Here is a 57,671-nt window from a genome sequence, read left to right on the forward strand (position 1 = left end):
TACCGAGGAATATGTCCATAACTTTGTCGGGATTGACGGTGCCGGCATAGGTGCAGGTTACATCCTTAGACTGCCGGGGGAGGCTGGAGTAAAGGATCCGGAGTCGTCATATACGGCTGAACTATTGGACTGCTCGGGGAATGCCATCACCTGGAATCAGGAACCGGACGGCCGTCCCTTCTATTGCCAGGTCACAGGCTGGGAGAAGCAGGATGCAGACTGTTACTGGGAACTGGTTCATGAGCCAAGCGGAGCCGGTGTCCGGGAGAGCGGTGATTTTGTACCGCAAAAGGTCGCGCTGTGGGGCGAACAGCATGTTGTTTCACCGGAGGTTTTTGCTGACATCAGCATTTTACCGCGTCACAGCAAGCATTGGCGGCGCAGCTATCAATTTTTTGCTCCCTGAACGCCGGCAGCTTACCTTTTATGTGAATAATTATACTTGCTGGTGTGTAATATTGCTGCTATCATAAGCCATATCGATATTGATAGGAGAGAAAGGGTGGGGAGTATTTTGAGCAAGAGAGCATACAATTTTAATGCAGGTCCGGCGGCACTGCCGCTTGCAGTATTGGAACGCGCACAAGCGGAGTTTGTTGAATTCCGGGAAAGCGGAATGTCTATTATGGAGATGTCGCACCGGGGAGCCATCTACGAGTCCGTGCATAACGAAGCGCAGGAGCGTCTGCTTTCCCTCCTCGGCAATCCTGAAGGCTACAAGGTGTTGTTCGTTCAAGGCGGGGCAAGCACCCAGTTTGCCATGATTCCGCTCAACTTTATCTCTGAAGGTCAAGTCGGCAGCTATGTCATGACAGGAAGCTGGGCAGACAAGGCATTCAAGGAAGCCAAGCTGGCTGGCGGAGCACATGTAGCCGCTTCTTCGGAAGATAAGAAGTTCCTGGCGATTCCTGAACTTGGCAGCATCAAGGCTGCGGACAACGCCGCGTATCTGCATGTCACATCCAATGAGACTATCGAGGGAACACAATATGCAGAATATCCGGATTCGGGCTCCATTCCGCTGATTGCCGATATGTCCAGCGACATCCTCAGCCGTTCCATTGATGTGAGCAAGTTCGGACTGATCTACGCCGGTGCGCAGAAGAATCTCGGACCTTCCGGTGTAACCGTAGTAATCGCGAAGGAAGAGCTGATTGCCAAGTCGCCTTCCAATATTCCGACGATTCTGCGTTATGACACGCATTATAAGAACAACTCTCTTTATAATACTCCGCCATCCTTCTCTGTATATATGGTTAATGAAGTGTTAAAATGGATAGAGGAGCAGGGCGGTCTGTCCGGCGTTGAAGCGAAGAACCGCGATAAAGCAGGTCTGCTCTATGAACATATTGACGGAAGCGGCGGGTTCTACCGCGGAGTGGCAGAACAAGGCAGCCGCTCGATCATGAACGTGACGTTCCGGATGGAGTCGGAAGAGCTTGAGAAGCAGTTCGTCAAAGCTGCCGAAGCCGAAGGCTTTATCGGACTCAAGGGCCACCGCAGTGTGGGAGGCTTGCGTGCTTCGATCTACAACGCTGTTCCTTACGAGAGCGTTAAGGCGCTATCCGATTTCATGAAGCATTTCCGGCAAACTCAAGGTTAAGACTTACAGTTTCCAGACCTTCCGCCATTGGCGGAAGGTTTTCTGCTTGCACCGGGTATTATATACAGGCAGGCTCTGCTGCAGCTATGCGAGAGATGTGAACGACAATTACAGGGCTTGAACAGCCAACAAGGAGGAAGTATTACATTATGGCACTGCACATCGTGCTTGTTGAACCGGAAATCCCCGCTAACACAGGAAATATCGCCCGCACCTGCGCGGCTACAGGAACCCATCTTCATCTGGTTCGTCCGCTTGGCTTCCGTACGGATGATGCCACATTGAAACGGGCCGGTCTGGATTACTGGCATGCCGTGAACATTGAGTATCATGATTCTTTCGGGGAAGTGCTGGAGAAATACAGCGGCAGCCGGTTCTTCTACGCAACTACGAAGGCCGATAAGCGGTACACCGATTATGCTTTTCGGGACGGGGACTTTTTTGTCTTCGGCAAAGAAACCAAAGGCTTATCTGCAGAAATCCTGGAAGCAGGCAAAGAAACGACTATGCGCATGCCGATGGGCAAGGCGGTCCGGTCGCTTAATTTATCCAACTCGGCAGCCATTATCGTCTATGAAGCGTTGCGCCAGCTGGATTTTCCAGACTTATTCTAAAAGTGGACAAGAATTTTTATTTTTTTCAGCAGGATTCGACAATAGCATAACGAAATAGTTGAATAGTGCCGAAAATAGTAGTAGTTACTAATTATGAGTTGAACAGGAGAGGTGTAAGTTAGATATGAAACCTGCTGGCGTAGTTCGTAAGGTAGATCAGCTGGGTAGAATTGTTCTGCCTAAGTCCCTGCGTAAAAGGTATCAAATGAATGAAGGTGACCCGGTAGAAATTCTGGTGCAGGGCGACCATATCATTCTGGAGCGCTACCGTCCCAAATGTGTATTTTGCGGATCTATGGAAGGCGTAAGTGAATACAAGGACCGTTACATCTGTGCTGAATGCCTCGGGGAAATGACTCAATTATCAAGACACGCCTAGGGTAAAGCTTCAACTAAGAAGCGGAAAAGTGACTATATGTACATAGTTTGGCTCAGCCGGTCAGCCGTTTGAGGCCACAGCTGCAAAAAAAGCACCGCACATCATGTGCGGTGCTTTTTTAAACAAAAGATTGACGTAGAACTAGCTGTTACAGGCCTTTGGTTTTGTCATCATTGTAGGACGAGGTTAGAATTCCGGTCAGAAACAGCAGAAACACCAGGGTGACGATCCAAAAGGTCAATGAAAACGACATTGCTTGGCACCTCCATATGGGGCTGTATCATTATCCTGATTATAACCTGTTGAGTAATAAAAATAAACGTAATTGTGATGCATTGTATAGACGAACCGGATTTTATTTGAAAAACAGGAAGTTGGTCGGCACTTTGCGCAGATTTCCGTCTGACGGCTTATTGATCACCTTCCCTTTAAAGATCAGGGAAGAGGAGCCGCCCCCATCCAGATTATAAGCGCTCTGCACCCCCATGTTATACAGCTTGTCCCGGATTTCCTCCAGCGTAGCGCCGGAGTTGCCGCTTTCGTTATAGCCGTCGGCGACAAGTATCAGCAGCTGGTCATCCTTGTAATTGCCGATCACCGTACGCGGCGCGCGTGCCGGACTGATCTTCCATTTGGGCGGGATGACCTGCTTGACGCCGTTCTTCAGCAGAACCGGTACAAAAGTTGCACCAAAAGCAGGGTCCAGCTGGTCCAGCTGTGCGCGGCTGGAGAATTTTCCGCCGATCAGCTTGCCGGATTTGCTGAGGCCGACGAACGAAAGATCCTTGAAGCTCGGCTCAAATCCGTTCAGGTATTGGCCTCCGACAATGGTAGTGGATAACGGATAACGTCTGCCGTTCTGATCGGCAAAGCCGCCCGCATTAATTCCTGCCACAGCACCATAACGGGCCACGGCATGCATGGTTGTCTCGGCGGCCCCGGTGCCCTCGGCAAGGCTCATTTTCATCGCGAGGGGATCCTTCAGTCTGATCTTCAGGGCGTAAGCTTTATAGTTACCGGGATTCAGCCGGTAGAGTTCAATGGTTATACGGTCGCTGATCACGACATCCGCCGGGATGCCCAGTCTGGAAGTAATCCTGCGGTTGTAAATCCGCTCCGGCCGGGTCGCCTGGGCCTTGGCTGTACTGACCAGCGCATTCATGGCATTCGTAGTCTGTTTGTAGAGCTGCGCACTGGCGCTGATGGAATCTATGGTATAGGTAGCGGAAGCTTGTGCTTGCGCGAGATCTTTTTTGAGAGCGGCGGTTTCATTGACCGGCCCTGGTGCTGCCAGATAGGACTGCGTGTCCAGCTTAAGCTCAAGCGGCGGGTGATACAGCCACAGACAGAGCAGCAAGCCGAAGAAAGGTGCAGTCAACAGCATGAAAAAGCGGTTCACTTTTTGAACAGGCGTCCTCATTTCAGCAGATCCATTTCTTTCTTCAGGGTATCCAGCTGTTTCTTGACCTCGCTTAACTGGGTGTACAGCTTATTGCTGTTGTCCGTAGTGCTGCTTGCATTATCTTTGGTAAAGGTCAGCAGTTCGTTAAAGGTCTGGACGGTACTCTGCAGCTCTTTCACTTCTTCGGACAGTACGGCGATCCGCGATTCATAGTCATTCTTCAAAACGGTAAGCTGCTGCTGGCTTTGTGTGCTGAGCTCGGTCAGCACCTGCTGCTTCAGATGGTTGGTGTAGCTGTACACGGCATAAACGCCGAGCCCGATCATCAAAATCCAGAACAGTAAGAACCATTTTACGGAAGGGCCGTTTCTCGCTGAAGTACGGCGCGAGTGTACCGGGGTCGATTCCGCTAGCGGTTGCATTTCATCACCTCAGGCTATTTTTTATCAAGTTCCCATTCTATCAGACTTTTACCAGATTCGCAAAAATGAAAGAGTGTTTGAAAACGTGAAAAAGTAATTGCATCCTGTTAAAGTACTGCGATACAATTTCTATAGATTGGAATATCTGATGTGCGTATTCAAGGTAAAAGAAGGAATGACAGAACATTGACAACAGCCATCCTTGCTTGCGTGATATACGGAAACGTGAACCATACGTCTTCCACTCTGGGTAAATTTTAGATAAAGCAGGAGGTAAGTGCGTTAATGATGAAAGTTTGGCGGGTGGTCATCGTGGGATGTCATCCCACAAGTATGCTGGGAACAAAACTGATATTGGAGGAAGGAGGAGAACTGGAGGTTCTGGGGATGTATTCGTCCTGGAACGAAGGCGTTTACAATATACAGGAAATGCAGCCCGATCTGGTTCTGATGGACTATCAGATGCCGGAGGGGAATTTACAGGGCATCCTGCCTGAGATAAAAAGCAATGCGCAGCACGCTCACTGTATTGTTATGACCGAGGAAGAGGATAAGGACATGTTCCTGCCGTTAATCGAGCTTGGCGCAAGCGGTGTACTGTCCAAAGGGGCGTCACCCCGCCAGCTGCTGCTGATGATTGACGGGCTGCGCGAGGGATTTCTCTCCATCCCGCTCGACTGGATTGAAAAGGGCTTCCGTCCGCCGACCTCCTCAAAGGGGCTCAGCGGCGTTATGCAGCTTACCCAGACCGAACGGTTTATTATGGAAAGGATTGTCCAGGGCATCACTTATGACAAAATCGCACAGGAAATTGAGGTCAGCAGACGTTCGATCGATAATTATCTGCGGAAAATCTATGTGAAGCTGGATGTGACCACAAGAGCACAGGCGATCGAGAAATTCGCTCTTCATGCAAACCAGAGTAAGCAAATGTACGCATAGCACCTGTAATACGACATATAGCCGGCCGGTGCGGAATATGGTTGGTATCAGGGAAAAGGGGGGAGCGCATGAAATATGAGTTTTCTGCCCGCGCACATACGCTGGCATCTTCACAGCTGCTTAGCATCCGTACAAAGACAAGACGGGGCGGTCTGATCTCGCTTGCCGAAGAACTGCCTGCAGAGGAACTATTCCCGCTGCCGCTGCTTGCCGAAACAGCCTCCACCGTGATCTCCGCAGACAGCGGAGCACTTCAGTATGGCGATCCGGAAGGGTACGGCCCGCTTCGGGACTGGCTCACCGGGGATTGGCTGAAGTCAAAAGGGGTAACTGCTCCGGAAGGCGGAGTTCTTCTGACAACGGGAAGTCAACAAGCTATTGATCTGCTGACCAGAGTATACATAGATCCCGGAGACCGGGTACTGGTCGAAAATCCAACCTCGCCCGGCATCCTGCAGGCACTGCGAATGCAGGGGGCTGTCATTATTCCGTTAAAAGGGGACCGGGAAGGTCTGCTGCCGGACCATCTGCGCACGGCAATCCGCCAGCACCGGCCCAAAATGTTGTTTGCCACGCCGAGTTTTACGAACCCGAGCGGCATTCTATGGAGCCTGGCACGGCGCAAGGAAGTGCTGGAGCTCTGCGTAGGACATCATGTGCTGATTGTGGAAGATGATTCATATGGAGATTTGCATTTTCATAGACACAGCGGCCAGCCGTCTGTACATTACCCTTCTCTCTATGCACTGGAGAACGTTAGTGAGGGCGGGCATGTGCTCTACATCGGCTCTTTCAGCAAAACCGTTGCGCCGGCGCTGCGGACGGGCTGGGCAGCAGGCAGCCGGGAGCTGATCGGGATGATGGCCGCTGCCAAGCAGATGGCCGACTGGCAGTCCAGCTCGCTGAACCAGCGGCTCCTGCATCATCTGCTGGATGCTACAGCCTTTGACCTGCGCGAGCATATTGCGCTGCTGAACCGCGAGTATAACACCCGCCTGAAGCTGATGGCAGAGCTGCTGAAACGCCCGGCCTGGAAGCACAGCAGCTATGAAATGCCGGAGGGCGGCATGTTCCTGTGGGTATCGCTGCCGGAAGGGCTCGACGCGATGGCGCTGCTGAAGGCTTCACTGCTCAAAGGCGTAGCCTTCCTGCCCGGTCCGCTGTGCTCTGTCCATGGCGGCAGCGACCATATCCGCCTGAATTTCACGCATCCCGGGAGGGATGAGCTGCTGCTCGGCATGAACCTGATGAGCGAGGCGGTTACGGAGTTTACGGCCCGGAGCTGACGGTAAATATGTGGGAGCCGTGGTTACATTGCCCGGACTTCCTGGGCCGGAGTGCCAGCGGTGGGGCTGTTGCAGAGGTGGATAAGTACCGGGGACTGCAGGATAAAGCTAAAGTGTAGTAAGGCCAGCTGCGGTAAGCGTTGATTGAGGCAAGGGTTGGCTGAGGTAAGAGTAAGCAAGGGTAAGAGTGACTACGGTAAGTAGAATTTATAGTAAGAGTAAAGTGTGATTAGGGTGTGCTGAGGTAAGAGTCACTGTGTTAAGAGTAAGCTGCGCTAATATTAGAGCAGCCATCCCTGCCAATTGTGGTAGAGAGATGTACAGTGGATCTGCTGCATTTTGTGCAGCAGATTCTTTGTTTTTGGCATGAATTATTGGATCTGCTGTATTTTGTACAGCAGATTTCCATGGATTCGCTGATTTCAGCCGATATTAGGAAATCTGTTGTACAAAGTGCATTTAGTAGTGAAAACTCCGGATTTTTAGCCGGATTCTGCTGTATGAAATGCTGTAGTTTGTATTTTGCAGAGCATCCGTTATCGTGAAGGAGTCAGGTGAAGACTGCTGATGATCTGTTGCGGTGTGGTAGTGCGGCTGATCACAAGCTTGAAGCTGAGGTGGGAGTAACTAATCTGGGAGGATTAAACGTAGGGAACCCATTTGAGAGGGCTAATCTGAGGAAAACCAGACGGGAGAACAAAAATCAGAGCAAGCAACGGGGGAATACGCCGATAACTGCATTTTCTACACCTAAAAGGCTGCAAAAAGAACGATATGGAGCTTTAACTGTATTCGGTACAAGTAAAATTGCTGGAATAGCTGTTTAGACGGAATATGGGGATTTTTAACTGCACGATCTGCAATTAAAGCCCTCACGGTCCAGAAAAAAGCCGTTTTAGCTGTACGGAATACAATTAAAGTTTAAGCACGGGGCTCACCGCAGATGAGGTTGACTCCTCTATTGCAGCAGTAACCTATAGTTTGTTGGGCAGGCCCCCCGTTTAACCGGGGGGCTTTTTTTGCGTTGGCAGGGTAATCATGCATGAGAAGCATTGTGAAAATATGTACATTTGATGAAGCTGCAGGGATTTTGTGGAAACGGGAGGTCTAACGGAGGAAAGCTGCTGTTAAAGGGCCTGAGAAGAGAAAGGAACGGAAAGGGTGTCTGAGAGATGAATGCTGTGGAAAACGTACTGGAGTGTCATGCGCTGACCAAAAGGTATGGCCGGAAATACGCGCTGAACGGAGTAGATTTGACTGTGCCCAGGGGGCGGATCATGGGCCTGCTGGGGCCGAACGGTGCCGGCAAAACGACGCTGATGAAACTGATTGTTTCGCTGCTGAGGGACTATAAGGGAACGGTTGCGGTATGCGGCAGGCCTCCCGGCGTGGAGACCAAACGTATGGTAGCTTATTTGCCGGACCACGAATTTTTGTATCCCTGGATGACGATTGAAGAGTGTATAGCGCTGTTTCATCATGCTTTTAGTGACTTCCGGCGGGACAAGGCCTATGAAATGACCGGGCAGCTTGGCCTTAACGTACGGGATACCATCAAAACGCTGTCCAAAGGCATGAAGGAGCGTGTAAGCATTTCGCTGACCTTTGCGCGTAAAGCAAGCCTGTATGTGCTGGATGAGCCGCTTGCAGCGGTGGATCCTTCCACACGCGATAAGATCATGGGAATTATTCTCGATAACTTTGACGGGGAGAGTTCCATACTGATCAGCACCCACCTGATCCAGGGCGTGGAGCCTTTATTCACGGATATTGCCATTGTGAACGAAGGGCAGATTCAGCTGCAGGGCAGCATTGAGGAACTGAAGCGGGGATACGGGATGCCTATCGAGGATTTGTTCAAGCAGATTATCCGTTGATTCAGAACATTACAGAGAGGGAGTTCTACAATGATCTTTGCTCATCAATTCAAAATCGAATGCAGAAGGCATCTCGCGGTGTTCGCTACGCTGACGGCTGTAAGCGGCCTGGCCAATCTGTATTTCTTGTTCAGCAGCAGTCAGGATATGGCTTTCCTGATTCTTATGGTGAATATGGTTATCGGCATTCTGATCCCTGTATACATTTACATGGATTATTACCGGGAGTTCTTCCAGGGAACGATGCCGCTCAATCATATGCTGCCGGTCCGGACTTCTACGCTGTTCGCCGTAAAATCGGTCGTGTTCCTGCTGGGGGCTGCGGCCGTCTGGGCTGCTGCGCTGCCGGAAGTATTTGCGAACCCGGACGGGTTATATCAGATGCGGATTGCCGGGTCAGCCAGTCCCGCGCTTGGTGTGCTCTATCTGGTATTATCCAAGCTGTGCAGCCTTCCTGCGGGACTGGCACTCATGGGACTGGCGCTGGCAGCAGGGAAAAGGCTGCGCAAGCCGCTGTTCAGCCACCTCTGCATAGCAGCTTTGCTGCTGCTGGTCGTAGGACTCCAGTTTGCTTTTATTATTAAAGGCAGCTGGCACTGGGGGATCGGCAGCTCGTCCAATGAGGCCTACAAGCAATATGCCAATCTGCTCAGCGTCAGCCTGGCCAGCCCGTCCCCGGCTGCCGACATTAACGAGACCATCCAGTGGCAGTCTGTGGGAATGAACCTGCTGGTCATGGGCCTGGCGGGGAGCGGAGCTGCCCTGCTGTTCAATTCCAGGAAATATGAGCTGTGACAATTAAGCTCAGGATTGGCCGCTGCCGTTCCCGGCGACGGCTGCGTATTCCACCAGCGCCGCCATGCCCGCCGGCGTGAGCAGGTACCGCCCGCGGTTCACCCGTGTGAACCAGCCGTAGTAGTTGCGCTGCAGAATATCCGCAGCGCTCGGCACCCCGCTCCGCCGGCGCAGCTCGGCGGGCGAGACCCCTTGCTTGCCTGCTGCTGCGGCAGGCAAGCCGAGCACGGCATCGCCCAGCGTCTCGGACGCTGCCGATGCCTCCGCCTGGGCCGCCGCTGCACCGGCGGCTTCGGCCACCGCGGCCTGCAGCGCAAGCGCCACGCGCAGCGCCTTCTCGCGGTAGGCAGTCACGAGCTTGACGCGCGTGCTGCCTCCGGTGTTATAGTCCCCGCTGCGCTCGCGGAACTCATAGAGCAGGCGCTCGCGCTTCCGGGCAGCGCTGCGGACACGCGGCGGCGCGTCGCCAGGCTCCGCCAGCACCTCGACCAGCGGCTGCTTGGTCTTGTAGAACACAACGGTGATCAGGCCGAGCCCGAGCCGCCGGCACAATCCGGTGATCTCGCCCCAGCGCTGATTGACCGCGCCTTTTTTGTCCCGCGAACGTTCTACGGCGAGGTAGACGACGGGGCTTAGGCGGAGGCGTTCGACCCCCTGCAGCAGCAGGGCGAGGTTGAACGTCTTTTTCATCTCCACAATCAGCGGCTCCGCTTCATCCTCACGGACCCCGACGAGATCACAGGTGCGCACCTCTCCTTTGATGGAATAGCCCTGCTGTTCAAAAAAAGCCTTTAAAGGAGCATACAGCTCCGTCTCATGTCTGATCGCCACACTTGTCACTCCTGACCTGATTTTAACGATTCTCTATTATAGCACAGCAAAAAAGAGGTCAACTATTCCGGGTTCCCGCATAGTTATGTAATACACTTTTAAAGCTGGTGGAGCAAGTAGGAGCGCAAGAGGAGGCAGCGAACAATGGATATATTTGAGCGTATAGCTTCGTATCGGGCTGAGAACGACCGTTTGGCGTGGAGCGGCACCTTCAAGGAGTATATAGAACTGCTGAGAAAAGACCCCTCTCCCGCAAAAACGGCTCATTCCCGCGTATACGACATGATCAAGTCACACGGCGTAGAGGACATTAACGGACGCAAACGGTATAAGTTTTTTGAGCAGGAGATATTTGGTCTCGACCGGGCGGTGGAGAAGCTGGTGGAGGAGTATTTTCACTCGGCAGCACGGCGTCTGGATGTCCGCAAACGGATTCTGCTGTTAATGGGACCGGTCAGCGGCGGTAAATCGACCATTGTCACTTTGTTAAAACGCGGCCTGGAGCAGTACTCGCGTACAGCTGAAGGTGCGGTATATGCGATTGAAGGCTGCCCGATGCATGAAGACCCGCTGCACCTCATTCCGCTGGAGCTCCGGCCGGAAATCGAGCGTGAGCTGGGGGTGCGGATCGAAGGCAATCTCTGCCCGTCCTGCCAGATGCGGCTGAAGAATGAATACGGCGGCGACATCGAGAAGGTCAAGGTTGTCCGGGTGCTGCTGTCGGAAGAGGAGCGCGTCGGTATCGGGACCTTCAGCCCGTCCGATCCCAAGTCCCAGGATATCGCCGACCTGACAGGCAGCATCGACTTCTCGACCATTACCGAATTCGGTTCGGAATCCGATCCGCGGGCCTACCGGTTTGACGGGGAGCTGAACAAGGCCAACCGCGGGGTTATGGAATTCCAGGAAATGCTGAAATGCGATGAAAAGTTCCTCTGGAACCTGCTGTCCCTGACCCAGGAAGGTAACTTCAAAGCCGGGCGGTTTGCCCTGATCTCGGCGGATGAAATGATCATCGCCCATACGAATGAGACCGAGTATAAATCCTTTATTTCCAATAAAAAGAACGAAGCGCTCCAGTCCCGCATGATCGTCATGCCTGTGCCTTATAATCTCAGAGTGTCGGAAGAGGAAAAAATCTACGCCAAGCTGATCGCCCAAAGCGACATGAAGCATGTGCATATTGCGCCTCATGCACTGCGTGCGGCGGCGATTTTCTCCATCCTGACCCGGCTGAAGGAGAGCAAAAAGCAGGGCATGGACCTGATCAAAAAACTGCGGATGTATGACGGGGAAGAGGTCGAAGGCTACAAGGAAGCCGATCTAAAGGAGATGCAGACCGAATATCTGGATGAAGGGATGTCCGGCATTGACCCGCGGTATGTCATTAACCGGATTTCCAGTGCGCTGATCAAGGGCGATCTGCAGTGCATGAACGCGCTGGATGTGCTGCGGGCGATCAAGGACGGTCTGGACCAGCATCCTTCGATTACCAAAGAAGAGCGCGAGCGCTATCTGAACTTCATTTCCATTGCCCGCAAGGAATATGACATTCTGGCCAAAAGCGAAGTGCAGAAGGCCTTCGTGTACTCTTTTGAAGAATCGGCCAAAACGCTGTTCGAAAATTATCTCGATAATATTGAAGCCTTCTGCAACTGGACCAAAATCCGCGATCCGCTGACCGATGAGGAGATGGAGCCGGATGAGCGGCTGATGCGTTCCATTGAAGAGCAGATCGGCATTTCCGAGAATGCCAAGAAAGCCTTCCGCGAAGAGATTCTGATCCGCATTTCCGCTTACTCCCGCAAGGGAAAGAAGTTCGAGTACAACAATCATGACCGGCTGCGGGAAGCAATTGAGAAAAAGCTGTTCGCCGACCTGAAGGATATCGTCAAAATTACCACGTCTTCCAAAACACCGGATGAAAGCCAGCTCAAACGGATCAATGAGGTCAGCAGACGCCTGATCGAGGAGCATAACTACTGCCCGATCTGCGCCAATGAGCTGCTGAAATATGTCGGAAGCCTGCTGAACCGGTAAGCGGAAACGGGAAGTGACGGACGAAGGCATCAATCTATAAAAGTGTGCCTGCCGGTGATGCTTGCCGGACGTGGCACACTTTTATTGTTTAACACACAGGTTTACTTGAATCCTGCCTATCATTGCTCCCCGAAACCGTCTCCCGGTATTTTCCCGGCGTTAAACCTTCTACTTTCTTGAAGACCCGGATAAATACAGTATCACTTGTATATCCGACTTTACTGGCGATTTGAGCGTTGGTCAGCTGAGTGTCCGCCATAAGCTTCTTGGATTGATTAATACGGACCCTTGTCAGGTAATCGCTGAAATTCCAGCCGCTCATCTTTTTGAAAAATTGCGAGATGTATGGTGAGGTAATCTGCAAATGTTCCGATAAAAGGTTCAGGCTCATATTGGGGTCTGCATAATTTTCATCGATGTACAGCTGGATCTGCCGGAGAAGCTGTTCGCTGTGGTCACGCCGTTCCAGCTTAAAGGATTGGGTGACGGCCACAAACAATTCCTTAGTCTTTGCAAACATCTCGTCGGTGGATCTGCAGGACAGCAGCAGACGGACCGGGTTGATCTCGGTTTCCCCGAATCTGCGCAGCGCCTGGGCATCCGAGTTCAAGATCCGGAGCAAAGTCCCGGAGAGGCTGAACAGCAGGCATCTCCCCAGTTCGGGAGCAATCCGTTCACTCCGGAAATTCATATCAAACAACGTGGTAAGCAGCAGGACCACCTGGTCTTTGTCGCCGCTCCGGATACAATTGATCAGCTGCAGTTCAGTTTCGACAGGGTATTGGTAATGCAGCTTCTCGTGACGGATGGAATGGAAATAAAATATGGACTGCTCCCGGCTGATCAGCTTGTATTCCAAGGCAGCGGTGGCCTCCAAATATGCTTCCGCAATTTGCTCCAGGCCTTGGTGCACCATACTGACGGCAAAGCTGGTCTTCAGGTAAAAGCGGTCCCCGAGCAATCCATGCAGCGTGGTAAAAGTGCTCTTGATCCGGCTGCTCTGATGATCCGGCGGGTCTGCCGCCAGATTCAAAATTAATGCCAGCCGGTCCTTCTCCAGTTCAACCGGATGAACAATGGCTTGAAGGTCAACAAGGGAGTCTTCAGCCAGGTTGGCGATAATAAAACGGGCCAGTGCCCATTGCTTTTCACTCTGGTCGGGCGTGAACGTGGACAGACTGTCGATCTGCACAAGGATCACAGCGAACTCAGGATGCGGAAAATGAATTTCCATAAATTCCAGCGACTGCTCCAGCTGCTTCGGGGGCTCGAAATAGCCCTGCATCAGCCTGTGCAGGTAAATAGAGCGGAGCAGGGGCAGCTGCTGTGCCAGTCTGTGTTTCACATCCTTTTCTTCATTCCAGGACAGCTTAACCATCTCCATAATGTAGTCAAGCTCATTCACGGAAGGCTGATGCGGTTTGGCTGTTCCCTTTGATAGCGTTTCCATGATTTGTTTGATCGGAGAGTAATTTCTGTAAGCAATGCGGTAAGCGGCAATGCTTCCGACTAACAGGAACAGGGACAGAACGGCAAATGCAAAAAACTTCATCTCATTCATTCTTTTTGCATAAAGCTCTGTGGGCATGGCAGCAATATAATACCATCCGACTTCCTTGGAAGTTGTATAGGATACAATGACATCCTGCCCGTTCAATGTGTGGTTGAAAAATCCCGAGCCGGATGTCAGTTTGTTCAGAAGAGAATCCGGCAATGATGCTGCACCGGGTGTGCTGCTGATCAGCTGATGTTCTGGAGTAACAAGGTAAATAGAGCTTTGATTAGCGAGTTCAATCTGCCGGGTCATATCCTGTATTTTGGATTCGTCGATCAGGATGGTCAGGTTGCCTTTGATATCAGTAAGCTCATTAGCCGGCAGCGACTGCATGAAGGGAATGACCTTTACAGTAGCTTCGTTAACACTGGCGCTATGCCGCAAAGCTGAAGCCGGGAGATAAGCCTGGTTATGATAACTAAGCAGCTGTCCCTGCCATTCTTTGAAGCTGAGGGAGTCAAAATGATAATAGTAATTATAAAAGCTCTGTACGTCAGTTACGAGATTCGGCTTAATTACGGAACGGCTCCGGTCCAGATAAATATAAAAATCATAGATAAAGCTGTTACTGACTACACTGGGATACGCTGTTAAATATTCTTTGGTGAACTGTACCAGCTGATAGTGCTGAGAGAGATCTTCACTGCCGTTTTCCAGAAGATAACGTAATTTGGGGTTGAGCATAAATTGCCGCAGCAGCTGCTCTACTTCCTTGAAGTTACTGTCCATATGAAGGCGAAGCTGCTCCAGCATGGCACGGTTGGAATGTTCTGCGTCAGTTTTAACCATTTGTTCGTTATTCGTGTAGAGCGCAAACCATAAGATGACGGGCAGCAGAATAAGCAGGAAATTGGATACCAGCATCTTGACAAACAGGCTTTTTCTGCTGCTTCCGGCGTTCACTTTTCGAACAATGGAGAACAATATAGATCACTCCTGGATAATATGAATACTTGCCCTGTCCCTGTTAACCTACTAATTCGGAAAGAGCAAGCATGTCTCCTCCACAACCCTTAAAAATTATTCTTTTAACGCACCGATCAGAACGCCGTGCACAAAGTATTTTTGCAGAAACGGATACAGGACCAGGATAGGCAGAGTCGATACTATAATGGTGGCGTACTTGATTGTAATACCGATATCCAGACGGTCACCGGCCGCTGCTCCGGTCATCATGTTGTCTGTACTGTTGGAAATCAGAATCTCCCTGAGCACCAGCTGGAGAGGGAATAACTCACGGTCACGCAAATAAATTAATGCGCTGAAATAGGAATTCCAATGCCCGACCGCATACCATAAAATCATAACGGCTATGACAGGCATGGATAGTGGCAGTATAATCCTCATCATAATCACCCAGTCATTCGCCCCGTCAATGCGCGCAGATTCCTCCAGGCTCACCGGTATGCCTTGAAAAGCGGTCCGCATAATGATTAAGTTAAAAGAGCTGATGGCACCGGGCAGCAGGAGCGCCCAAGGCGTGTTCAGCATCCCCAGATTATTGATCAGCAGGAAAGACGGGATGAGCCCCCCGTGGAACACCATGGTAATGACGATAATCAGCATAATCCAGTTTTTGAAATAGACGTTGCGGCGGGAAAGCGCATAAGCGCCGAGTGTTGTCATAATCAGGTTGATGACCGTGCCTGCCGTCACATAGAACAGCGTGTTCCGGTAACCGGTTACAATCATCGGGTTTTCGAGCACCGCTTTATAGGCATCCAGGCTGAACCCCTGCGGATAGAACAACAGGCCGCGGAACCGGGCGATTTCAGCAGGATTGCTTAGAGAAGCAAAAACAATATAAATGAACGGATACAGTGTGACCAGACAAAGCAGCAGCATAAAACACAAGTTGAACCCCTTAAATATGCTTTCGCCGAGAGTACGTTTATAGATCATTGTTGTCGTTTCTCCCCTTTACCACAGGCTGTTCTCGCTTACCCGTTTGCTGACCGTGTTGGCGGCTGTGAGCAGGATAAAGCTGATGACCGAATTGAACAAGCCCACAGCAGCGGAATATCCGAAATCGGCACCAAGAATCCCTTTTCTGTATACATAGGTTGAAATAACGTCAGCCGTTTCATAGGTCAGCGGATTGTACATCAGAATAATTTTTTCACTTCCGACGGAAAGCATCGATCCGATGTTAAGGATAAGCAAAACGACGATCGTTGGCATAATGCCAGGAATGGTCACATTCAGGGTTTGCTTCAGACGGCCTGCACCGTCGATGCGTGCCGCATCGTACAGGGAAGGATCAATAGTAGACATGGCAGCAAGATAAATGATGGAGCCCCAGCCAATTCCCTGCCAGACTTCAGAAGAGATGTAGAGAGGACGGAACCAGCCCGGCTCCTGCAGGAATGCGATCGGCTCTGCTCCGAACATGCCGAGGATGTTGTTAATCAGACCGTCGCGTGCCGCAAAATCGACAATCATCCCCACTACGACGACAATGGAGATAAAGTGGGGCAGGTAACTGATGGTCTGCACGACCCTTTTAAAGAGAACACTGCGCAGCTCATTGAGCAGCAGAGCCAGAATGATAGGGGCGGGAAAGGCAATCAGCAGCTGATACATATTGATCATTAAAGTGTTGCGGATCAGCCGCCAAAAATAATGGTTTTCGAAAAAATTCTGAAAGTGGGCGAAGCCGACCCAGGGACTCCCCATAATGCCGTCCGCGATCCCGTAATCCTTAAACGCAATGAGCAGGCCATACATCGGTGCGTAATGGAACAGGCCGTAATAAGCGATAACGGGGAGAAGCATAAGGTAAATATAGCGGTTCCGGATCATGTCTTTTTTAATGATTTTCCACTTGCTGTCTGCGGGGACTGTGCTTGCTGCGGCTTGCATCTTCTTCTCCAGTTCAGGCATGGAATTCTCCCTCCCAAAAAAATTTCCGGAATGCGAAATGCAGTCTTTTTTCCGTATTCCGGACGTATGCCATGTTTATCTATTGTTATAGCGTTCCAGGGCGGCTTGCTGGATTTGGATTGCTTCGTCAATTCCCAGGCCTTTAAGCGTTTCTACAAATTCATCAAATTTGTCCAGCGGCTCTGCTCCCATAATAAATTTCAGCATCATTTCGTCCTTGTATGTGTTCACGTCAGTCATGATGGACGCATACCGGCTGCTGTCTTCCGCAGCGATCGTGGACGGAGGCATTCTCTTCTCATGTGTAGGGGAGGACCACAGCTCCATGGCTGCTTTTTGCTCCGGTTTGGTTGTGTACTGCTCCGAGTGGCGTTTATCCTGTACAAAAGGACCAGATGTGGCGCCCATGACATGCTTTCTGAAAGCCTGGGAAACCGGCAGCCCATCCGGATTCTTCAAGATAAGATCCGTATATTTTGGCTGGTTGTCGACCATCGTGTAGGTTTCGCCTTCTTTACCAAAGTTCATAGTGAGCTTTCCTTCATCGCTGTACAGATAGTCGAGAAACTTAACCGTCTCAACCACGTTTTTGTTGCTTCCGGTGATTGCTGTGAAGATGCCGGTAACAGCATTGTCGCCGTATCCGAATACCGGCTTCTCGCCGGGATTCAGGGTCGGGTAAACAGTTCCGGCAATTTTAAATTCCGGCTGACTTTCCTTCATCAGGTCCATATATTTTCCGATTCCCCCGTTAAGGAACAGAACCGCAGACCCGACCTGGTTGCCGGTTATTTTTGCATCCCTCATTTTGTTGTCGGTGGTGGCAAAATCTTTGTCGAGCAGTCCTTCGCTGTACCACTGGTTCATTGTAGCCAGATAGTCCTTGAATCCGGGTTCAATCGGGCCGTACTTGACAGTGTTATTCTCCTGAAAGAAGTCGTTGGGGGTTCCGAACGCACCGGCAAAAGCCAATTCACCCGCCGGAATCAGAATCGGAATTTCATCGGCCTGGCCGTTGCCGTTAGGATCCTGCTCTTTAAACGCTTTCAAAACGGTGTACCATTCATCAATGGTTGTAGGGGAAGCTAAATTCAGCTTATCCAGCCAGTCCTGGCGTATCGCAGGCCCCAGAAATACCTGCTGCGTAATATCCTCACGGATAAATGGAAAACCAATGATGTTGCCGTCATCCGTTGAGCTCATTTTTCTCCATTCCGGATTGGCATCGAGCAGTTTTTTCAGATTGGGGGCATGATCCAGATAGTCATTCAGCGGAACGATTTTTTTGTCCCGTATTGCTTTCTGCGCTCCTCCGGGGTAAAGGTTCCATCCGTAGTCTACAACATCAGGCAGTGTATTGGAGGCTACCATCAAGTTGAACTGCTCGGCAAGCTGACCCTGCGCCGGGTGCTGGAATTCAACCTGGACGCCGGTTTTGGCCATGATTTCTTTCCAGGCGGTAACCTCCCCGTAGCTTTTCATGATGGCGGCGGCGTCCGGAAACAGTTCCACCCAATAAGACAGCTTCGTTAATTTTTGCGTCTGCTCCGCCGGTCCCTGTTTGCCGGATGACGGTTCGTCGGACGCTGTTGTCGCCCCTCCGCCGCATGCGGACATTGCAGATGCTGCCAGTGTCAGTACGGCCAGAACAGTTACCAGCCGGCCTGTCTTTTTCTTGCGCATTGACATGTTCAAATTGCCAACCCCATTCTAATTAATATTGTCGGGAGCGGTTCTTGCATTCTTGCAGAATAAAATCTATTGAATCTGCGGCGGGCCGTTCTCCCTGCACCGAGTATACGTAAGGGAGGGAATGCGGGATATCATTCATTGAATAGATGGGCTTACAATGTTTAAGATCAGGGCCTGGCAAAACTTAATGTACAGTGATCATTTTTAAACTGGCTCGACATAATTGTTATTTCAGTGTGGAGCCCCAACTGTAAGGGTCTGTACATTCAGTGTAAATACCCTTGACCACACGGTAGGCGAGTTTGGGTTTGCGGTATTCGGTAACAAGCCCTTTGTTATTGAAGGAGCGCGCGCGGTCCCTGAAATGGGGCTGATAGCTGAGCAGCTGCCCCCGGGTATCCGCAAACTGCCATACATAAGTTCCGCTAATCCGTGTGTCGCTGCGGAAGAGCTTCAGGGCTCTGCTGAGGATTTCCGCCTGATAGTCTTCACTGAATAGACGCGGCTCCCAGCCGGAGTCGCCGTGTATGCCTGCTCCGCCGAATTCGGTCATAAGCACAGGGGTATCCTCTGCTCCGTACGCCTTGCACCGCTCGTGAAAAGTGGCAAGCATCTCTTCAAACCCGGCATGTCCGAAATACCATCCGTCATAATAGTTGATTCCGATTACATCGAACAGCCCCAGGCAGATATCAGTCATAGGGTGCATGGTGGCATAAGCTACAAGCCGTGACCGGTCCTTGCTCCGGACGAGCTCTGTCATCTTGACGGACAAGTCATAAGCCTGCTTGGAGCGTGTATCGATTTCATTATGAACGGACCAGAACAGGATGGAAGGATGATGCAGATCACGGTCAACCATCTCACTCATCATAGTCAACGCCCGGTTAACAAAAATAGGGTCGCCGGTATGCTCCGCAGGAAATGCGGCACCCCAGATGGGAATCTCGCCCCAGAAGAGCACCCCGCGTTCGTCCAGCAGATCCAGCCAGTATTCACTCTGCGGATAATGGGATCCCCGCACAGTGTTGCAGCCCATCTGCAGAATGATGTCCAGATCCTTGGTCATCAATTTATTGGGAAAAGCGAAGCCCCACTCCGGATGCTCCTCGTGACGGTTCACCCCCTGCAGATACAGCTCCTTGCCGTTCAGCAGGATCTTCTTGTTCCGTGTCTCCACGGTACGGAATCCGATACGGTCTGTCTTGTCATCCCGGCCGGCTACAGCACGGATCATGTAGAGCTCGGGATTCTCCGGTTCCCACCTGGTAAGTCCTGTCCAGGCCTGTTCCACATTCAATTCCACAACTCCGCCGGCATCAAGGCGTACGGTCTCGGAATGGAAGATTTCCCCGTTGCGGTAGAGAGAAACAGGCACCTCTGCAGCATGGTCTGACAGGGAGCGGAGGTTCAGCAGCACCCGGACGCCGGCACTGGATTCTCCGGTCATAGTGTAGGTGATGCGCAGGCCTTCAATGGACACCTCAGGCAGGATCTGCATCTCTACAGGCCGGATAATACCGCCGTAATGGAACCAGTCCACAATGTGGTACGGTATCGTGTTGAGTGTAAGCGTACTGTCCGTGCGGACGATGAGTTCGTGGACGCCTGCCGCTGCGTTGGGGACCGTAAAGTCAAAAGGCGTGTAACCGCCGTAATGGTATCCTAAATGGCGTCCGTCCCAGTATACATCAGCATGTCCCAGAACAGCGTGAAACAGCAGGCGGAGATGGCTGTCATCCTCCAGTGTTACCCGGGTCCGGTACCAGGCGACCCCTTCGTATTCAAATTTGCCGAGCTCATTATTCCAGCATGCCGGCACCGGCACCTGACCGGGATTGGCCGGGAAGCTCTTGTTCCACTCTTCGGATAACCCGACATTCTCCTTGTCAAAAACGAAATCCCATAATCCGTCAAGCAGCTGAGAATTCCGCAGCCTGTGCTGTTGAAAGGTCCGAATCAAATTCATCATCTCCAATACATTTGATAGGGGTATGAAGAGTTCATACCTCTTATGATCGGAGTGTAGCACTGGTAGCGGCAGAGGGACAATGGCAAAAACAATCGGAATCGTTTATCATAATCGATACAAGATGGTTGGGGGAGGAAGAGCCATGGATTATGCAGCGGGGAATTTGACGGCACATTTGCATTGGGTAGTGGCCAAGCCGGCCGTGCCGGGCTGGGAGGATATCCGTCAGACCGTTTCCGGCCATACCCTGTATTACATCTACAGCGGAGAAGGCGTATTCCGGTGCGAGGAAGAGGAGCTGGAAGTGGAAGCGGGCACAGTCGTATACCTTTGGCCCGGGTTACCTCTCTATATGAAGTCTTCCGGATCGCATCCGCTGCGGATGACCATGCTGCTATTCGACTGCGCTTCACTGCAGAAAACCGGGGAAGAATGGGGAATCCCGGAGCCAGTTGAAAGGCTGCGGCTGCCTTTATTGATGCCGCTGACAGGCGAGCGGATGCGAAGGATCGCCGGACTGTTCCAGGAGGCAGAGCGGCAGTGGATCCCCGGGGATCCCGTGCGGGATGCCCGGGTGAAATCGGTGTGGCACTGCCTGGTTCAGGAGCTGCACGAGGCAGCGGAGGAAGAAGAGTCCGGGAGCAGGGAGAAGGGTATAACAGCAGCGCTCAATCTTTTAAAGGACTATCTGGATACAGGCTTTGCCGCAGAGCTGCGCATTACCGAATTATGCGAGCAAACCGGTTTCTCTCCCGTCTATTTGCGCAGAAATTTTGCATCCCGGTACGGCTGCAGCCCCAAGGAGTATCTGGGTCAGCTCCGCAACGAACATGCTGTCCGCCGGCTCCGCTTCACGGATGATTCCGTGTCGGATATAGCCAGTGCCTGCGGTTACTCTGATTTGTACCAGTTCAGCAAGGCGTTCAAAAAGCGCAATCACATGTCGCCGACTGAATACCGGAGCAAGCAGGGGGGACACCGCTTTGACTGAATGTCTTCTGCCTGCATTTTAATTAAAGAAGGAGTATCTCCGGGCCGTTCATTATGGCTGGGAGATACTCCTTTTTGATGCTTGTAAGTACGTGCTGTACGGCTTATTCGGCCCCGTCCTTGGTGGATTCATTGCCCTTGCTGCCGCCGACCGCAAATCCTAATCCGCCGCTATAATTTCCTACTTGGCCGGTAATGCCGAGTCCGGCGCCTTGACCGCCGCCAAACTGGGCTTGTGCTTTAGCTCCCAGGCCGTTTTCGCCGCCAAGCTGCAGCCCGGTGTTGAACCCGGCGCCTTGGCTCAGGCCCAGATGGCCTTCGGCATTCGCCTGCAGCCCGTATGCTCCTCCTACATTAGCCTCTGTATTAAAGCCTGCGCCCTGTCCGCCGCCGATCTGTGTTTTAGCCTGCGCATTAATCCCGTATTTGCCGAGGGCATTAGCTTCGGTATTCACTCCAAATCCCTGGGCTGTATCCAGATGGGCAGTACCCTGTGCCTGTATTCCGTAGGATGGGGAGCCCAAATGGCCGTTTGCGTACATTCCTGCGCCATTTTTGGCTACATGTCCGCCTGCATTCACACCTGCACCATGCTTGCCGAAAACTTCCCCGCCGGTCTGCACATTCAGCCCCTGTCCGCTGCCAACGCTTGCACTCATATGGCCATCGACCAGCTTCTTGGCGGTTGCAGAAGGAGTGCCAGCCGGCTGCTGGCCTGCCGGACTGCTCTCCGAGCGGTGAAGGTGGTAGTAGTGGGAATAAGGGAAGGGAGCAGGAATAGCGGATTGGGGATAAGCGGCCGGGGAGTTGGGGAAGTTCGGATAATCGTTAACAAAGGTCATGCGGGATACCTCCATTTTTATCACAAGTATTATGTTAGCCTATTCATTATGGTGATCATCTGACACCCTTGTTTTTGCGCAAAACAGGAACAAAAACCCCAGTCCGTCGTTCAATCCATTTCACTAATCTATTACTTCGCCGGGCTAACGGACCGTAGTTCCGCTATTTCTGCTCAAACGCACCTTTTTCGCAGAAATAAGGGAACCTGGGTCCGTTAGCGGGAGTGGCGCGGGCGTTGGTGCGAAGCCGAAGCATGGATGACGGTTAGTTTCAAGAACAAAGCCGGGTTGTGAGGTGGCGGATGGCGCACGGCGAAGAGAGGCGTTATGTTGAAGGCGAATGGTAGTTGACGGAAGACAGGGGCGGCGGAAGAAAAAGACAATTTGTAATTTGGTCTAATACCCAGGAGGCATGTCTGCGATTATAATATGGGATAGCAAGATACCTATTGTTGAAAGGATTGTTCGTACATGCCATTGGTGGATATGCCTCTTGAACAGTTGAAGCAGTATGAAGGAAGAAATCCGCGGCCCGCTGACTTTGATGCTTACTGGGAACGGGCGCTGGAGGAGCTTGAAGCTGCAGATGCCAATCCCGAGCTGATCCCAAGCGCTTTTCAGACGCCGCAGGCGGAGTGCTTTGATCTTTATTACACTGGAGTACGCGGCGCGCGTATTCATGCCAAATACCTCCGGCCCAAGAAGAGGGACGGATTACAGCCGGCGGTTCTGCAATTTCACGGCTATACGGGGGATTCCGGAGACTGGCAGGACAAGCTGGCGTATGTGTCGCTGGGATATTCCGTACTCGCGCTGGATTGCCGGGGGCAGGGCGGAGCTTCGGAAGATACCGGAGGTGTGAAGGGGACTACGCATAACGGACATTTTATCCGCGGTTTGGATGACCACCCTGACAATTTGCTGTTCCGCCACATTTTTCTGGATACGGTCCGGCTGGCCAGAATTGCGTTTGAACTGCCGGGAGTCGATCCTGAACAGGTGTACGCTATGGGCGGTTCACAAGGGGGCGCGCTTACTATCGCCTGTGCAGCACTCGAGCCGCGGATCAGGAAGCTTGCAGCAGTCCATCCGTTCCTCAGTGATTATAAGCGCGTATGGGAGATGGATCTCGACAGGGATGCCTATCAGGAGCTGAATACGTTCTTCCGCAAGTTCGATCCGCTGCATGAGCGTGAGGATGAAATTTTTGAAAAGCTCGGTTATATCGATATTCAGCATCTGGCCGGCCGCATTCAAGGAAAGGTATTGTTCACCGTCAGCATGATGGATACCATCTGTCCTCCTTCGACACAGTTTGTAGCCTATAACAAAATTAAAGCACCTAAGGAACTGCTCATCTATCCGGACTTCGGGCATGAGTATCTCCCGGGCAACGCAGACCGCACGATGCAATTTTTCCTGCAAAAATAACAGCTTTACACAAACAGCAGGCAAGCCCCTTTAGAAGGAGGCTTGCCTGCTGTTTCTATGCGGACGGTCACACTATTGCTGCTGTTTGGCGTACCATTCGGAGAATTGCTTTTGATACTCGGCAATATATTTGTCAATTCCTGCAGCCTTCAGACGTTCCAGCGCTTTCGGGAATGCTTCGTCATATTTGCTGAAGCCGCTGCCGATCGGGGCGAGATATTCGGTGAATACACCGTTCAGCTTGGTTTCTTCGTTCTTGACCGGTGTGTTGTCGAAGTTAAAGCCTGCGCCTTTGGAGATAATCGCGCCATCGTCCCATGCTTTGTAATCGGCAATGACATCATCCGGCACGGTGTTGTCGAATCGCATGAAGTTTTTGTTCATCAGCAGCCAGTCGGGAATCAGCGAATCTGTAGTAAGCTTCGTCAAGCGGCCGTTCTCATCCAGGGTATAGTCGGTTCCTTCAACGCCATAAGCGAATAAGTCGTACAGCTCCTGGTTTTTTTGCAGCAGGTTGAAGAACATGACGTAGCGTTCAGGGTCCTTGGCAGCGGTGGAGACAAAGAAGGCGGAGCTGTAGGTACCGCGGCTGATCTTCGGCCGTCCTTCGCCCAGGAAGTAGTTAACCAGCTTGGCATCAGGCACAGCCTGGGAGATGGTAGCAGCCCCTTCAAAAGGACGGGCGGCCGTACCGGCCCAGAACATCGCTTTGCCGGAGTTCCAGTCAGACTGCAGCTGCGGCACATTGGTGGCGGCATATTTAGGGATAATGCCTTTTTCGTACCAGCCGTGCATCAGATCTGCGTAACGTTTAAATTCCTCGGATTCGAACCAGCTGATAATCTGATCATCCTTGGCAGACTCGTCAAGCGCAATGAAGTCATTTTGCCAATACAGGTTCTTGTCGGTGTAGTCATACTGCAGCATTCTGCGGGCATCGGTATTAGCATATCCAATCAATTCGGGATGAAGGGCATGAACCTTGTCGTAGAACTGCTCCAGCTCGGCCAGTGAGGTTACCCGGGTCATCCCGGCCTCCTCCAGCAGATCCTGTCTCACCAGCACGCTGTAAAATTCCGCCGAGTTCGGCTTGTTGCCGACAGGAATCGCATACTGCTTGCCGTCCAGCTGGAAGGCGCTGAAGGAAGCCTCGTCAACATTGCTGCTGAGATCAGCCGCAGCGTCCAGATAAGGGGTCAGATCAGTGTACAGTCCTTTAGCCACGGATTTGACCATATAGTTGCTGTCTGTGTAGGTGGCGAAATCTTCGCCCGTGGACAACATCAGATCCGTTTTGCCGCCGCCGTATTCTGTCCAGGGCAGAAATTGAAATTCAACCTCGGCGTTGATTTCCTGTTTGATGATCTTGTTGAACTCGGTTTTGGCCAGCTCTTTCATCCGGTTGGACTCGTCACCGTACAGGACGATTTTGAGCTTGGCAGGGGCCAGGCTGCCGCCGCCTTCACTGCTGCCTGCAGCTGAGGTAGTGCCGTCATTGCTGTTTCCTGCATTCGGGGTAACGCTTTCATTATTCCCTTGGGAACAGGCGCTTAGCAGGAATGCGGCCGACAGGAGCATACTTAACCAACCTTGTTTCTTTTTCATGATGAACCCTCCTGGATTAGTCTTATAGGTAAAAGCATATATTGCAACGGCCGTGCTCCCTTACTGCCTATTGTACAACAGGTTAGAGCGGGGGAGCAGCAGCCGCATGCAAACATCGGTAATACAAACTGGCAGCGGTCAGCCTTTCACGGAGCCTACAACAATGCCTTTGACGAAAAATCGCTGAAGAAACGGATACAGAACCGCAATTGGCAGAACGGTCAGACAGGTCATGGCCATTTTGGCTGTTTCCAGCGGCGGAGCGATGATCGCGCCACCGACCTGTGCGGCATTGCCGGATGCGAGGAACTGAATGTTTGCCATCATGTTGTACATCAGGTACTGGATGGTGTAGAGCTCCTGATCGGAGACCAGCATCAGCGGCAGATAAAAGTCATTCCAGAACTGCAGCGCATAGAACAGGGAGATCGTAACCAGACCGACCCGGCCAAGCGGGACCATGATACTGAAGAAAATCCGCAGATGGCCAGCGCCGTCAATTTGGGCCGATTCCACAATCTCATGCGGAATGCTGCGGAAGTAGTTGGCCATCAGGAACATCAGGAACACGCTGAGCAGGTAGGGAACGAACAAGCCGAGCAGCGTGTCGCCCAGATGATAATACTTGGTGCTCAGCAGGTACCACGGCAGCGTCCCGCCGCTGAACAGCATAGTGAAATAGGCAAAGAAGGCGAAGAAGTTTTTCAGCCGGAAGCCTTTGACCGAAATCACATAGGCATAGGCGGTGGTGACCAGCACAGCTGACACCGTCCCCAGCACCGTTACGATCACGGACATGGAGTAAGCCTGAAGAATCTGCTGCGCTTTGGAGCCGAACAGGAATTCATAGGTTTCCAACGTAAAGCCCCGCGGCCAGAAGGAGTAGCCTTCAGCGGCGATTCTGGATTCCGTGGACAGGGAGCCGGATACGGCCAGCACAAACGGCACCAGACAGATCAATGAGAATATGGCGATACAGAAGTAGAAGAATATGAGCAGACCCTTGCTCTCGGTATTTGGCATTCTGCCGCCTCCTAAAATAGTTTGCTGTCTTTGTCATACCAGCCGGCCAGCTTGTTGGCCGCCAGCACCAGAATGAATCCGAAGACAGATTGATAAAGTGTGATTGCGGATGCAAAGCCGAACTCGCCGGAGCGGATGGCTGTGCGGTAGACATAGACATCGATGATATCGGTTGTAGGGAGCAGCAGCGGATTGAGGAACGTAACCCCCATAATCATGCTGAGATCCCCTTTCAGCATCCCCCCGATGTTCAGCAGCGACATCAATATAATAGAAGGAATCAGCATCGGCAGCGTGATTTTGGTGATAATCTGCCACCTGGATGCCCCGTCGATCTTGGCAGCCTCGTAGTAGGAGGTATCGACACCCTGCAGCACTGCATAATAGATAATCGCGCCGTAGCCGGCACTTTTCCAGATATTCGCCAGCACAAGGATGATCACGAACAGCCATGGACTGGAATACCAGTCGACCTGCCCCCAGCCAAGCGTAGTTAAGAGCTGATTGAATATCCCTTTGTCGTAATCGAGCAGGGAGAAGAGGATCGCCCCGATAATGATCCAGGATATAAAGTAGGGGAAGAACATTACGCTCTGCGTGACCTTGATAAACCATTTACTGCGCAGCTCATTCAGAATAATGGCAATAGCCACGGAGAAAAAGGTGCCGGTCAACATATAAAGCGCATTCAGAATAACCGTGTTGCGGGTCGCCCGCAGCGCATCCTCCATGCTGGAGAAGAAAAACTCGAAGTTGGAGAAGCCCGCCCAGGGGCTGCCAAAAATTCCGTCATTAAAGTTGTAATTTTTGAAGACCAGAATCAGTCCGCTCATCGGCAGGTACGCGAAAAGAATCAGTACAATGATGCCCGGCAGGGCGAGCAGGTACAGCGAGCTGTCTTTCTTGAGCGAATTGCGGTAGCTTCGGGTCCGGGCTGTGCCGGTTTTTAGTACCTGCCGCCTGGCCTTCTCGGGTATTGCATCTTGCATCATAAACCGTCCACTCCTTCTTGGTAGCGTTATCATTTTAGTCAGCTCCCGTGTTCCGGGAGAGCGTATCTACATGGCCAGCATATAGCCGCAAGTCATGATAGCGCTATCATAAGAAACGGAAAAACGTTAAAAAAAGGTAAGTTTCCCGGCTTAAAAAAACGTAAATGGTATCACTTTTCTGCTTTTTGATCGGAAAAAGACCGGATTTGTACTGAAATCACTCTTTTTTACGGAAAAATGTATGGATTACCCAGGCAATAAAAAAGATGACCCCGGCCCCGCGGGGGCTGCCGGAATCATCCTTTAATTGTTTATTTGGACTGCAAAATATGGTTCATGCGCCACTTGGACGGGGTCACGCCATAACGCTTTTTGAACTGGGTAGTGAAATAGGTGCTGCTGTTGTAACCGACCTGGCCGGCGATCTCCCGGATATCCATATTCAGATTCCCGGTCAGCAGGGACTGGGCTTCCTCCAGGCGCAGCTGGTTGATCATGTCAGGGAAGCTGCTCCCGACCTCCTCTGCAATCAGCCTGCTGAGGTAAGCGGGACTCAGCGACAGCTTCTCAGCCAGCGCATTCAGGGATAAACCGGGGTCTGCATAATGCTCTTTAATGTAAAGTACGGCCTCAGCGGCAATGCTGCGGGTCTGGACGGTGCTCATGCTGGAAATGCGTTCCATGGCAGCGTAACAGGCTTCCTCCATCCAGCTCCGCAGCTTGCCATAGCTCTGGATTCCAAGAATCTGCTGGTAAAAGTCCACAAAGCCGGAGTGGCGTGCGTCTGTACTTAATTCAGCGGTGCGGCTCAGCTCGAAGGCCAGTCTGGACAGGGCGGTTGCAGCCGATTCCGCGCGGTAGCTGCAGGCTACCGCCAGCAGCCGCTCCACGGCCTGCGGAATGTGATGGCTCTGCTCCTGCTGGCGGACAGCCTGCAGCACCGGCTCAAGGGCGCTGTCCGGCACCGGGCTGCTGTTAAGATGAATCGTATCATCGGCAAAGATTATATTCAGCATTTCATGGAATTTGACATACTGCAGGCTGGCGGACGCTTCATGATATCTGGAGCGCAGCTCGCCGGGGTCATCCGAGATTCCGCTGATGCCAAAAGCGCACGTGATCCCCGATCCGGAAAGGCCGGAAGCCAGCTGCTCCCAGATGCTGCGGTAGCGCGCATAGTCACCGAAGCTTCCGCTGCTGAGCTCACTCAGAATAAGCACCGCTGATTTCTGGTGCGGCCGGAAGGCCTGAACAGCCGCCATTCCGGAGAAGACCTGCTGAATTCTGGCGATGAGCTCTTTGCCGGGATCGGTCATGCCGGCTTCCGGACTGGTCTCGATAATCGAGAGCGCACATACGCAAAAGGCACGGTCAGGTGCACCAAGATTAATTACCGGTGTATCGGTATGTTCAGAGCCGCTGCGCGGCGAAAGGAGCCAGCGCATCAGGGCGCTGTCGTCGCTTTCTTTTTTGAGCTGCTCCAGCTTCACGCCGATCATCTCCAGCTCCGTGCTGGCCGTATCGAAATCGCTGCCCGTCTTCAGCGCCTCCTGATTGCCCGAGAGATGGACAATATTGCCGAACAGGGTGCCTATCGGCCGGTAAATCCGCCGGGAGACGAGGTTTGCGGTTACCGCTGCAGCAGCCATCAGAATCAGACACAATAAGATAATTGTGTTGCGGGCACTGGAAATATCGCGGACGCTGTCCTTATATGAAGTTTCGGACATGAACCACAAATTGTTTTTGGGCGAGTATACGTAGGTGATCAGCTGCGGCTCTCCGGTGCTTTTATAGACAAAGGAACCTCTTTCGGAGGTGGAAGCTACAATTCTCTTCAGCATGTCATCCTGCATAGAGCTCCCGGAGAGCGCGCTGTGCATCAGCACATTGGCGTCCGCATCCAGCACGGCATAACGTGTGGTTTCGCCTTCTTTTTGCGTGAACAGATGGTTCTGAAGCTTGCCGGGATTAACGGTCAGAGCTACTGTCCCGTAATACTCACTGGTTGAGAAAGCACGGTCATTATAAAAGACAGTCAGCAGCGTTACAGGCGTTCCATTGTTGAGCTTCGCTTTCCACAGAAACGGAGACTCCACGATCCGGCTTTCCTTTACACGCTGAAACAGTTCCTCCTTGGATTCCGGGCTGAGCGGCATGTTCTCGAACATCGCTACAGGCTCCTGAGTGCCAAAAATGTAGGCGTTCTCAAGATACTGGTTCACGACAAGCGCGCCGCGGATCTGGCTGAGTGCACTGTAGAGCTGATCACTCCAGCTGGTATCGCCGTTCATCATCAGCGCATGGATGTTCGGATTAGCATAGAAATCCATCGTATAGTTCTGGACAATATCCTTGTAGTTCATGTACACCGTTTCCGTATTCAGCAGCACATTCTGGTTAGCCTTGTTGACATTATCTATGGATATATTGCGGTACAAATAGAAGATTACGACGGCCAGGACAAGTATGCAGCAGACCGATATCATAGTCAGGCTCATAAAAAAGCGGGTGTACAGCTTCCTTTTCTTCCCCAAGATGATCGCCCCTTTAAATAAAACCTCTTGTACCTATTCTAGGGGGACAGGACGATTTTTGACAAGCAGGGAAATTTGCCGTATTGAGCATGAAAGTATAAAAATGAAGAAATATAGCATAGGAAAGGCAAGAAAGTTACACTTATACGAACTATAATTGGTGGTGCTTACAATTCGTCCGTTCCAAGGAGGCTTTCTGTAATGAGAACATTCCGCAATCCGGTGCTGCCGGGCTTCTACCCTGATCCGTCGGCGATCCGCGTAGGAGAAGATTATTATCTTGTCACTTCGAGCTTTGAATTTTTCCCCGGGGTGCCGATCTTTCACAGCAAGGATATGGTGAACTGGCGGCAGCTGGGCCATGTGCTCGACCGCCCATCCCAATTGAATCTCGACAACACCATCCCGTCCATGGGGATCTGGGCACCGACCATCCGTTACCATGAAGGCGTATTCTATATGATTACGACTTATGTCGACAATGATAAGAACCAGCATAATTTCTATGTCACGGCAACCGATCCGGCAGGCGACTGGTCCGATCCGGTATGGCTGGAGGATGCTCCGGGCATCGACCCTTCGCTGTTTTTTGATGAAGACGGCAAAGTGTACTATACCGGTAACCGTGTCCCGCCGGAGGGCCAGGATTATCCGAAGCATATGGATATCTGGCTGCAGGAGATAGATCTTGCCGAAGGAAAGCTGGTCGGACCGAAGCTCAGCATCTGGCAGGGGGCGCTGAAGGTGGGCCATGCGCAGGAAGGCCCGCATCTCTATAAAATCGGGGACTGGTATTATGTCCTGATCGCTGAAGGCGGAACAGGACATACCCACGCGATTACGATTGCCAGAAGCAAGCAGGTAACCGGCCCGTATGAAGGCCATAAAGCCAATCCGATTCTGACACACCGCCATCTCGGCCGCTCCTATCCGATCGTCAATGTCGGACACGGGGAGCTGATTGAAACGCAGCATGGGGAGTGGTGGATGTTCTGTCTGGCCTCACGGACCTGCGGCGGCTATTACCGTAATCTCGGGCGGGAAACCTTCCTGGCACCGGTAGCCTGGGAGAATGAATGGCCGGTAGTGAACCCGGGCAAAGGCGTGCTGGAGTTTGAATCGAAAGCGCCCGATCTGCCGGAAACCGTATGGCCGCAGCCATCGTCACGCGATGATTTTGACGGCGGGGAGCTGGAGCAGATCTGGAACTTCCTGCGTACACCGCGCGGTGAGTTCTGGAGCCTCAGTGCGAAGCCGGGCTTCCTGCGGTTGAATTTAAAGGCGGAACGTCTCACGGAGATTGCGAATCCTTCGTTCGTCGGTAGACGCCAGCAGCATCTGAGCTTCCGCGCGGCCGCCGATCTGACCTTTAAGCCTGCTGCGGAAGGCGAAGTGGCCGGACTGGCACTCATTCAGAATGCCGATCACCATTTCCGTTATGAACTGGGGCTTACGGATGGAGAGCTGCAGCTGCAGCTGACCGAACGCCGCGGCGGCAGTGAGCAGCAGCTTGCTTCAGTGCCTTATGAGGGAGACAGGCTGCAGCTGAAGGTAGAGGCAAGAGGCCAGGATTACAGCTTCTATTATAGAGCTTCAGGGAATGACAAGTGGAGCCTTCTCTGCGGGCAGGCAGACGGCAGGGTACTCAGCACGGATCTCGCGGGCGGTTTCACAGGCGCTTATCTCGGCATGTATGCCAGCTCCCAGGGAGCGGCAAGTACCAGCTATGCCGATTTCGACTGGTTCAGTTATGAAGAGCTGGAATAGGGGGGCTTGCTAATGAGCGTTAGTACGAATACCATGGCCTATCCGCTGCCTGAGCTGCCGCAGATTCCGGACCGGGTCTTTACGATCACCGACTATGGTGCGGAAGCTGGGGGGCTGGCGCTGAGCACCGCTGCTATCCAGTCCGCACTGGATGACTGCGCGGCCGCCGGGGGAGGCAAGGTGGTTATTCCTTCCGGCCTTTGGCGCACGGGCCCGCTGACCCTGCACAGCCGGATGAATCTGCATGCCGAACGCGGAGCCCTGGTCCTGTTCGTCCCTGACCCGGAGCTGTATCCGCTGATTCCCTCCCACTTCGAGGGAACGTTAGGCTGGCGCTGCCAGGCACCGCTGGACGGAGAGGGACTTAACGATGTGGCAATAACCGGAGAGGGGATCTTTGACGGCAGCGGCGAGGGCTGGCGCCCGGTCAAACGGTTCAAAATGACAGCGCTGCAGTGGGAAAAGCTGACCGCCTCCGGAGGCGTGGTGGATGCTGAGGAGGAGATTTGGTGGCCTTCCCGTGAAGCCATGGAAGGGGGGACGCTGACCGCAATGCTGCGGGAGCGGAATGAAACCGCGAAGGAGGCGTATCTGCCGGCGCGCCATTATCTCCGTCCGGCGCTGCTCAGTCTGCGTAACTGCAAGCGTGTGCTGCTGGAAGGACCGACGTTCCAGAATTCACCGGCATGGTGTCTCCACCCCATGGGCTGCGAGCAGGTTACGGTACGCAAGATTCAGGTGCGCAATCCGTGGTATTCGCAGAACGGTGACGGTATCGATCTGGAGAGCTGCAGCCATGCTCTTGTCGAGCACTGCAGCTTCGACGTGGGCGATGATGCGATCTGTCTGAAGTCGGGCAAAGACGCGGAAGGCCGCCGGCTGGGTATGCCGTGCCGCTATATTACAATCCGGCACTGCACGGTCTATCATGGTCACGGCGGTGTGGTCATCGGAAGTGAAATGTCCGGCGGGGTTCATGCAGTGAGGGTCAGCGACTGCGTATTCATCGGCACGGATATCGGGCTGAGGTTCAAAAGCGCCCGCGGCAGAGGCGGGGTCGTAGAGGATATTGAGATGGAGAATATTACGATGAGCGGAATTATACACGAGGCGGTATCCTTCCATATGTTCTATGCCGGTGTTGAAGGCTCGGAAGGCTTCGATGCTGAGGTATTCCCGGTTACCGAGGAAACGCCGCAGTTCCGCAGCATCACACTCAGGAACATCGCCTGCCACGGGGCTTCAACTGCGCTTTTGGTGAACGGATTGCCGGAGATGCCGCTTGCCGGGCTGACCGTCCAGAACCTCCGCGCGGTGAGCCGTAAGGGGATGGTCCTGCGCCATGCCGAAGACCTCACATTTACCGGCGTACAGCTAAAGACCGAAGAGACACCCAAAGTACATATACATATGTGCAGTAATGTCTCTCTGGGACAGCTTGAGAACCCGGACGTTACTCCCTGATCTCGGGCAGTGGTTTGTTTTTGGCTTCTTTTCGGTATTGGAGCGGCGTCCGGCCGGTTGATTTCTTGAAGGTTTTGTTGAAATGGGAGAGGTGCTCGAACCCGACTGCAGAGGCGATCTCCTGGATCTTGGCTGCAGATCCGGCCAGCATCCGTTCTGCCTCCCTGACCCGGATGTGTACGATGTACTCGCGGAAATGAAACCCTGTAAGCCGGTGAAAGACACGGCTCAAATAGGAAGGGCTGATGAAGAAGTGCCCGGCGGTCTCTTCCAGCGTCAGCGCTTCGCGGTAATGACCGCGGATATAAGCGGCCACATCTGTCACCAGATGATGAAGCGGGTGCTTCGTTCCGCCGGTCTGCGAGGTGTTCCCGGACCGCTGCAGCAGAATCATCAGCTCAGTGAACAGTGTGACGACGGCGGTTTCGTAATAAGGCCTCTGCAGGCGGCATTCCTCCAGCATCCGGTTCAGCAGGCTTTCCGCCTCATCCTGCTCACGCAGCGTAAGCCGGAACAGGCGGTATCTGCGGATATGGAACCACAGGGCTTCACTTTTTAACGATAGCGGTAGCAGATCAGGGTCATAATTAATCAGGATCCGCTCGAACTCGGCGATCTCGGAACTTGCTGTAGCATGCAGCTCGCTTCCGGGAATCAGAATGAGCTCGCCCTTGTGGACCGTCACCACCCGGTCATCGACAAAATAGACACGCTCCCCTTCCGTGAGGTAATACAGCTCGGTGAGCGCATGGCTGTGGGGGCGCGGCATGGCCGTGACCCCTTTACGCTTCATGTGCTGGATATTGAACCGGTTATCGGCAATATGGAATTTGGGATTGGGACTGCTTACATTGTTCATGGATATCCTCATCTCTTTCGGACCGTTACGGCTATTATAGAATAAACACAGCAGGATATGAAAGGAGCCGCAAATGCTGATTACAGTATCCAAAAACAGCAATGAAGGATACAGCAGCCTGCAGGAGGCGCTGGATTCCATTCCCCCGGAGCACATTTCCGAGGTAACCATCCGGATCAGACCCGGTGTATATGAAGAGAAAATTACGGTCCGGCAGGAGGCGCCGCCTATTCTGCTGCTTGGGGAAGACCCGGATTCAACCCTTATCAGCTGGTCCGACAATGCCCATACCCTCGGACCGGACGGGGAGCCGCTCGGTACTTTCCGCTCAGGGACACTGAATGTGTTCGCTGAAAATTTCACCGCCGAGAATGTGACCATCCGCAATGCCTCCGGACCGGGCACGGGGCAGGCTGTAGCGGCATTTGTGGACGCCGGCCAGGCGGTCTTCCGGCGTGTGCGCCTGCTGGGAGACCAGGATACTTTATATACCGGAAAAGGCAGGCAGTACTATGACAATTGCTATATTGAAGGCGATGTGGATTATATTTTTGGCGCTGCTACAGCCTTGTTCGAACGCTGCCATCTGCATAACAAGCGTTCCAGAGGTTACATCACTGCTGCCTCCACACCGGAAGCTGCTAAGTTCGGTTATGTATTTCTCGATTGCCGGATTACCGGAGGAGCGGGCGTAAGCGAAGTATATCTCGGCCGGCCGTGGCGTGACTATGCGCATGTGGCCTTTATCCGCACCAGTATGGATGCTTCGGTCACCGGTGAAGGCTGGCATAACTGGGGTCAGCCCGGCCGCGAGGAGACCAGCCGCTATGAGGAATTTGCCAGCAGCGGGCCCGGAGCCCATCCGGAGGCCAGAGTCTCCTGGTCCCGCCAGCTTACCCCGGAGGAGGCAGCCGGGTACAGAGTCTTGACCGTGCTGGACGGCTGGCATCCTGAAGGCTATTAACAGCGGAAGACCGCTCATTGTAACACGAACAAGGAGGATTACGGGTATGGGATCACTGGAAAAGTATATGCAGCAGTTAACAGCCGCTGCGCCGCACAGCGCTGCTTATCAGGAAGGAATGCCGCATGCACAGTGGAGGGATAAGCTGGCGGCTGGCTTGACGGAGCGGCTGGGCGGCTTCCCGGACAGCCGGGCTGAGCTTCAGCCGGTGCTGCTGGAGCGGGTGGAATGCTCCGGCTATACAAGAGAGCGGATAGAAATTACGACCTATGAGGGGCTGCGCATGCCGCTTTATTTGCTGGTTCCTGCACAGCCGGCGGCTTCTCCCCGGCCGGCTGTTCTTGCCATTCACGGGCATGGCTACGGCAGCAGAGAGATCACCGGCCTTATGCCGGACGGCTCGGACCGGGAGGATGAACCGGGACTGCATAAGGATTTTGCGGTCTCGCTGGTGAAGCAGGGCTTCGTGGTTGCGGCACCGGAGCTGCTCGGTTTCGGCGACCGGCGGCTGCAGGAGGATCTGGCCAGCGGAGAGCCCGGCCGCAACTCCTGCTTCCGTCTGTCCTCGGCGCTGCTGATGGCTGGTCAGACGATGGCCGGCTACCGCATCTACGAAACGATGCGGGCGCTCGATTATTTGCAGTCCCGGGAAGAGGTGCACGGCGGACGCATCGGCATCATGGGCATTTCCGGAGGCGGCCTGGTGGCCGGCTTCACGGCTGCGCTTGATGAACGGATTGCCTGTGCCGTAGTAAGCGGCTATGCCAATACCTTCGCAGACAGCATTCTGACCCGCAACCACTGCCTGGATAACTACATTCCCGGTATTCTGCTGGAATCAGAAATGCCCGACCTGCTGGGCCTCATTGCCCCGCGCGGTTTGTTTCTGGAGTCCGGGGACGCCGATCATCTCTTTGGCCCGGAGGGAGCAAGAAAGGCGCTGGCCAGACTCCAGCTGATCTACAGTGCAGCAGGCTCCGGCGGCAATGTAGAGGCGGATTTCTTCACCGGAGGCCATGAGATTCACGGGGATCCGGCATTTGCCTGGCTGCGGCAGCAGCTTGGCGCTGATGTATTGACATAGATCCGATTTCATACGAGTTAATTCCGGAATCTAAGTGGTTGATAGGCTACATTTACTATATTTATCTGGAAATCGAAGGTTTACGGCGGCATCTGCTTTAGAAGGTTACCTTTAGTTTTACGGCCGCCTCTACTTTAGTAGATGCCATTTATAGGATGGCCCGGCAAGTTAGATGGAAATTCTCCAGGTAATCTTGGCATTTTTCATCATTTACGATAATTAGGTGGAAAAAGTCCATTTGTTTCGCTCAATATAGCTCTCTGGTAATCAAATTCGCATAAGTAAGCGGAGTTTTTCCCACTAACTTCATATTTTCAGAAGTTAACGAAGAATTAGCTGGACAAAATCCCACTAGATTCACTCTTATACGCCTGATCAAGTGCTTATCACAAGGCGGCTATTAAGTAGGTCCCGGACGACAAGAACAGGAGGGAAATAATGAGTACACAACAAACGGCAACCGTGCAGTGGTCCCGCAAAATTGCCGATACGGTTCTCGGAAGCTGCAACGGACAGGGTGAGCACGAATATATCCTGCAGCGCTGGGCTTATGTGCCGGGCATGCTGCTGATGGCGATGGGGCGGGCCGGTGCCCGGCTCGGTGAGCAGGAGTACCTCTCCTATACGAAGCGGCATATGGAAACTTTTATCCGGGAGGATGGTTCCATCCGTTCCTACAGGCTGGAAGAGTACAACCTGGATCAGATCAACCAGGGCAAAAACCTCTTTCCGCTGTACCGGGAAACGGGGGAACAGCGGTACGCCGAAGCGGCCCATCTGCTGGCCGCGCAGCTGATGGGCCATCCCCGCACCTCAGAGGGCGGCTTCTGGCACAAGAAGGTCTATCCGTTCCAGATGTGGCTGGATGGACTTTACATGGCCTCGCCTTTTCTGGCGGAATATGGTGCAGTGTTCCAGCGCCTGGACCTGATCGATGAAGCCGCCCATCAGCTGCTGCTGGTGGAGCGCAAGACACGCGATCCCCGTACCGGACTGCTCTATCACGGCTGGGATGAATCCCGCGAGCAGGAATGGGCTGATTCATCCACGGGCCTGTCCTCCCATTTCTGGAGCCGGGCAATGGGCTGGTATGCCATGGCGGCAGTGGATTGCCTGGAGCATTTCCCGGTGACCCATCCCAAGCGGGGGACGATCATCGGGATTTTCCAGCGGTTGTGCGGAGCGCTTGTGAAGGTTCAGGATCAGGAGAGCGGCCTGTGGTACCAGGTGCTGGACCAGGCGGGACGGAAGGGTAATTACCTCGAGGCCACCGGCTCCATTATGTTCGTGTATGCGATGGCGAAGGGCTTGCGGCTCGGTTATCTGGAGCCGTCCTTCAAAGATGCCATGCAGAAAGGCTATGAAGGGATATTGGAACACTTAGTTACTGAAGATGAGCAGGGTGTCCATCTGCACCAGATCTGCCATGGGGCAGGACTGAGTATCGACCGCAACGGCTCTTATGACTATTACATTTCAGAAGCGGTGGTATCGGATGCGCCAATGGGCATCGGGCCTTTGCTGCTGGCTTCGCTGGAAGTAGAGCGGTATCTTGAAGAGCAATAATCAGCACCCGGAGAGCGCAGCCGAATGCCGTTTTAACTTCACCGGCAATCCGCAGCCGGATGATGTCACTGTTCCCTTTAACCAGGACAGCGGTGCGCCGCATTATGATGAAAATAAAGGATATGGATTTGTAGAGTGGACCTGTGCGCTGAAGCATCCTGTGGATATGGAGAACCATGTACTGACATAATCTTATGTGTGGTAGAATACCAGCCCGCTCATTCCAAATTCAGTGGAAGAAGCGGGCTGTATTTTGTGCGGCGGAAAATAGGGGGAATGCTACGTTAATGCGGCGGATTGTATGTACTGCTGAATCTGCTTCTTATGATGCTTGTCATGCGGGATGAATCCTCTCAGATGTCCGCGGTAGCTGAAAGGCTTGCCGTCACCGTCAGGGTAAGTGGTCAGAAACTCAGCGTCGGTGATCCCGGTCATGTCATCAATCATTTTGCTGCGGTACTCTATCAGCTGGCGGATGATCTCCTGCAGGGTTACGGTTTGAGCGTACTCGATCGCCTTGGCGTTGAATTCATTGAAGTTCAGATGCTTCGCGGTTAACGGTTGTCCCGCTTTTACTTTGGCGAACGCCTCTTCATAAAAATACTGATCCCAGCGCATGATGTGACACAGCATTTCTTTCAGTGACCATTTCCCGGGCTTGACCGGAGCCTCCCACAGCGCATCTTCCAGATGCTGAATAGACTGAACGTAGGGGATAAAAGAGTGAAATTCAAGCACCAGCTGTTCGTTTGTTTTTGCTGCCACGATACTGCCTCCTGTTCAATAATATACAGTAACTGTATTCAGTATAAGGCATGGAAGTTGACTACAGAGTGTCAGGTTTAGTCCGGATGGTGAAAAAAGGAAAAAGGGAAGGCTAAAAGAAAAGGCACTGTCCAGTGGCCTTCCCATATAGGAAACAGCCTCAGACAGTGCCTGAACATTCTACATAAATTTCCGCTGCACCTTTTTGCCGTCATAGGTAAAAAGGGCTTTTTTATCTTCAACCACCGTCTGCAGATGCACGGTCCGGCCCCAGAGGGAGTAAATGTGCGGGAGCGTGCGCTCCAAATATTTCAGGTCCAGCTCGATGCTCTCATAACGGTGGACGATCATCAGCTCGCCGTTGCGTTCATAGTCTGCATCCTGGATGACGAGGTAAGGCGAACCGCCGTTGACCCGGGCCAGCACCAGCTGGTCGCGTACGTTCTCCCAGGCTTTGTCGGTGATTTTCCACTCCGGCCCCTTTTTCTCAAACACATACAGGTCCAGGTCGTTAACCAGCTGCTTCGACAGGTAACTGCGGATGAACGAAATGTCGGAATCGAGCTCGCGCACCTCGAACATTTTATCGCGGTCCCAGCGGCGTTCGATGTCTTCGAAGATCTTCAGCCCCAGATAGTAGGGGTTCAGGCTCTGGCGGGAAGGCTGCACCACAGCGGAATTCAGCTTCGAGTATTCAATCGTCTCCTCCGGCGTCAGGTCAAGCTCGCGCATGATGCGCTGATGCCAGTAGGAGGCCCAGCCTTCGTATTGCTAAGGTGCTTAAAAAAGTAATCAAGCACCGACTTGTTCTTCTTTATAAACTTCAGAGTAATGAGACAAGTAGTGAATTAAACAAGGAGGTACTTCTGCATACTGTGCCAATTCTGAGATAAGATTATCTCTGGAAAGTGTAATACTGACTTTGCGCTTCTTGTTAAAAAACGAATTGTTACCTTCACATCTAAGGGTCTTTAACTTATCTAAAAAAGTTCGAAGGAATTCAAGCTCGAATTTCCCTCTAAGCGATTTTTGTAAGTTTGTATTTTTTAGTTGTTCAACCTCAGATAGTATATCCTGTTCATTTATATCACTAGCTTCACTAAACGTATTCTTAATTGTAGAAATATCATATTTAGAGTTAACTTTAGTTAAACTGACATCAAAGTACTCGTTAAATTTTAGTTTGTTTAAAAGAAGCCTGCTTTGCTTTCCTTGTGAAATTAATTTTTTTTGACAAATAATCCATGCATTTAAGTATAAAGCAGCCTCATGAAATTCAATTTGTCTTTCAAAATATAGATCACTAATAACTTCATATTCATCTTCATAATATTCAATGCCAAATTCACTGGTAAGAATCCGACATAATGCCTCACTGGTAGTGTATAAATTTTCAATTGAATAACAAGGCGTTTCATAAATTTGGGGTATATTTAGACTATCATCAAAATCTCTATCTACAAAGTATAGCGACTTTACTTCGGAATACTCAGATTTTGTATTTATTAATCTAAATAATCGTAGAACCTCATCCTTTCCCCCAGACTTAAAGAAAATAATTTCCGAACCGACAAAGTAATTTCGTACATGGGCGTTATAAAATTTACTATCTTCTCCTTCTACAAAGCAAAACAAGGCTGTTTTAGATTTTTTAAATGTTCTTGTGAATTCGGTATATTTAACGGGAGCAGTATATCTTTGTTCCCTCATCTCATTAAGTTTCATTCGACATATACCTCAACTTCATTGGTGAATTTATCGAGTTCCACAGCATATTCATCCAGTTCATTATCAAATATAAATGGAGAATGTGTAACACTTATTAAGAGTCGACATTTATCAGAATTCATAATATCTGGTAGGAGTTGTTTTTGCCATTCTATAGACAGGGATAATTCAGGTTCATCAAATAATATAATGAAATTTTTTTCGGATTCAAGGTATAGTTTCGAAAATAGCGATACTATTTGTTTTTCTCCTGATGATAAATCGCCAAGTTCTATACTATCTCCATTTTTCTGAACAACCTGAATTGTTACAGCACTTTCATTATAATCGATGTGTTTACCATACAAGTAAGTATTGCATACATCAGCAAATCTTTTTATAGCGATATCTTTATCTCTCTGTTGATCATAAATTTTAATTAGGTTTGAAAGAAAGTAGGTTAAAGAGTCATGTTTTTCTGAGAAAATTTGATTTGTTTTAATAAGGTTATCAATATTCTGTTTGTCTTGCTCACTAATGTTATCGCCAATACGATCCAATACAATTTTTAAAGCTTCGGGATTCTTTATACTGTTTCTCATATCTTCAGTTACTTTAATACCATCTACCAATTGGCTTAACATTTCACCTGTAACTTTAGAAAACCATTCGATTGCTGAGTTTTTTATTTCAGATGTAATGTTTTCAAAACGTTTATTAACATCATTCATACCAAACTGAATTAATTTATTATTGCTATTAATAAATTTCAGACTTTCATCTTTGTAACCCAATTTATGTAGTTCTTCTTCGATCCTTCTATAAGTGGGGAAATATAGAATTTCCTCATCTATTTCATTTTTAATGATACTACTCAGCTCTCTTTTGAGCTTAGAAACACCAAAAAGTTTGACTTCATTGGGGTTTATTGACATCATTTCTCTTCTGAATAAAGAAAGACTGGAGTTTCTGCTTCTTCCCGTTCTTTCTGAAAGTAACATTGAGAAATAACGTATTTCATTCTCATAATCTCTGTCCGAAGGGTCTTGAACTACACGTAATAAACTCTCAAACTCATCAATAGTAAAGTGTTTCTGAAGGTATCCGAGGAATCCAGTTGCCCCAATTTCGTGTGCTTCTTCACCATAGTAATTGAGATCGCTTTTATTGATAAGAATCCAATTGCCTGAAGAAAAATGAAGTTCAATTTTATCGAAGTCAATGTTATGTAATTTTTCAAGTTGGCATGTCAAAGTATAATAAAACATATTCATGATTGTTGTTTTTCCTGCACCATTTTCACCAATAATTATCAGTACATCTTTATCAAATTCTATCTTTACATCTCTTGACCCGAACAGGCCGTAAATCCCAAAAAAGGTAACTCTACTGTTCATTATCTTCCCTCGCATTCATTAATATATGTTGAAAATTTTACCACATTTTATAAGGTTGTTGTGTATCAATTTTTATAGTTACTGATATGAATTTTTATATAACAAGCTCTATATCCAATTCCCCCTTCCCTAAAACAGTTACCTTAGAAATCAGTGTCCGTAGCAGCACCTTAGCCTCCTCAACAGGCAACACATTTATCGCATCCAGTACCGTCTTTATCTTGCTTTCAAGCATTTCCTTCAGCTCTTCCATCTGTACCTTCTCTCCCTGTTCATTTGAACTCTGCTTCTCCTTTATAACCTTTTCCATTCGCTGCTTCTCCTCGTTTAAATCCTGTAATTCAATCAATCCAGCGGTATATGCTTCAACCTTCCGTTTATAACGGTTTTTTGCTGCCGTGATTTGTTGATCTCCACGGCTGCTCTGGCTACTGCGGGCTTTCTCAACGAGATGAGGAACCAGTTCAAGGCTAAGTGAATCTGACAAACCTGCTAACCCCTGCAAAAACCATGACTCCACTTCGTCGGCTTTATACTGCTTGCTAGTGCAAGTTCCTTTGTTCTTGTTCGCAGAACAGCGGTAGACGCGATAACGTCTGTCTCGTGACCCTGACCAGCCAATGCTCATCCCCGACCCGCAGTTTCCACATTTTAGTATGCCGCCGAGAAGATGGGGGCTGGTCTGGGCACGGGGGGCAATGCTCGGTCTGTTCATTTTGGTCTGCACTCTTTCCCAAGTGTTCTTGTCGATTATGGCGGGTAGGCAATCGTCAATGACAATCCAATCCTTATCATCCTTTATGGTTCTTTTCTTCTTGCTTGAATCCACGCGGTTCCATACAAAGGTGCCTTTATATACAGGATTGGTAAGTAGCAGTTTAACTGAACGAATTGACCATTCTTTGTTGTGTCTGGAAGGTATACCTTCTTCGTTCAGTTGTCGGGCAATTGCGAAGAATCCCATTCCTTGATTGAGGTATAGATCATACATTTGTCGTACAGTCTTTGCCTCGGGCTCATGGATGGTAAGTACTTTATCTTCCAAGCGATATCCATAGGGACTCTGGGTCAGCCATTTGCCCTGGTTAGCAGCATGGAACATATTATCCAGCACACGTTCTCGAATACGCTCACGTTCAAATTCCGCGACAGCACCAAGTACTTGAAGTGTTAAACGGCCTGATGGTGTGTTCGTATCAAACGATTCACTGATTGAAATGAACGCGACTTGATGCTGTTGGAACATATCGATCAGTGTGAGCAAATCGAGCAATCGACGGCTCATCCGATCCAGTTTGGTGACCATGACTTTTGAGATTTCGCCATTCTCTATGTATGTCATCAACCGCTTGAGCTGAGGGCGGTCTGTGCTTTTTGCGGAGTAGCCATCGTCAATAAACAATAGGACTTCGTCTGTCCAGCCCATGGCCTTGCAATAGGCCTTCAGGCGCTCCTGCTGCTCATCCAAGGAGACACCCTCGCGGGCCTGCTCATCGGTCGATACGCGGCAATAAATCGCTACAAAACGGCTTGCGGTATTCTCAACATTCATTGGCGCTCCTCCTGATGGGCTGGTCCTTTATTCTATGCACCAAAAATTTGATTTACGATTATAGGGTTGTCCTCGCCGATCTGCCTCATAGGTTGTATTAAAGGGGGGAGGCACGATGGACCTGAAGATCCGTTTTACTGTCAACACTCCTTCGCAGCAGATTTGTTTTGGTAATCTTAAGGAAATCGATCATTCTGAAACATTAGAGAAGTTAGCGGAACACTTCGCTTCTTGGGAGAAGACGCTAAAAGAGCGGGCAGCCGCACATCTGCTTACAGAGACCATTGGCTCAGAACAAGCAAGCGGGTATCGAATTAGCTTTGTTCATAAAGAAGAGAGTCTTCCCGAGGTGGGATAGACTCTCCTTTTTTTGTACGGCAATGGGTCTGATTATGCACGAAAAAGGGAGCCAACCTATTGCAGGTTAGACTCCCCTTTAACTCGATCATTATTCACGGCTGTAAACGCATATTTATGAATATGAAGCTTGTTCCATTCATGATTTTAAATATTTGTTCATGTGTATGAATAGTTTCTCTTATACATGCACATATTACCAATTACCGAGGCGAGGAGGTGTAATGCGATAAGAAAGCTTCGGCTCCTTCTTCAACACAGCGAAGCAAATATTCAACGGCATCAGGTTTACAAGTTTGCAAATTCACAAGAAGTTCGTACACCCTATCCAGACGCATTCGAATTTCATCACTGCTATCCGCAGGAAACGGGACTAAGTTAAGATCCTTTTGCAGTTGTTCCAGAACACTAAGGGTTATGTTTTGGGTTTTACCCGTTTCTAAGTTAGAAAGATATCCCGAAGATACACCGAGTTCATTAGCGTAGGCATTTAGACTAATGCCCTTCCGATTGCGAATTTGACGAATTTGTTGACCGATTTCCTGCATGACGCAGCCTCCTTAATTCAAAATACTAGAAGGGAATTGAACCCATGAAAAAAAGATACCAAGAGATTCAGGATGCCCAAATTCATTCTGTAAAATACGTGAATGATCCCGCAGCGGCCAAACAATATCACGATTTGTTTCTTGAGGTTATTCAGCGGATTATTGAAGAAGAAATGGATAAGCAGAATCAGGAGCTTCCATGAAGACGGCGTTGTATGCAAGACATTCAATTGACCAAAAAATTCAAAAGACATCGTTGAAATCACAGATAGCCGAAGGAGAAAACACGGCATTCAAGAACAAGTTGTTCATCGATGAGCGATATCTTGACCCTAAAGTCTCTGCGCGTAACAATAACAGATTTCAGAGACCTGAACTGCATCGTTTGCTCTCCGATATTCAGGCGGGGATTATTCAAAATGTAATTGTTAGCAGACGTTGTAGGTTGGCACGCAACTTGACGGAACATCTTGAGATTTACGAAATTTTCAAGAAAAATAAGATCAGCGTGATCTTTTCGGAGAAGGCCGAACCTCCAATGATTTATTCCGAGGAAGGAGAAATTCTTGAGGCCATATTTGGGGCGAAAAATGAGTTAGAAGGCGATAAAATTGTCGAAGGAACAACAGCTGGAAAACGTGCAAAAGCAAAAAAGGGCGGGAATCCAGGCGGTCGTACGCCTTACGGCTACCGATTAATTAAGACAGGAGACCAAAAAGAAGCTGTAGCAATGATGAAACAAGAAGAGGAAGTTGAAGTGATAAGAAAGACGTTCAATGTATTTCTCGAACAAAACTTCAAGTCATTCGCTGATTATGTAAAGTACTTAAAATCACAGAATATAATTCCCCAAGATTGGAGTGACTCTCGAATTCGCGGGATGTTCGGTAATCAGTATTACAATGGATATCTGAGTTATGGGGATGTGCGTACAGCGGTTCCTCACCTGCGTATTTTTGAAGATGAAGATTGGAATAAGATTCAGGAGAAGTTCGCAGCATATTCAACTGGCCGAAAGAACGCCAAACATAATGTCGTATATCTCCTTAAAAACAAAATCACCTGTTCATTATGTGGAGGTATGATGTCAACTCAGAATTATATCTATAAAGATGTTGAGGGGTTATACATTTGCAAAAAGCATGGTCTTAAACTTAAAAAGAATGAAGTTGAAGGGAGTTATTTACAAGCTGCTAAGGAATATCTTCTGCATGAGTTACCCTTGGAATTAGAAAAGCAGTTTCCCAAGTATGTAGCTGAAAAAACAAGCGAATTAGAAAGCAGACTATTCCAGTTAGAGTTCGATCTCAGTACTATCGGCTCTTTGTTAATAACACAAACCAGGCAATACATGCTCGATAAGTCGAATCACAATAAGGATGAATTAAAGAAGATCAAGTGTAGACATCAATTCATACAGGAGGATATTAGCTGCATTAGGGGTGAAATTGAAAGGTTTAAAGGAATGGTACAATACGCTGCATCACCTCATTTGAAAGCGGCCGAATTTGCTCTGGAATCCAGATTATCGGAACTTGGGAGTGATGAGTTAATCCGATTTCTCATATCTATGAGCGTACGGATTACGGCGAATTCCAAAATATTAAGAATTGATTGGAGTCAGGGTCAAAGTAAATACACGGAGGTGGAGATTTGATTATAACTGACTTCATTAAACCTGGAATGAAGGGGGCTTTCTATGGAAGGCATTCGACGGATAAACAGGAGATGGATTCCCAGAACAGTGCTTGCGAGGAGTTCGTAAGACGGCATGAGTTAAGTCTCGTTGGCCGTTATTTGGACAGTGCGGTATCGGCAAGAAAGAAGGAGATGAATGAACGTCCCGAGTTAAAAAGATTGCTCGATGATGCACAGAAGCGGTTGTTTGATTTTGTCCTGGTGTGGGCTGAAGATCGATTGGCAAGAAAAACCAGAGAGCACCGTGAAATTCGCAAGAAATTTGTGGAGTATAAAATCCCCGTATATGTGCTTCACAATAACACCCGTTATGACGAAGGTGAGTTATTATCGCAAACGATTCGCGACAGTTTCTCACAGTATCAAGGGGATAAAATTGCTGGTGATACTAAACGCGCGATGAGGACATTGCTGAAGGAAGGTCAGTGGACGGGCGGATCAGCTCCATATGGTTATAGATATCTTAAGGATACGAAGAAATTTGAGACCATTCCCGATGAAATTGAGCATGTGCAAAAAATATTCTCTCTCTACAAGCAGGGTAATTTGGGATTCAGGGCGATTGCGGGAATGCTGCCCAAAGAGTCAAGAAGAGGTCGGGATTGGAAATGGAACCATATCAAAGAGATCATAACGAATCCTTTTTACGCGGGAATATTGACTTTGAACCGTCGCGATTCCATTTCCCATTTAACAGTAAATAAAGAAATGACGGATTGGCTACAAGGCAGTAATACTTCTATTAAACCCGTTGTGACACTTGAGGCGTGGAAAACAACCTGGTTCATATATAAAAATCGCAGGGATTATTACGATGGTGAAGAATCTTTGAAAAACGCAGGGCTTAAATTTGCTCAGTTCTATGTCACAAAGAATGTATTGAATGGACTGCTGTACTGTGCAGAATGCAATGAACGTTTGAAATGCAAGGATATGACCTCCAAAAACAAAAACAATGGAAAGGATTATGGTGATATTTTTTATGTATGCACTGAGTGTAACTATAAGGTAGGGGCAGAAAAATTATCGCCGATTATTGACGCAATTTGGAAAAAGATACAGCGGTCAATCGATATTACCAGGATCTCGGAAGTAGTATATGCTCGCTTTCAAAATGAAGTAACCACCATACAGCATCGAACGGAATTGTATGAAAAGCAAATTCAAGAATTCTCAAACAACAAAGTGCATTACGAATCATGGATTGAAGAGTATGGGAAGATAAACAGTGAAGACAGGGATGTCTACGAGGCGTTCAGTTTAGCTAATGCCTATAATGAGCAAAACTTATTAGCTGCTAAGAAAATGTACACACGATATAAACATAAACTGGATTTCTTAAAACAAGATAAGGAGACGGTTATTCAAGAGACAGAGAAGCTTGTGAACAGAATAAAATGTGACCGTAAGAGTTTACCTGTTCATGACGAGAAACAAATACTTCAATTTGCTCTAGCTTACCTAACTATTGATCAGAACGGGAAAATTGAATACGCGATTAAGTCAGAATTATTGTGAGCCGTTCTCTTACTGGAGACGGTTTTTTGTTGTGATGAAGGATTAAATTGTAAGATCACGAAAAATAAAATATGAGAAAATATTGATTGTGAAATGGAGACTAATGATGATAAACGGGAACAAGTTTTCTGATCAGGTAATGAGCAAAGTACACGTGAACAATTCGATTATTCTTTTGGCTAAGCAATTTCTAGTTACCCAAGAATCTATTGTGGATACCGAACAGAATCTGGGGCGATTCATCCAATTTTATGCGAGACCATGCCCTGAGGAAATTGTATACTCAGAAGCTCCAACAGAGGAACAAATAAATCAAATGGCACAATACATCTCTTATGGATTGGCATATTGTGAAGCAGTTTGGTCATTAGTTCACTCTGGATTTTTTATCGGATCTCAAGACAGGTCATATAACTTTAATCCACATATTCGCACGAAGCAAGTATGGTCCAATCAGACTTCGATATATACTATTAATTTTAATGAAGCATCTACATTAATACCTCTGTTGCTAAAGGTCAACTTTTCTAAACGAGATCAAGATAAACCAGAATATGTTCTATTCAATCCTGAATTGTACGTAGCTGGTATTGGAAGCAACTTGCACCGCGATGTTCAAGAAGCACTAGGTGATGCTATTGCTTGTTTTCAGAATGAACTATATCGACCTACTGTTACAATGCTTGGAAAAGCAGTTGAGGGAGCCTGGGTCGAGCTTGGAATATCATTGTACACTTATGCTGGAAAAGGTCTTAAAGATCCAGACAAGCTTATTGATAAATTAAGAAATGAAACTAATTTTATGAATAGAGTCCAGCAAGTTGTAAAGCTGTATGAAGGCAGACATGATTTGTTCGGAGAGCTGATTAAAGAATCAAAAGTTTCAATACCGATGATCAAGGAAATATTCTACTGGTCCGATGTCGTCAGGGATTCCCGTAATGCAATTCATTTTGGAGTTGAATCGGCGTTTCCAAATACATACGAGAAAACGGTCGTTCTGCTGATGAGCGCTTCATCCAATTTGAAAACCTTATACAAACTCAAAGGTATAGCTGATAAGCTTCATGATGTAGGTACTGTCTGAGTTATAGGGATAAAATATTGATTGGAACAAATTTCTCGGTAAGTGTATTAGACTAATCGGTCATTTGTCAAAATGTTAAGGCAAGCGTATAGGGAACCGATCGTCCCCCTATACACTTGCCTTAACTAATTTAGACCAAAACGTTGCTGCATCTGCATTTGTAACGCAAAAAGAACTGACGCAGCATCCTTTACAGGGACGCTGATCAGTTATTTTCGGCAAGTGTATATGATGGCAATATCTAATTTCGGTAAGTGTATATTAGTTTGTTGAAACATTGGCTCCAAATGATTGTTAGGGTTGATTCGGTTCTGAGATTTCATTTTGTTCATTACTAACCAGTTCGTTGTACTGGTCTAGAGATTCATGATCCCAAGGCTCAGACTGATTTTCATGTGTGGCGTCTTTTAACGTTAAAGCTTCAAGTGTCTTCGTATTTTTCGGAGTTCTCGTTTTTCTCGTTTTGGGTTCTGTTTCGTCGGGGTTGCTTAAAGTATCCGTCTCCAGTTCACTTTTATCTTTCGTTTTTCTTGAACTCGGTTTTGCTGCTTTACGTGAAAGTCGTGCATTCTCTTCTTTGAGTTTTTGGATTTGAGATTTCTGACTTTCGTTGGTGTGTTTGAGTTTTTGAATTTCCTGTTGCAACAATTCGTAGTTATGAGACAGTTGTTCGTGTGATCCAGCCTCTTCTATTAATGCACCTTCATTTTGTGTGGGGAACTGTTGAAGATATTGCTGCATCTCCTTAAAGGCATCCTCGAAATAATGATGTACTCGTTTTCCTATGTCGTAGTACAGCTTGGCTTGACCTTCTTCGAATTTGCTCAAAAGCTGTTTTGACGAAATTGGCTCATAACTTTCCATTGTTAATCCCCCTGTCCCATGATCGGCTGATTAATATCTATGGTAAAGTTAGCTCGTTTATGTTGTTTGTTGCATCAAATTGCTAAGGTGATCGTTTAATAAAACAGAGGCATTGAACATTGAGTTCAAATGCCTCTGTTTTAGAAACGTTACTTATAATGTTTGTATAAGGTTAAGGCAGGACCAGACCTAGTTTTTCTGCAATTTCAATTAATTTGGGCTTATAATACGGATTTCCATGTTCTATGCTTAATGCTTCAATCAGCTTTGCCTGTGCAGTTTCCTTGTGATCCAAAGAATAGTAAAGTATTATTTCGTCATGAATATTAGGTAAGGAACCAAAGATATCTTGTTCTTTGGCAACTTCTATTGCTTTAATTAATGAATCTGTTGATCGTAGCGGGTCTATGTATGGAAGTATATAATTAATCAAATCGCTTCTCAAAGCCTCGGTAACTTTACTCATATTTGTTTCTGCAACAATATGATAATTAGGAGTATATCCACGAGGAGCTTTTAAATGCTGTATATTACCTCCAAGTATTGGTCTATGCAACGAGGAGTTGAACCAACTCTTAGGTAATTCATATTGCATGAGGGCATAATAAGGTTTCGAGAATAATGCAAAGTCAATTGAAAAATCGTAATAATCGGGTAAATTCCAACTGGAAGCAGCAAGATGCACGATCTGAACAACTTCAGGGTATTCTCTGACAAATACATTATTTTTCTTTTTATAGCCCTTCTCCTTAAATAAGGGTGTAATGCTTTCTGATAACATCATTTTATACATCTCTTTTGGCTTCATAAAAATAATATCACCTCAGACCGATACATGGACTCATTTTAAAAGGAGGAGTTGTTGTGAATAGAAAATATTTGGTGAGATCTTTCTTATCTATTGCCTTGTTACTTGTAGTAGTTATAGCATGGACACATTTTGGGGGAAAGCAAAGAGAATTGGTGTATGTCTATGATGAAAGCATACTTCATGACTTTTGGATTGATGATTCAGGCTACGTCACCTTCAATTGCGACATAACTATAAAAAACAGAAGTAATACTGAAATGAAATTTACCATGACGGCAGATGTATCGAAGGATATTGGATTGACAAAGGAAACCTTCGCCTATTCTTTCTAAGGTGATTCACAAAATTACGAAGTGTACAATATTGCCCCAAATTCCAAACAAACTTATAAAGTGGAGTTTAAAGCACTTAACGGTGATAAAAAGACTAAGATGGACAGGCTGCCTCCCAAAGACGTGATTCTCACTCCACTATCAAGCAACAAATCTCACTAAAAGAGCCGATTTATTTAACCATTCTGCAAGTTAATCAATTTGTAGGGTGATTAGTCAACTATTCATCATCAGGATCAATTCCCCAAAATACATAATGAGACAATCCAGTATTAGCAAAGTAACAAGCATCCACATACACTTCGCGTAGCTCATCATCAACCCTGTAAATAACAATCACATTGCCAATCAATGTCCAATAATAGCCGTTAAATTCAAAGCCAAGAAAGTCCGATATTCCATCAGCCTTATATTTAGGTTCATCAGCCAAAACTGATTTTGAGCGTTTGAAGACGTTCATCGGGTCAACCTTATATTCCTTCATTCGGGCAAGAGCTACGCGAGCGTAAGTGGTCCAGAGCACCTTGTAATGGTCAGTCATTCTGAACCTCTTTCAGTAATTGTGCAAACTCCTCTTCGCTGTCACTATATGTGGAAATCCCATTCTCTCGGTCATGCTTGGCCTTACGAAGCTGGGAAACAACGTCTTCATCTTTAAAAATAACGGATGTCATTCTTTTCTTCTGTTCGTCGGTAAATGCAGGTTCATCTTTCCTCTGAAGCGTAACGTTAAATCCGAAATTATCCTCAATCAATTGCACCAGATCTTTAAGTTCAACATAAGGTTTGCCCCGAAAGCTTTGCTCCAATTGCTCCTTAGAAATGGACATTTCATTCACCGCCTTTTTGTTAGTATAACATTTTATAAAATCTAATTCTTTAAGAAGTTGGAAAATGTTATTATATACATAGGAAAATATCCCCATGCATCATCTTACATTTTTAAGATAAATTCTCCAGAGGTGAAGAGATGACAAACAGAAATTTCACTTTCTTGTCGAATCATTGGAATATTCTCTCCAATCTGGCCGAAATGGCTGAACGGAATGTTTATATTGATCCGAATACTTCCCTGATCAAGCTCCGTATGTTTGGGGAGACGTTAACGAAATATATATGTGCATTTGAGGAGCTTCAACTATCAGACAGAGCAACTCAGGACGATAGACTCAGGATTTTGAAACAAGACGATCTTCTGACTCAAGAACTGTTGGATATCCTCCATGCTATTCGCAAGATTGGGAACAAGGCCAATCACGAAGAAGGGATTTACGGAACAACCGAAGAAGCCAAAGCTTTGTTGAACATGGCCTTTCGCTTATCTGTCTGGTTTATGCAGGTATATGGGGAGTGGGACTTCATTGCTCCTGAGTATGTCGAACCTTCTCAAGTAGAGGATGCACAGAATCAGGCGGAACTTCAGTCGTTGGCAGCTTCTTATGACGCGAAAGTACAGCATCTGGAGCAGGAACTGCAGAAACTTACTCAACAGCAAGATTCCAAAACTTCAGATGAGAAGCAAAAACGTCATACCAAGGCCAGACAACTGGGCAGTGCCCTTAAACTTACTGAAGCCCAGACCCGAATAATCATAGATGAGAAGCTCGTTCAGGCTGGCTGGGAGGCAGATACATTACAACTGCGTTTTAGCGCAGGGACTCGTCCTGAAAAAGGCAGGTACCTCGCTATAGCCGAATGGCCTCTGAAAAATGGGTTTGCGGACTACGCTCTTTTTTATGGAATGGAATTGATCGGCATCGTTGAGGCTAAACGGCAGAGCAAGGATGTACAAGCCGATATTGAACAGGCAAAAAAGTATGCCTCTTATGTAGTTAAGCACGGTGAAGAGATCATTCATGGTCCCTGGGGAAATTATCAAGTGCCGTTTCTGTTTGCAACGAATGGGCGTCCCTATTTGAAGCAGCTTGAGCATAAATCGGGAATATGGTTCTTAGATGCGCGTAAGTCTACGAATCATGCCAGAGTGCTGCAAACATGGTATTCACCTGAAGGGTTAAAGGCTCTTTTACAGCAGGACATAGATAAGGCGACAAAGGACCTTCGCGATGAATCGCTGGATTATCTGCATTTGCGTGAGTATCAGGAAGATGCGATTTTGTCTGTGGAGCATGCGATAGAAGCGGGACAGCGCAGAATTCTGTTAGCCATGGCAACAGGAACAGGCAAGACGAGAATGGCCATCGGCCTAATTTATCGTCTGATCAAACATAATCGCTTCAAAAGAATTCTGTTCCTGGTAGACCGTTCTGCATTAGGCCGTCAGGCTGAGGCTGCGTTTAAGGATTCCAAGCTGGAAAGCTTTAATTCCTTCACACAGATATTTGAACTTCAGACGCTGGATGACAAGAAACCGAATGTGGAAACGAAGGTACAGATTGCTACTGTTCAGGGTATGGTGAAGCGGCTTTTTTATAGTGATGATGATAAAGGCATTCCTTCTGTAGATCAGTATGATTGCATCATTGTGGATGAGGCTCACCGTGGTTACACGCTGGATAAGGAAATGACAGAGATCGAACTGGAGTTTCGGGATCACGCCGATTATGTGAGCAAGTATCGGAAGGTACTGGATTATTTTGACGCTGTGCGAATCGGGCTTACGGCTACACCAGCTCTTCATACGGTTGAGATTTTTGACAAAGCAATCTTTAACTATTCCTACCGTGAAGCTGTCATTGATGGCTATCTGATCGACCATGAGCCACCTGTTCAGTTTGAAACAGAATTGAAGAAGAACGGCATCAAGTGGCAGATTGGTGAGGAAGTAGCTGTATATAATGTGGACCTGGGAACCGTAGAGAAAGAAATGCTGGAAGATGAGGTCAACCTCGAAGTAACCCAGTTCAATAAGACGGTGATCACGGAGAATTTCAATCGTGTAGTGCTGGAGGCGCTCACTGAATATATCGACCCTGAAGCGGATGGTAAGACCTTGATCTTCGCGGCAACGGATGATCATGCGGATATGGTTGTTCGGATCTTTAAGGAAGAATTGGAGAAGGTCTACGGGCCTGTAGATGATGGAGCGATTTTAAAAATTACAGGTTCGATCAAAGATCCACTGCATGCTATTAAGCTCTTCAAAAACGAACGGCTGCCGAACATCGTAGTCACGGTGGATCTCCTTACGACTGGTATAGATATCCCGAGCATCTCCCATGTGGTTTTCCTGCGGCGGGTCCGCTCCCGTATTCTGTATGAACAAATGCTGGGACGGGCTACCCGCCGCTGTGATGAGATCGAGAAGGATCATTTTATGATCTATGATGCGGTAGGCATCTATGAGTCGCTTAAGCCCTATACGGATATGAAGCCTGTTGTGACGAGACCTCAGGTCAGTCTGGATCTCCTGGTCGATGAGCTGAAGCAGATGAAGAGTGAGCATCACATTAAGTCGCATCAGGAAGAGATTGTGGCTAAGATGCAGCGGAAGAAGCAGAGCTGGACGCCTCAGGACCATGAGGATTTCAAAGCGCTGTCGGATGGGCAGAATATTGATAAGTTTATTGATGAGATAAAAAAGGCAAGTGCTGAGCAGGTTAGCGAAGCTTTATTAAGCAAACCACAATTGCTGCTGTTTATTGAAGAGAACAAAGGGCGGCATAACCGCCAGTTCATTTCGGATCACAAGGATAAACTGATCGGAGTTACACGTGGTTATGGGGATGCCAACAAACCAGAGGATTATCTGGAAGGATTCAATGGTTTTATTAGAGAGAACCTGAACCTGATTCCAGCTCTAAACATCATTTGCACCCGCCCGAATGATCTGACCCGTGAAGAGCTGCGGAAGCTTCGTGTGGCTCTAGATCAGAAAGGTTTTACCGAGAAAAATCTGCAAACCGCCTGGCGTGATGTGAAGCAGCAGGACATTGCCGCAGACATTATCAGCTTTATCCGCCAGCAGGCGCTTGGTGATCCACTCATCAGCCATGAAGAACGGATCGAGAATGCCATGAAGAAGATTTATGAGATGAGAGTGTGGCCGAAGGTGCAGAAGGATTGGCTGAAGCGAATTGAGAAGCAATTGCTGCAAGAATCTGTGCTGGACCCGAATCCAGAAAAAGCATTCGATGTAGAACCGTTCCGCAGCAAGGGCGGCTATAAGCAGTTGAATAAAATTTTTGATGGTCAATTGGACGAGATTGTTGCTACAATAAACGTTGCGCTATATCCAACCAGACAGAAGGAGCAAGCTTAAACCATGAGGAATCAGGAAATTGTACAAAAGCTTTGGAACCTGTGTAATGTACTGCGTGATGACGGCATCACGTATCACCAATATGTAACGGAACTTACTTATTTATTATTCCTTAAAATGATGAAGGAAACGAATAACGAAGGCATTCTGCCTGAACAATATCGCTGGGATTCGCTGCAGGAGCGGCATGGTTTAGAATTAACCCAACACTACCGTCAACTGCTGCTTGACCTTGGCAAAGAAGGTAATGAGATTATCAAGCAGATTTATATGAATGCCAGCTCCAACATCGACGAACCCAAGAATCTGGAGAAAATTGTGCGTTCCATTGATCTGCTCGACTGGTATTCCGCCAAGGAAGAAGGGCTCGGAGATCTGTACGAAGGACTGCTGGAGAAGAATGCGAGTGAAACCAAATCGGGAGCAGGGCAATATTTCACACCACGTCCATTGATTGATGTGATTGTGAAGCTGGCTGATCCGCAGCCAGGCGAACGTTGTAATGACCCTGCGGCAGGCACGTTTGGTTTTATGATTGCAGCAGATAGCTATATTCGGAGCAAGACCGATGATTATTTTGATCTGAGCGAAAAAGAAGCGGAGTTTCAGAGAAATGAAGCTTTTACTGGGGTAGAGTTAGTTAAAGATACCCATCGCTTGGCGATGATGAATGCAATGCTTCATGATCTGCATGGAGATATTATGCTGGGAGATACACTTTCCGATCTTGGTAAAGGTTTGAAGAATTACGATGTGATCTTGACTAATCCACCGTTTGGTACCAAACAAGGCGGAGAAGGACTTACGCGTGACGACTTAACTTTTATTACTTCCAATAAGCAGTTGAATTTCTTACAGCATATTTATCGGGCATTAAAAGCAAACGGGAAAGCTCGCGCAGCGGTGGTTCTTCCAGATAACGTGTTGTTTGAAGGCGGTGTGGGAGCAAAAATTCGCGCGGACTTGATGGACAAGTGTAACTTGCACACGATTTTGCGGCTTCCTACAGGTATTTTTTATGCTCAAGGGGTTAAGACGAATGTTCTATTTTTCACCCGTGAGAAGACGGATAAGGACAGTACAAAGAACGTTTGGGTATACGACCTGCGGACAAATATGCCGAGCTTCGGGAAGCGAACTCCGCTGACTACTGCGCATTTTGATGCGTTTGTAGAAGCTTTTACGGCGGCTGATCGTAGTAGTGTACAGGATGAGAGATTTAATATATTTACTCGTGAGGACATCCGTAAAAAGGACGATAGTCTGGATATTGGACTGATTGCGGATGAGTCATTATCTGCTTATGATAATTTGCCTGATCCAATTGAATCGGCGGAATTGGCGATTGCTAAGCTGGACGAAGCCATGACCCTGTTGCTTGAAGTTGTAGCGGAGCTTAAGTCGGTAGAAAGCAAATCAGAATATACCGCTGAAGATCGTCAAGAGCTGCTTCAGGTTGCTGAGACTCGTGGAGAGTATAACGTATGAGTAAGAATAAAGGAAAGACAGCAGAGGAATTACTGCAAGAGGCGTTGGTTCCTGTGGAGGAACAGCCTTATAAAGTACCTGAAAATTGGGTATGGGTTAAGCTAGGCAATATTTCTGTGATAAAAAGAGGAGCTTCTCCAAGACCTAAAGGTGATCCTAAATACTTCAATGGATTAATTCCATGGTTGAAAATTTCGGACGTAACTAAACAAGGTAAGTATATATTTGAAACCGAAGATACTGTAACTGAAGAAGGAAAAGAGAAAAGTGTTTGGGTGGAGCCTGATACAATCGTATTAAGTATTAGTGCATCCGTCGGGCGTCCAGCAATAACTAAAGTTGGGGTTTGTATACACGATGGGTTTGTTAAAATTGAAGAAAATAAGGAAATATTAAATAAAGAATATCTTTATTATTACTTAGTTGCAGCATTAAACAGAATGCTTAATAAAGCCAAAGGTGCGGCACAGGTTAATATAAATTCAGAAGTTGTAAAGAATTTAGAAGTAGCATTGCCACCGATTATAGAACAAAAACGAATTGCTGGTAAAGTCGAAAGACTACTTAATAAAATCAATCAAGCCAAACAACTAATCGAAGAAGCCAAAGAAACATTTGAACTTCGTCGAGCGGCAATTTTGGAGAGGGCTTTTCGTGGGGAGTTGACGGAGAAGTGGCAGAGTGTGGAATGTGAAACACAATCTACAGAAAAGGAAACTCCTTTTAAATTACCTGAAGGTTGGCGTTGGAGTACAGTTGAAGCAATATGTGAGGACATAATCGATTGTCCACATTCGACTCCTAAATACGTTGAGGAAGGTATTCCAGCTCTAAGAACATCAGATATAGGATTTGCAAAAATTGATTTATCAGATTCAAAAAAGGTATCTGAAGAAGAGTATATGGAACGTACTAAGAGAACAATTCCTAAGTATGGTGATGTGATCTACTGTCGAGAAGGAGCAGGGATCATGATGAATGCTGGTAATGCTGGAATGATCGAAGATCAAAAGGTATGTTTAGCCCAAAGACTTGTTTTACTTAGACCAAATCCTAGTATAGTTCAATATAAATACTTCTTGTTTGGAATGAATTCATTAATCATTTTTAAGCAAGCCATGAAAAATGTTTCTCAAACGACTTCACCAAGGGTTAACGTAACTACTATTCGAAAGTTCATGTTCCCTGTTGCACCAATTGAAGTACAAACTGAAATAATCAAAAAAATCGAAACGTTACTTGAAAAAGAATCATTAATTGATTTTGAAAGCTTATCAAAGATATTGGGAAATATTGAGAAGTCAATCGTTACAAAATCCTTGCGGGGAGAACTTGACACAAACGACCCAAGCGAGGAAAGTGCATTGAAGCTTTTAGAGGATTTTCTGGCAAACAGCAAATAAACAACAAAGGCACCCGATTGGGTGTCTTTTTCGTAAGCACCTTGGCGATACGAAGCCCAGCCTTCGTTCATGATCTTCGTCTCCATCTGCGGCCAGAAATAGAGCATCTCGTCACGGAGCATGGTCATAATGTCGCGCTGCCAGTCCTCAAGCACTGTCGAGTATTGCTGGATGAACCAGACGATGTCTTTTTCCGGCTCCGGAGGGAAGTTGCGTCTGGCCGCAGGGTCCGGTCCCTGGACAGCGGCTTTGGCCTGATCGAGATTCCACAGCTCACTGTAGGGGCTTGGCGCAGACTGAGGCGCAGGTGTATCTTTGCGTTCTTTCATTTTGGCTTCCAGCAGATCACTTTTGCCCAGCTTGCGCGGCTGGATCAGACTGGGATCAATATGCTCCTGAATCGCCAGCACGGAGTCAATAAAGCTCTCAACGGCATCTGTCCCGTAAGTCACCGAGTAACCGGCTATCCGGTCAGCTGTGGCTGACATGCTCTCGACCATATCCC

At 48.7% G+C, this 57,671-nt stretch carries 50 protein-coding genes and 2 pseudogenes (2 of these 52 running past the window's edge); 27 read left to right on the plus strand and 25 right to left on the minus strand.

The annotated features are described in order from the left end of the window. The 4 genes from C2I18_RS21055 to C2I18_RS21070 form a co-directional block, all read left to right on the plus strand. Positions 1–406 carry the 3' end of a hypothetical protein gene (locus C2I18_RS21055; RefSeq protein WP_249897686.1) on the plus strand. Its footprint begins 482 nt before the window's first position, so the window shows 406 of its 888 coding nt (coding positions 483–888); its start codon lies beyond the left edge, outside the window; it ends in the stop codon at positions 404–406. 105 nt (positions 407–511) lie between these two features. Beyond that, entirely contained in the window at positions 512–1,603 is a 1,092-nt protein-coding gene (gene serC / locus C2I18_RS21060) for a 3-phosphoserine/phosphohydroxythreonine transaminase (RefSeq protein ID WP_249902193.1), read from the plus strand. Positions 1,604–1,752: 149 nt separating this feature from the next. Then, the gene (gene trmL / locus C2I18_RS21065) at positions 1,753–2,217 is read left to right on the plus strand and encodes a tRNA (uridine(34)/cytosine(34)/5-carboxymethylaminomethyluridine(34)-2'-O)-methyltransferase TrmL (RefSeq protein WP_249897687.1); all 465 of its coding nucleotides are present in this window, start codon (positions 1,753–1,755) and stop codon (positions 2,215–2,217) included. 124 nt (positions 2,218–2,341) lie between these two features. Beyond that, a complete protein-coding gene (locus C2I18_RS21070; protein WP_249897688.1) occupies positions 2,342–2,596 on the plus strand; it encodes an AbrB/MazE/SpoVT family DNA-binding domain-containing protein in 255 nt (84 codons plus the stop codon). 355 nt (positions 2,597–2,951) lie between these two features. Here the strand turns inward: C2I18_RS21070 and C2I18_RS21075 are convergent, their stop codons facing one another. Together C2I18_RS21075 and C2I18_RS21080 are read right to left on the minus strand one after the other, a co-directional pair. Further along, positions 2,952–4,016: a phosphodiester glycosidase family protein gene (locus C2I18_RS21075; RefSeq protein ID WP_249897689.1), complete on the minus strand. Its 1,065-nt coding sequence runs from the start codon at positions 4,014–4,016 to the stop codon at positions 2,952–2,954. After that, positions 4,013–4,420: a hypothetical protein gene (locus C2I18_RS21080; RefSeq protein WP_249897690.1), complete on the minus strand. Its 408-nt coding sequence runs from the start codon at positions 4,418–4,420 to the stop codon at positions 4,013–4,015. The genes C2I18_RS21075 and C2I18_RS21080 overlap by 4 nt, the downstream gene beginning before the upstream one ends. A 285-nt stretch (positions 4,421–4,705) precedes the next feature. Between C2I18_RS21080 and C2I18_RS21085 the strand changes: the two genes are divergently transcribed. The 5 genes from C2I18_RS21085 (at position 4,706) to C2I18_RS21105 (ending at position 9,320) form a co-directional block, all read left to right on the plus strand. Beyond that, the gene (locus tag C2I18_RS21085) at positions 4,706–5,362 is read left to right on the plus strand and encodes a response regulator transcription factor (RefSeq protein ID WP_249897691.1); all 657 of its coding nucleotides are present in this window, start codon (positions 4,706–4,708) and stop codon (positions 5,360–5,362) included. Between the two features lie 68 nt (positions 5,363–5,430). Continuing rightward, a complete protein-coding gene (locus tag C2I18_RS21090) occupies positions 5,431–6,648 on the plus strand; it encodes an aminotransferase-like domain-containing protein (protein ID WP_249897692.1) in 1,218 nt (405 codons plus the stop codon). A gap of 323 nt (positions 6,649–6,971) precedes the next feature. Continuing rightward, entirely contained in the window at positions 6,972–7,193 is a 222-nt protein-coding gene (locus tag C2I18_RS21095; protein ID WP_249897693.1) for a hypothetical protein, read from the plus strand. A 627-nt stretch (positions 7,194–7,820) separates the two neighbouring features. Beyond that, on the plus strand, positions 7,821–8,525 hold the full coding sequence (locus tag C2I18_RS21100) for an ABC transporter ATP-binding protein (protein WP_249897694.1): 705 nt from the start codon (positions 7,821–7,823) through the stop codon (positions 8,523–8,525). Positions 8,526–8,555: 30 nt separating this feature from the next. Next, positions 8,556–9,320, plus strand: a complete 765-nt coding sequence (locus C2I18_RS21105; RefSeq protein ID WP_249897695.1) for a hypothetical protein — start codon at positions 8,556–8,558, stop codon at positions 9,318–9,320. A gap of 9 nt (positions 9,321–9,329) precedes the next feature. Here the strand turns inward: C2I18_RS21105 and C2I18_RS21110 are convergent, their stop codons facing one another. Continuing rightward, entirely contained in the window at positions 9,330–10,151 is an 822-nt protein-coding gene (locus tag C2I18_RS21110; protein ID WP_249897696.1) for a DUF2161 family putative PD-(D/E)XK-type phosphodiesterase, read from the minus strand. A 144-nt stretch (positions 10,152–10,295) separates the two neighbouring features. Between C2I18_RS21110 and C2I18_RS21115 the strand changes: the two genes are divergently transcribed. Further along, positions 10,296–12,191, plus strand: a complete 1,896-nt coding sequence (locus C2I18_RS21115) for a PrkA family serine protein kinase (RefSeq protein ID WP_249897697.1) — start codon at positions 10,296–10,298, stop codon at positions 12,189–12,191. 88 nt (positions 12,192–12,279) lie between these two features. On the opposite strand, the gene C2I18_RS21120 is transcribed toward C2I18_RS21115, so the two are convergent. The 5 genes from C2I18_RS21120 to C2I18_RS21140 all read right to left on the minus strand — a co-directional run bounded on the left by C2I18_RS21120 (position 12,280) and on the right by C2I18_RS21140 (position 20,293). Then, positions 12,280–14,670 (minus strand): helix-turn-helix domain-containing protein, encoded by a 2,391-nt coding sequence (locus C2I18_RS21120; protein WP_249897698.1) that lies wholly within the window; start codon positions 14,668–14,670, stop codon positions 12,280–12,282. Between the two features lie 96 nt (positions 14,671–14,766). Further along, complete coding sequence (locus tag C2I18_RS21125; protein WP_249897699.1) at positions 14,767–15,648, minus strand: carbohydrate ABC transporter permease; 882 nt, start codon at positions 15,646–15,648, stop codon at positions 14,767–14,769. Between the two features lie 18 nt (positions 15,649–15,666). Next, positions 15,667–16,629 (minus strand): ABC transporter permease, encoded by a 963-nt coding sequence (locus C2I18_RS21130; RefSeq protein ID WP_249897700.1) that lies wholly within the window; start codon positions 16,627–16,629, stop codon positions 15,667–15,669. 75 nt (positions 16,630–16,704) lie between these two features. Further along, a complete protein-coding gene (locus C2I18_RS21135; RefSeq protein ID WP_249902194.1) occupies positions 16,705–18,318 on the minus strand; it encodes an extracellular solute-binding protein in 1,614 nt (537 codons plus the stop codon). Positions 18,319–18,547: 229 nt separating this feature from the next. Then, positions 18,548–20,293, minus strand: a complete 1,746-nt coding sequence (locus tag C2I18_RS21140; RefSeq protein WP_249897701.1) for a glycoside hydrolase family 2 protein — start codon at positions 20,291–20,293, stop codon at positions 18,548–18,550. A 142-nt stretch (positions 20,294–20,435) separates the two neighbouring features. On the opposite strand from C2I18_RS21140, the gene C2I18_RS21145 reads away from it, so the two are divergent. Beyond that, entirely contained in the window at positions 20,436–21,284 is an 849-nt protein-coding gene (locus C2I18_RS21145) for an AraC family transcriptional regulator (RefSeq protein ID WP_249897702.1), read from the plus strand. 103 nt (positions 21,285–21,387) lie between these two features. Here C2I18_RS21145 and C2I18_RS21150 read toward each other — a convergent pair whose 3' ends face one another. Further along, complete coding sequence (locus C2I18_RS21150) at positions 21,388–22,125, minus strand: hypothetical protein (RefSeq protein WP_249897703.1); 738 nt, start codon at positions 22,123–22,125, stop codon at positions 21,388–21,390. Positions 22,126–22,596: 471 nt separating this feature from the next. Here C2I18_RS21150 and C2I18_RS21155 point away from each other — a divergent pair, with 471 nt between their 5' ends. After that, positions 22,597–23,556, plus strand: coding sequence for an acetylxylan esterase (locus C2I18_RS21155; protein ID WP_249897704.1), 960 nt, complete (start codon positions 22,597–22,599; stop codon positions 23,554–23,556). A gap of 72 nt (positions 23,557–23,628) precedes the next feature. Here C2I18_RS21155 and C2I18_RS21160 read toward each other — a convergent pair whose 3' ends face one another. From C2I18_RS21160 to C2I18_RS21175, 4 genes are all read right to left on the minus strand, one after another. Beyond that, positions 23,629–25,161 (minus strand): DUF3502 domain-containing protein, encoded by a 1,533-nt coding sequence (locus C2I18_RS21160; RefSeq protein WP_249897705.1) that lies wholly within the window; start codon positions 25,159–25,161, stop codon positions 23,629–23,631. A 138-nt stretch (positions 25,162–25,299) separates the two neighbouring features. Next, positions 25,300–26,184 carry a carbohydrate ABC transporter permease gene (locus C2I18_RS21165; protein WP_249897706.1) on the minus strand — a complete coding sequence of 295 codons (885 nt, stop codon included), beginning with the start codon at positions 26,182–26,184 and terminating at the stop codon, positions 25,300–25,302. A gap of 11 nt (positions 26,185–26,195) precedes the next feature. Then, positions 26,196–27,176: an ABC transporter permease gene (locus tag C2I18_RS21170; RefSeq protein ID WP_249897707.1), complete on the minus strand. Its 981-nt coding sequence runs from the start codon at positions 27,174–27,176 to the stop codon at positions 26,196–26,198. 311 nt (positions 27,177–27,487) lie between these two features. Next, the gene (locus C2I18_RS21175) at positions 27,488–29,713 is read right to left on the minus strand and encodes an AraC family transcriptional regulator (protein ID WP_249897708.1); all 2,226 of its coding nucleotides are present in this window, start codon (positions 29,711–29,713) and stop codon (positions 27,488–27,490) included. 201 nt (positions 29,714–29,914) lie between these two features. Here C2I18_RS21175 and C2I18_RS21180 point away from each other — a divergent pair, with 201 nt between their 5' ends. Both C2I18_RS21180 and C2I18_RS21185 read left to right on the plus strand, forming a co-directional pair. After that, positions 29,915–31,480, plus strand: a complete 1,566-nt coding sequence (locus C2I18_RS21180) for a glycoside hydrolase family 43 protein (RefSeq protein ID WP_249897709.1) — start codon at positions 29,915–29,917, stop codon at positions 31,478–31,480. A gap of 12 nt (positions 31,481–31,492) precedes the next feature. Continuing rightward, entirely contained in the window at positions 31,493–32,944 is a 1,452-nt protein-coding gene (locus C2I18_RS21185; protein WP_249897710.1) for a glycoside hydrolase family 28 protein, read from the plus strand. On the opposite strand, the gene C2I18_RS21190 is transcribed toward C2I18_RS21185, so the two are convergent. Then, a complete protein-coding gene (locus C2I18_RS21190) occupies positions 32,934–33,803 on the minus strand; it encodes an AraC family transcriptional regulator (protein ID WP_249897711.1) in 870 nt (289 codons plus the stop codon). The two genes, C2I18_RS21185 and C2I18_RS21190, sit on opposite strands and share 11 nt — an antisense overlap. Positions 33,804–33,876: 73 nt before the next feature. Between C2I18_RS21190 and C2I18_RS21195 the strand changes: the two genes are divergently transcribed. The 4 genes from C2I18_RS21195 (at position 33,877) to C2I18_RS21210 (ending at position 37,607) form a co-directional block, all read left to right on the plus strand. Continuing rightward, positions 33,877–34,767, plus strand: coding sequence for a pectinesterase family protein (locus tag C2I18_RS21195; protein WP_249897712.1), 891 nt, complete (start codon positions 33,877–33,879; stop codon positions 34,765–34,767). 46 nt (positions 34,768–34,813) lie between these two features. Next, complete coding sequence (locus C2I18_RS21200; RefSeq protein WP_249897713.1) at positions 34,814–35,851, plus strand: alpha/beta hydrolase family protein; 1,038 nt, start codon at positions 34,814–34,816, stop codon at positions 35,849–35,851. A gap of 438 nt (positions 35,852–36,289) precedes the next feature. Then, entirely contained in the window at positions 36,290–37,417 is a 1,128-nt protein-coding gene (locus C2I18_RS21205; RefSeq protein ID WP_249897714.1) for a glycoside hydrolase family 88/105 protein, read from the plus strand. After that, on the plus strand, positions 37,404–37,607 hold the full coding sequence (locus C2I18_RS21210) for a hypothetical protein (RefSeq protein WP_249897715.1): 204 nt from the start codon (positions 37,404–37,406) through the stop codon (positions 37,605–37,607). The genes C2I18_RS21205 and C2I18_RS21210 overlap by 14 nt, the downstream gene beginning before the upstream one ends. 89 nt (positions 37,608–37,696) lie before the next feature. On the opposite strand, the gene C2I18_RS21215 is transcribed toward C2I18_RS21210, so the two are convergent. The 5 genes and pseudogenes from C2I18_RS21215 to C2I18_RS21235 all read right to left on the minus strand — a co-directional run bounded on the left by C2I18_RS21215 (position 37,697) and on the right by C2I18_RS21235 (position 42,838). Continuing rightward, complete coding sequence (locus tag C2I18_RS21215) at positions 37,697–38,182, minus strand: DinB family protein (protein ID WP_249897716.1); 486 nt, start codon at positions 38,180–38,182, stop codon at positions 37,697–37,699. Between the two features lie 180 nt (positions 38,183–38,362). Next, positions 38,363–38,947, minus strand: a pseudogene (locus C2I18_RS21220) (SpoVR family protein); the annotation flags it as partial. Positions 38,948–38,974: 27 nt separating this feature from the next. Next, positions 38,975–39,907, minus strand: coding sequence for a DUF4435 domain-containing protein (locus C2I18_RS21225; protein ID WP_249897717.1), 933 nt, complete (start codon positions 39,905–39,907; stop codon positions 38,975–38,977). Then, a complete protein-coding gene (locus C2I18_RS21230) occupies positions 39,904–41,286 on the minus strand; it encodes an AAA family ATPase (protein WP_249897718.1) in 1,383 nt (460 codons plus the stop codon). Before C2I18_RS21230 ends, C2I18_RS21225 begins: the two co-directional genes overlap by 4 nt. Positions 41,287–41,380: 94 nt before the next feature. Then, positions 41,381–42,838 (minus strand): recombinase family protein, encoded by a 1,458-nt coding sequence (locus C2I18_RS21235; protein ID WP_249897719.1) that lies wholly within the window; start codon positions 42,836–42,838, stop codon positions 41,381–41,383. A 115-nt stretch (positions 42,839–42,953) separates the two neighbouring features. Between C2I18_RS21235 and C2I18_RS21240 the strand changes: the two genes are divergently transcribed. Further along, complete coding sequence (locus C2I18_RS21240) at positions 42,954–43,196, plus strand: hypothetical protein (RefSeq protein WP_076146923.1); 243 nt, start codon at positions 42,954–42,956, stop codon at positions 43,194–43,196. A gap of 202 nt (positions 43,197–43,398) precedes the next feature. Here the strand turns inward: C2I18_RS21240 and C2I18_RS21245 are convergent, their stop codons facing one another. Further along, positions 43,399–43,743, minus strand: a complete 345-nt coding sequence (locus C2I18_RS21245; protein WP_076146921.1) for a helix-turn-helix domain-containing protein — start codon at positions 43,741–43,743, stop codon at positions 43,399–43,401. A gap of 44 nt (positions 43,744–43,787) precedes the next feature. Here C2I18_RS21245 and C2I18_RS21250 point away from each other — a divergent pair, with 44 nt between their 5' ends. The 4 genes from C2I18_RS21250 (at position 43,788) to C2I18_RS21265 (ending at position 48,046) form a co-directional block, all read left to right on the plus strand. Beyond that, the gene (locus C2I18_RS21250) at positions 43,788–43,946 is read left to right on the plus strand and encodes a hypothetical protein (protein ID WP_179089117.1); all 159 of its coding nucleotides are present in this window, start codon (positions 43,788–43,790) and stop codon (positions 43,944–43,946) included. Then, positions 43,943–45,400 (plus strand): recombinase family protein, encoded by a 1,458-nt coding sequence (locus C2I18_RS21255; RefSeq protein ID WP_249897720.1) that lies wholly within the window; start codon positions 43,943–43,945, stop codon positions 45,398–45,400. The genes C2I18_RS21250 and C2I18_RS21255 overlap by 4 nt, the downstream gene beginning before the upstream one ends. Continuing rightward, a complete protein-coding gene (locus tag C2I18_RS21260) occupies positions 45,397–46,959 on the plus strand; it encodes a recombinase family protein (RefSeq protein ID WP_249897721.1) in 1,563 nt (520 codons plus the stop codon). Before C2I18_RS21255 ends, C2I18_RS21260 begins: the two co-directional genes overlap by 4 nt. Positions 46,960–47,062: 103 nt before the next feature. Further along, positions 47,063–48,046, plus strand: coding sequence for a hypothetical protein (locus C2I18_RS21265; RefSeq protein WP_249897722.1), 984 nt, complete (start codon positions 47,063–47,065; stop codon positions 48,044–48,046). A 294-nt stretch (positions 48,047–48,340) separates the two neighbouring features. On the opposite strand, the gene C2I18_RS21270 is transcribed toward C2I18_RS21265, so the two are convergent. Further along, positions 48,341–48,910, minus strand: a complete 570-nt coding sequence (locus C2I18_RS21270) for a hypothetical protein (RefSeq protein WP_249897723.1) — start codon at positions 48,908–48,910, stop codon at positions 48,341–48,343. Positions 48,911–49,082: 172 nt separating this feature from the next. Next, a complete protein-coding gene (locus C2I18_RS21275; RefSeq protein ID WP_249897724.1) occupies positions 49,083–49,718 on the minus strand; it encodes a DUF4304 domain-containing protein in 636 nt (211 codons plus the stop codon). A gap of 56 nt (positions 49,719–49,774) precedes the next feature. Here C2I18_RS21275 and C2I18_RS21280 point away from each other — a divergent pair, with 56 nt between their 5' ends. Next, the gene (locus tag C2I18_RS21280; RefSeq protein ID WP_249897725.1) at positions 49,775–50,053 is read left to right on the plus strand and encodes a hypothetical protein; all 279 of its coding nucleotides are present in this window, start codon (positions 49,775–49,777) and stop codon (positions 50,051–50,053) included. A gap of 220 nt (positions 50,054–50,273) precedes the next feature. On the opposite strand, the gene C2I18_RS21285 is transcribed toward C2I18_RS21280, so the two are convergent. Together C2I18_RS21285 and C2I18_RS21290 are read right to left on the minus strand one after the other, a co-directional pair. After that, positions 50,274–50,594, minus strand: a complete 321-nt coding sequence (locus C2I18_RS21285; protein ID WP_249897726.1) for a hypothetical protein — start codon at positions 50,592–50,594, stop codon at positions 50,274–50,276. Continuing rightward, positions 50,587–50,979, minus strand: coding sequence for a hypothetical protein (locus tag C2I18_RS21290; RefSeq protein WP_249897727.1), 393 nt, complete (start codon positions 50,977–50,979; stop codon positions 50,587–50,589). Before C2I18_RS21290 ends, C2I18_RS21285 begins: the two co-directional genes overlap by 8 nt. Before the next feature lie 44 nt (positions 50,980–51,023). Here C2I18_RS21290 and hsdR point away from each other — a divergent pair, with 44 nt between their 5' ends. The 3 genes and pseudogenes from hsdR to C2I18_RS21305 all read left to right on the plus strand — a co-directional run. Continuing rightward, the gene (gene hsdR, locus C2I18_RS21295) at positions 51,024–54,275 is read left to right on the plus strand and encodes a type I restriction-modification system endonuclease (protein ID WP_249897728.1); all 3,252 of its coding nucleotides are present in this window, start codon (positions 51,024–51,026) and stop codon (positions 54,273–54,275) included. Positions 54,276–54,278: 3 nt separating this feature from the next. Continuing rightward, positions 54,279–55,763, plus strand: a complete 1,485-nt coding sequence (locus C2I18_RS21300) for a class I SAM-dependent DNA methyltransferase (RefSeq protein WP_249897729.1) — start codon at positions 54,279–54,281, stop codon at positions 55,761–55,763. Next, positions 55,760–56,950: pseudogene (locus tag C2I18_RS21305) on the plus strand (restriction endonuclease subunit S); the annotation flags it as partial. The gene C2I18_RS21300 and the pseudogene C2I18_RS21305, both read left to right, overlap by 4 nt. On the opposite strand, the gene C2I18_RS21310 reads toward C2I18_RS21305, so the two are convergent. Next, positions 56,896–57,671, minus strand: the 3' portion of a protein-coding gene (locus C2I18_RS21310) for a SpoVR family protein (RefSeq protein WP_481857827.1). It continues 370 nt past the right edge of the window; 776 of the gene's 1,146 nt are visible here — the last part of the coding sequence; its start codon lies beyond the right edge, outside the window; the stop codon is at positions 56,896–56,898. The pseudogene C2I18_RS21305 and the gene C2I18_RS21310 sit on opposite strands and share 55 nt — an antisense overlap.

This window comes from Paenibacillus sp. PK3_47 (genome assembly GCF_023520895.1).
Taxonomy (GTDB): Bacteria; Bacillota; Bacilli; order Paenibacillales; family Paenibacillaceae; genus Paenibacillus_AQ.

Coding starts and splice junctions, on each gene's coding strand:
- trmL (WP_249897687.1), top strand. CDS start 1,753: ATGGCACTGCACATCGTGCTTGTTGAACCGGAAATCCCCGCTAACACA.
- C2I18_RS21070 (WP_249897688.1), top strand. CDS start 2,342: ATGAAACCTGCTGGCGTAGTTCGTAAGGTAGATCAGCTGGGTAGAATT.
- C2I18_RS21075 (WP_249897689.1), bottom strand. CDS start 4,016: ATGAGGACGCCTGTTCAAAAAGTGAACCGCTTTTTCATGCTGTTGACT.
- C2I18_RS21080 (WP_249897690.1), bottom strand. CDS start 4,420: ATGCAACCGCTAGCGGAATCGACCCCGGTACACTCGCGCCGTACTTCA.
- C2I18_RS21085 (WP_249897691.1), top strand. CDS start 4,706: ATGATGAAAGTTTGGCGGGTGGTCATCGTGGGATGTCATCCCACAAGT.
- C2I18_RS21090 (WP_249897692.1), top strand. CDS start 5,431: ATGAAATATGAGTTTTCTGCCCGCGCACATACGCTGGCATCTTCACAG.
- C2I18_RS21100 (WP_249897694.1), top strand. CDS start 7,821: ATGAATGCTGTGGAAAACGTACTGGAGTGTCATGCGCTGACCAAAAGG.
- C2I18_RS21105 (WP_249897695.1), top strand. CDS start 8,556: ATGATCTTTGCTCATCAATTCAAAATCGAATGCAGAAGGCATCTCGCG.
- C2I18_RS21115 (WP_249897697.1), top strand. CDS start 10,296: ATGGATATATTTGAGCGTATAGCTTCGTATCGGGCTGAGAACGACCGT.
- C2I18_RS21125 (WP_249897699.1), bottom strand. CDS start 15,648: ATGATCTATAAACGTACTCTCGGCGAAAGCATATTTAAGGGGTTCAAC.
- C2I18_RS21130 (WP_249897700.1), bottom strand. CDS start 16,629: ATGCCTGAACTGGAGAAGAAGATGCAAGCCGCAGCAAGCACAGTCCCC.
- C2I18_RS21135 (WP_249902194.1), bottom strand. CDS start 18,318: ATGTCAATGCGCAAGAAAAAGACAGGCCGGCTGGTAACTGTTCTGGCC.
- C2I18_RS21140 (WP_249897701.1), bottom strand. CDS start 20,293: ATGATGAATTTGATTCGGACCTTTCAACAGCACAGGCTGCGGAATTCT.
- C2I18_RS21145 (WP_249897702.1), top strand. CDS start 20,436: ATGGATTATGCAGCGGGGAATTTGACGGCACATTTGCATTGGGTAGTG.
- C2I18_RS21150 (WP_249897703.1), bottom strand. CDS start 22,125: ATGACCTTTGTTAACGATTATCCGAACTTCCCCAACTCCCCGGCCGCT.
- C2I18_RS21155 (WP_249897704.1), top strand. CDS start 22,597: ATGCCATTGGTGGATATGCCTCTTGAACAGTTGAAGCAGTATGAAGGA.
- C2I18_RS21160 (WP_249897705.1), bottom strand. CDS start 25,161: ATGAAAAAGAAACAAGGTTGGTTAAGTATGCTCCTGTCGGCCGCATTC.
- C2I18_RS21165 (WP_249897706.1), bottom strand. CDS start 26,184: ATGCCAAATACCGAGAGCAAGGGTCTGCTCATATTCTTCTACTTCTGT.
- C2I18_RS21170 (WP_249897707.1), bottom strand. CDS start 27,176: ATGATGCAAGATGCAATACCCGAGAAGGCCAGGCGGCAGGTACTAAAA.
- C2I18_RS21180 (WP_249897709.1), top strand. CDS start 29,915: ATGAGAACATTCCGCAATCCGGTGCTGCCGGGCTTCTACCCTGATCCG.
- C2I18_RS21185 (WP_249897710.1), top strand. CDS start 31,493: ATGAGCGTTAGTACGAATACCATGGCCTATCCGCTGCCTGAGCTGCCG.
- C2I18_RS21190 (WP_249897711.1), bottom strand. CDS start 33,803: ATGAACAATGTAAGCAGTCCCAATCCCAAATTCCATATTGCCGATAAC.
- C2I18_RS21195 (WP_249897712.1), top strand. CDS start 33,877: ATGCTGATTACAGTATCCAAAAACAGCAATGAAGGATACAGCAGCCTG.
- C2I18_RS21200 (WP_249897713.1), top strand. CDS start 34,814: ATGGGATCACTGGAAAAGTATATGCAGCAGTTAACAGCCGCTGCGCCG.
- C2I18_RS21205 (WP_249897714.1), top strand. CDS start 36,290: ATGAGTACACAACAAACGGCAACCGTGCAGTGGTCCCGCAAAATTGCC.
- C2I18_RS21225 (WP_249897717.1), bottom strand. CDS start 39,907: ATGAAACTTAATGAGATGAGGGAACAAAGATATACTGCTCCCGTTAAA.
- C2I18_RS21230 (WP_249897718.1), bottom strand. CDS start 41,286: ATGAACAGTAGAGTTACCTTTTTTGGGATTTACGGCCTGTTCGGGTCA.
- C2I18_RS21235 (WP_249897719.1), bottom strand. CDS start 42,838: ATGAATGTTGAGAATACCGCAAGCCGTTTTGTAGCGATTTATTGCCGC.
- C2I18_RS21240 (WP_076146923.1), top strand. CDS start 42,954: ATGGACCTGAAGATCCGTTTTACTGTCAACACTCCTTCGCAGCAGATT.
- C2I18_RS21245 (WP_076146921.1), bottom strand. CDS start 43,743: ATGCAGGAAATCGGTCAACAAATTCGTCAAATTCGCAATCGGAAGGGC.
- C2I18_RS21250 (WP_179089117.1), top strand. CDS start 43,788: ATGAAAAAAAGATACCAAGAGATTCAGGATGCCCAAATTCATTCTGTA.
- C2I18_RS21255 (WP_249897720.1), top strand. CDS start 43,943: ATGAAGACGGCGTTGTATGCAAGACATTCAATTGACCAAAAAATTCAA.
- C2I18_RS21265 (WP_249897722.1), top strand. CDS start 47,063: ATGATGATAAACGGGAACAAGTTTTCTGATCAGGTAATGAGCAAAGTA.
- C2I18_RS21270 (WP_249897723.1), bottom strand. CDS start 48,910: ATGGAAAGTTATGAGCCAATTTCGTCAAAACAGCTTTTGAGCAAATTC.
- C2I18_RS21275 (WP_249897724.1), bottom strand. CDS start 49,718: ATGAAGCCAAAAGAGATGTATAAAATGATGTTATCAGAAAGCATTACA.
- C2I18_RS21285 (WP_249897726.1), bottom strand. CDS start 50,594: ATGACTGACCATTACAAGGTGCTCTGGACCACTTACGCTCGCGTAGCT.
- C2I18_RS21290 (WP_249897727.1), bottom strand. CDS start 50,979: ATGGGGATATTTTCCTATGTATATAATAACATTTTCCAACTTCTTAAA.
- hsdR (WP_249897728.1), top strand. CDS start 51,024: ATGACAAACAGAAATTTCACTTTCTTGTCGAATCATTGGAATATTCTC.
- C2I18_RS21300 (WP_249897729.1), top strand. CDS start 54,279: ATGAGGAATCAGGAAATTGTACAAAAGCTTTGGAACCTGTGTAATGTA.